This is a genomic window from Flavobacterium sp. LM4 (genome assembly GCF_002017935.1).
Classification (GTDB): Bacteria; Bacteroidota; Bacteroidia; order Flavobacteriales; family Flavobacteriaceae; genus Flavobacterium; species Flavobacterium chungangense.
Window position 1 is genome coordinate 3,056,588 of the sequence record NZ_MUFW01000001.1, and the last position, 57,671, is coordinate 3,114,258.

Sequence of the window (57,671 nt, forward strand, 5' to 3'; positions counted from 1 at the left end):
CGTCATTTGAGAAAAAAAGAAAAAACAGAAGAGAAAATGGAAACAGAAATAGAAAAATTAATTCCACATAGATTTCCTTTTTTATTTGTAGATAAAATCATAACCGCAAATGAAAAAGAAATTATCGGAATTAAAAGTTTTGACAAATCAAACGATATGTTAACAGGTAGTTTTCCAGAATTTAATTTTATTCCAGGAATGATTTTAGTCGAATCAATGGCTCAATGTGGAGGTGCAGGCGTGAAAAAAGCTAGACTTGCAGATGGACTATTCGGACTAGCAAGTATGGAAAATGTGACTTTTTTAAAAGGAGTGACTTATAACGAAGAAATTAAATATGTCATTAAAAATATTAGGATAAGTAACAAGTTAATAAAACAATCTGGAATTGCATACGCTAAAAATGAACCCATTTTTGAAGCGACTTGGCTTTGTGCGAGAATTGACTAAATAAGAATAAAAAAACGAACGCACAACAGCTAAGGGATTCGTTGCGTGCGAAGCACGAACAATGAAGCCCGTGTTGAACGGAACCGCTATATATCATAGTTATTAAGGCGTAAGATCTTCATAAAAAGTGATGTCCTAATGATGTCTGGAGGAAGAGAGCTAAATGAGGAATACTATAGATTTAATCTAATGCCACTGGGAAAAGATGCTGTGAGGCATCTTTTTTTTGTTTTATACCCTATCAAAATGATATTTATCTTTGAAGTAACTTAATTGAAGTCAATAATATCCCTTTTAAAGAAACTGCCATGTCTGTAACAAATACCTTAGATTGGAAAGCCTACGAATCTATTACAAAATATATTTATGAAACTTTAGGTAAGCAATCTGGAGTTACGATAAAGGGTTATGGAAGTTCTTGTAAGGTAAAAGGTAAATCCGGTCTAAGCCACCAAGTCGATGTTATTACATCGCATACCGAAGGCAGCCATACCTATGAAACTGCAATTGAATGCAAATATCGGAAGGAAAAGGTCAACAAAGATGTCGTGATGAAGCTGGTACAGATACTTGAAGATACCGGAATCAGTAAAGGAATTATTGTTTCGAAAAGCGGTTTCACCCGTGATGGTATTCAATATGCAAAGCATACGAATATAGGTATAGTGCACCTTCGGGAATATGAAGAGAAAGACTTGCTGGGTAATAGTCATCAAATTGATATTGCAACTCTTGATTTGAACATCAAGATACATAGGACGCGACCAGAAATAACAAGTATTGACATAGGTGACAATAGGAAAATTGAAATTAAACACGAATTTGATTATTTCGACTTTACCATTATACTTAAGAATACTTAAGAACGGAAATCAGATTCCCTTTTATGATTACGTAAATGATTTTAGAAAGGAAATTAATCGTATAAATGATAAGTCTAAGCCGTTAACAGGAAGGTATAAAATACCAAGTAGCAAGTTATTAAATCAACAAACTGGAGAAAAAGTAGATTTAGACGAAATACTATTTACTGGTCAAATAACTGAAAACGATGACAATCGTAATTTAAACTATACTATTGTGGACAAAGTGTGGTTGCTAATGAAATCTATTTTTGACGAGCGAACATTTTCTTTTTCGGAAAATGGGTTGATTATAGAACATAAAAAATGATGTAAAATGCAAGTTCCCACAATTAGGAAACCTGCGTTTTTTGATTTTTTGAATTCATAGTAAATTTATCTTTCAAAATTTGCATATCCTCACTTACTTTTCTATCCAAAACTTTTGCATAATGCTGCGTAGTTCGCAAGTTTTTATGACCTAACATTTTACTTACGGATTCAATTGGAACACCATTTGTGAGTGTTACTGTCGTTGCAAAAGTATGTCGGGCAATGTGGAAGGTTAGTTCTTTTTCAATACCGCAAACGCTAGCTATTTCCTTTAAATAGGCATTCATTTTTTGATTTGAAAGAATAGGAAGTAGTTTTTCTTGATTATTGCTTTGTGGATGATTATCGTATTTATCGATTATCATTTGGGTTACTGGTAAAATTGGAATTTTAGAAGCACTTTCGGTTTTTTGTCTGTGTGTAAATATCCATTTCTCGCCATCAATTCCATAGCTTATATGAGACTTTGTTAAGTTTTTGACATCTATGTATGCCAAACCTGTAAAGCAGCTGAAAAGGAAAATATCACGCACCAGTGATAATCTTTCTGTTTTAAATTCTTTTTCAATGATGGATTGGATTTCAGCTTCGGTAAGATAAACTCGTTCCACTTCTTTGACTTTTGATTTGTAGTTTGCAAATGGGTTTTTGTCAAGCCAATCATTGGCCAGACATATCTTGATAATCTTATTGAAATTCTTAATGTATTTTACCGCTGTGTTATTAGCACAATTTCTAACACTTCGTAACCAGAATTCATAATCGGTTATAAAAGCATGGTCAATTTTCGTAATATCAATATCTGAAACCTTGTATTTCCATTGCATAAACTCAATGGTATGCTTCAAAGAAGTAGTGTAGCGTTCTAGTGTTCCTGGTGCGTATTCTTTTCCCACCAATTCTTTGATTTTGTTGTTGTGGTCTTGGAAAATAGGAACGAGCATTCTTTTGGTTTCTGATAAACCAAATAATTCATTCTTTAGATTTTCTGAATTAAGACTAATGTCTTTCTTGAAAAGTTTCTTCTCGGCTTCTAAAACTTGATTTTTTAAATAATCAAGATGACTATTGATTGTCCTAGCTTCTTCATTTGAACCCTTAGCTTTAGTACCTTCTGACGACCATTTATCAGGATTTATGTATTTGTTAGTGCTAAACTCAAATCGTTTGGCGTTGACGGTGACTCTAGTGTAAATTGGACAAACTCCTAAATTGTTGGCTTTTGCTCTCTTGATGTAAAAGAGAATGGATACTGTTGTGTTCATTGTTGGTGACCTTAAAGTTATTATTAAATTTATTTGATTTAATAACTACACACAAGATGTACATTTTTTGAATATGCTGTTGAACACCTTGATGCAGCGGTGTTTTTCATTGTGAGGAGTCACTTAATTTTTTATATTTTAGTGACACCTCGAAAGACACCTAAACTTTGAGATTTAATGAATAATTTGCTATAGCCCAAAAATAAAAAACCCACTAAATCGTTGAATTTAGTGGGTTTTGTTACCATTTGCCTTTCGGCTCGCGGAGAAAGAGGGATTCGAACCCCCGGACCTGTTACAGTCAACAGTTTTCAAGACTGCCGCATTCGACCGCTCTGCCATTTCTCCAGTATGCCGCAATCATTTACTGATTGCGAGTGCAAATATAAGACGCTTTTTCGGTTTTGGAAACTTTTTTAGAACTTTTTTTGATAGATTTTCAAGTGTCTAATTATCAGTATTTACGAAAGTGTAAATTTTTAAAAATTATTCTAAATCGTCTAAAATCGGCGTTGGTTTTTTGTTTTCATCTACGGCAACAAACGAAAAAGTTCCTGAAACTACCGTTTCGCGAAGCTCCGAATACATTTGTTCCATAAAAATATCTACATGAATTTTGCAGCTTGTTCTTCCAACACTATCCACTTTTGCAACTAATTCGATTAAAGTGCCGGCCGGAATTGCTTTTTTAAAATCAATTTGACCTGTAGAAATAGTCACCACCTTCTTTCGGCTAAATCGTGTCGCGCAGATAAAAGCAACTTCATCCATCAGATGAAGTGCTGTACCTCCAAATAAAGTATCGTAATGGTTGGTCGTACTAGGAAAAACAGCTTTAAAAATACGGGTTTCTGATTTTACGATTCGTTCTTCTATTGTCCCCATATTAATAGTTCACATATTCAGTAATCTCCAATCCGTAACCGATCATTCCAACACGTTTGGTTTGTTGGGTATTAGAAACCAGTTTGATTTTTGAAATATCAAGATCGTGTAAAATCTGAGCTCCAATTCCGTAATCTTTTGTATCAATGACTACTTTTGGAGCTTTCATTGTTCCTTGCGCCTGCAATGCTTTTAATTCCGAAATTCGGTTTAAAAGATTCACAGCAGTCATATCCTGATTGATAAAAATAACCGCTCCTTTTCCATCTTCATTGATGATCTTAAACATATCATCCAATTGCTGATCTGCATTATTGGTTAAAGTACCCAGTAAGTCATTATTAACCTGAGAAGAATGGATTCGGGTTAAAATAGATTCGCCTAAATTCCACGTTCCTTTGGTTAAGGCAATATGTATTTGTTTATTCGTGGTTTGTTCGTAAGCTCTTAATCTGAAAGTACCAAAACGGGTTTCGATATCAAAATCTTCTTTTTTAACGATCAGACTGTCGTGTTGCATTCTGTAGGCAACCAAATCTTCTATCGAAACTAATTTCAAATTGAATTTTTTGGCAACTTCAACCAATTGTGGCAAACGTGCCATCGTTCCGTCTTCATTTAAGATTTCACAAATAACCCCAGCCGATTTAAAACCTGCAAGTCTTGCAAAATCTATAGCGGCCTCTGTATGGCCAGTTCTTCGTAATACACCACCTTGTTTGGCAACTAAAGGGAAAATATGTCCCGGGCGGGCTAATTCATGCGGTTTGGTATTCGGATCTACTAATGATAAAACCGTTTTTGCCCTGTCAGCGGCAGAAATTCCGGTTGTAACCCCGTTTCCTTTTAAATCAATAGATACGGTAAAAGCAGTTTCCATATGATCCGTATTGTTGGTCACCATCGGACGTAAATCAAGTTCCTTACAACGACTTTCAGTAAGAGGCGTACAAATTAAGCCACGACCATGGGTAGCCATAAAGTTGATCATTTCCGGAGTTGTTTTTTCGGCTGCTGCCAAAAAATCACCTTCATTTTCACGATCCTCATCATCGACTACAATGATGACTTTACCTTGACGAATATCTTCTATGGCTTCTTCAATGGTATTGAGTTGTATTTTTGTTGACATAATTATTTTGGGTTTTGAGAAGGAAAAAACCTCTCGGAAATTTTCTGAAATAGTTGTTGAACAGGAGTTGTTATTGCATCAAAATTGACTAAGCCATTGTCGTTTGTAGCACGATAGGTCAATAAAATTGCTAGTGGAGATAATATAATCGAAGACATCCAGGCTCCCAGAAACGGAGTCATTCCGCCTTCTTGTGATAATCTTTTTCCAAAAGTATTGATGAAATGAAAAGTAATGAATATTAAAACCGCAAATACAATAGGTAAGCCAAGTCCTCCTTTTCTAATAATAGCCCCTAAGGGTGCACCAATAAAAAACATTAGAAAACAGGCAAACGCAATAACAAATTTTTCGTAAAGTGCAGATAGATGTTTATTGATGTCACGTTGTTTGTCTTTTAATTCCTTTTGAGTCGATTCTATAGAATAAATAGTGCTGGTCATATTACTGCTTGCCATATCTAAAATCGCCTTTTTTTGTTTAGTATCGTAAAGTGACAAAAGGTTGTTGGGTAATGACTTTTTTTTCTTATTTTCTTTTATAACTGCAACAAATTTTGATAAGCCTACACGCTGGTTTATGTTTTCAGTAAAGGAAACAACTTCATTGTCTCTGTTTTTATTTAATGAATCCAATGTGTAACGCAATTCATTAACATTTAGCATACTGCTGGTGCTGTTGATGTTTTCGTTTTCAGTATCTGTTTTGTTTAATTCTGATAGGTCTATATTAATAATTTGCTTTTTAAAAGCTCCTTTTACAAAAGGTAATTTCGCCCTGTCTTCATATTTTTTTGGAGTAACATCCTGATAATAATAGCCGTCATTAAGCACTAATTTAAGGATACTGGATTTCTCGCTGCTTATTAATTCTCCATTCTTAGCTTTTATAACCGTTTTGTTTTCCCCCATATTTGAAGGTTTTTCATGAATGGTAACACCGGTTAAAATATTTCCGTTTTCTCCGGATTTTTTATTTACCTTAATATTATAGAAGCCAACATCGTTAAATTGCCCTTCTGCTATTGCCATTGCAGGTTTGGCCTGAGCGATGTTTTTTCTGAAATTAACAAATTTATATTCGGCAAAAGGGATTACATTGTTAGAAAACCAAAAGGCAACAATACTTAATAATAAGATAAAAATAATGAGAACTCTCATGGCTCTCTGAAGGGAAATACCCGAAGATTTCATGGCTGCAAACTCGTAATTTTCAGCCAAATTACCGAAAGTCATTATTGAAGCCAATAAAACCGATAAAGGCAAAACAAGCGGGATAATCCTTGGCATTGAGAAAAGCAGGAACTTTACAACTAAGATCAAATCCAAATCTTTACCGGCTAATTCAGAAATAAAAAGCCAGACCGTTTGAAGTATGAATATAAAAAAAAGGATTACAAATACCGTAGTAAATGTAATCAGGAATGTTTTTAGTAAGTATTTGTCTAGAATTTTCAACCTTGTAATTAATCTAATTTATTGATGTAGTATTTTGGGTATTTACTCGCCACAAAGGTAAATTGATTTTTTGATAAAGGCTGATTGGTTTTAAAAGAATTAACGGTTAAAGTGGTTTTTGTACCATTTTTTCCTGTTTCAATCAAATTATAGATGTGTTTGGTCTGCACATCAATCCCTAAAAGGATTTCTTTTCGCTGATCTTTTCCGCTAGTTGGTACTAATTTGATATATTGGATTTTTCTTCCTTTTACATTTTGAACAATATCCATGTTGTATTTATAACCTGAATTGAAAAAAGTAAGCATTTTTGAAGGGGTGATCGCATTATCATCCTTTTCGTTTACTTTAGAAATAGTAACTTCTTCGTCTTCAGGAACAATGGTGTATGTCTTTTGTCCGTCAAATATTTTAGTAACGCCCATGAAATTCAATACATATTGATTGCCTTTCATAATTACATTTCCTTTACTATCCTGATTAATGTTTTCTTTGGCGTTGTTTAAAGAGTATTTAAAATCAATAGAAATATTGTTGTAGCTTTTTATTTTTGCGGTTACCTGGTTCAATAAATCCTTGGCTTTTTTATCCTGAGCCTGAACAGAAGTAAAGCTTAAAAGCAATAAAATTGCTATTTGCAGACACTTTTTACTCATTTTCATGATAGAATTGTTTGTGATTTCCTGAATTTTCGTTTTCATGATGGGGTTAATTTTGTTCATTATTAAAAAATTGATCAAGAGCACTTAAATCTAGGATATTTACGTTTCGGGCTTTACTGCCTTCAAAAGGGCCAACAATTCCGGCTGCTTCCAATTGATCAATCAAACGACCAGCTCTGTTGTAGCCTAATTTTAATTTCCTTTGCAATAATGAAGCTGAACCTTGTTGTGCATTGACAATAATCTCTGCTGCCTCTCTAAATAAAGTATCTCTTTCAGAAATATCCATATCAAGATTGATGCCAGTTTCCTCTCCAACAAACTCCGGAAGCAAATAAGCTGTGGCATACGCTTTTTGTGAGCCAATAAAATCTGTGATTTTTTCGACTTCAGGAGTGTCAATGAAAGCACACTGAACACGGATAACGTCGTTTCCATTTGAGTATAATAAATCTCCACGACCAATTAGCTGATCGGCTCCTTGTGTGTCCAAAATTGTTCTGGAATCAATTTTAGAAGTTACCCTAAAGGCAATTCTCGCAGGGAAATTGGCTTTAATCAAACCGGTAATAACGTTTACCGAAGGTCTTTGTGTGGCAATAATTAAATGAATACCAATGGCACGAGCTAACTGAGCCAGACGGGCGATAGGAATTTCGACTTCTTTACCTGCAGTCATAATTAAATCGGCGAACTCGTCTACCACCAAAACAATGTAAGGTAAAAATCGGTGGCCGGCTTCCGGATTTAATTTTCGGGACTTGAATTTTTCGTTGTACTCCTTAATATTACGAACCATTGCATCTTTTAATAAAGAATAACGGTTGTCCATTTCGGTACAAAGCGAATTTAAGGTGTTGACAACTTTTGCATTATCAGTAATAATAGCATCTTCCGTATCCGGTAGTTTGGCCAAATAATGTCTTTCAATTTTATTGAAAAGTGTAAGTTCGACTTTTTTCGGATCGACCAGAACGAATTTTACTTCTGCCGGATGTTTTTTGTACAGAAGGGAAGTTAAAACCGCATTCAATCCAACAGATTTTCCTTGTCCAGTAGCACCTGCCATCAAAAGGTGAGGCATTTTGGCTAAATCCACAACAAAAGTTTCGTTTGAAATCGTTTTACCCAGAGCAATTGGAAGTTCCATTTCAGCTTCCTGAAATTTAGCAGATCCAATAACACTTTTCATAGAAACCATAGTAGGAGTCTTATTTGGAACTTCAATACCAATAGTTCCTTTTCCGGGAATTGGTGCAATAATACGAATTCCTAATGCAGAAAGTGACAAGGCAATATCGTCTTCTAGACTCTTTATTTTAGAGATCCTGATTCCGGCTTCGGGTACAATTTCATATAAAGTTACCGATGGTCCAACGGTTGCTTTTATCTGTGCAATTTCTATTTTGTAGTTACGAAGTGTATCTACAATTTTATTTTTATTTTCTTCTAATTCTTCCTGGTTGATTGTAATTCCTCCGGTCGAGTATTCTTTTAATAACTCGATTGTCGGAAATTTATAATTTGATAAATCCAAAGTTGGGTCAAATAATCCGAAATCAGCAACTAATCTTGAAGCCAGGTTTTCCTCTATAATATCTTCTTCTTCGGCTTTTTCAATAACAAATTCTTCGTTATGATGAACCGGTGCTTCTGTTGCCGGATTTATATTCATTTCAACCGGCTTTAAAATTGGATTTAAATCAATTTCTGATGAATTTGTAATAGTCGGTTTTAAAGCCTCTTTGTTGATTTCAAACTTCGTATCGTCTTTCTTTAAATGTATATTGTCTAATTCCGGATCTTCTTCCTCAATAGCAAACTCTTCCAGATTATAGGCGCTTTCAGGTTCCTGATGCTGTTGCTGTTTTTTGATAGAATCCAGCTCAGATTTTAATTCATTTTTAGTGGAATCAAAATAGGACTGAATTTTTTCAGGAGATACTTTGATTTTAAAAATCAGATAGACAATTAATCCAAAAAGCAGTGTTAGTAAAGTTCCTGTTTTTCCGATGTAATCCTGAAGAAATAAATTGAGTTCGTATCCAATTGTTCCTCCTAATTCAGGTGCTGAAGTAGCAAAGAATCCAAACAATACAGAAACAATGATAATGGCAAATAAATCCCAAAACCATGTGCCTTTTAGTTTTTTGGTTGACATTTCCAAGGCCAAAAATAATCCGGTAAGGAAAAATAGACGTACAAAAATGAAGGAAGCAATACCGAAACCTTTGTATACAATTAAGTCGGCAAGATAAGCTCCGAATTTTCCGAGCCAATTTTGCACCACTTCAGTACGATCTTCCAGATGACTTACGGCACTTTGATCTGTTTGCCATTGTCCGTTGACATAAAAAGAAATAAATGCAACTAATAATGCGATAGAAAATAGTACCAAAAGGCAGCCTAAAACAAATTTTTGTTGTTTGGATAGCTTCCAGGATCTTTTAGTATCCGCTTTTGGTTCGTTTTTTTTGTCTGTAGTTTCTTTTTTGGTTGTTTTTGCCATTCTTGCGTATCCTATTTGCCTATATAAATTTTGGTATATAAATAATCAAGCCTATTGCTATTGCTGTCATTGCGGCAAAAAATACTGCTCCTGCAGCAATATCTTTAATAAATCCGATTCGTTTGCTGTAATCAGGATGAATGAAATCGGCAATTTTTTCAACTGCGGTATTCAATCCTTCAACACTTAAAACCAAACCTATGGCTAATGTTTGACATAGCCATTCGGTTTGTGAAATATGAAAATAGAACCCGGCAATAGTCATTATGATTCCCAATGAAAATTGGACCATAATGCTATGTTCTGTTCTTATAAGTTTAACAGCTCCGTTAAAAGCATAGGTCATGCTTTTTAACCTGCCTGTTACAAAAGTATTGTCTTTTTGAAATTCCATTTACTGGTATTATAGTGCAGCTAAAGCCGCTTCGTAATTTGGTTCGTTTGCAATTTCAGCAACTTGTTCTGTGTGAAGAACTTTTCCGTCAGCATCCACTACAATGATTGCTCTTGAATGTAAACCTGCTAATGGTCCGTCAACAATTTCTAAACCGTTTGCTTTACCAAAATCTCCTGCCTGAAAATCTGACAAGTTAACTACATTTTCTAAACCTTCAGCTCCACAAAAACGTTTTTGTGCGAATGGTAAATCTCTTGAAATACACAAAACGGTTGTGTTTTCTAAACTGCTTGCACTTTCGTTGAATTTTCTAACAGAAGTTGCACAAGTTCCTGTATCGATACTTGGGAAGATATTTAAAACTAATTTTTTACCAGCAAAATTGCTTAAAGATGCAACTGATAGATCGTTTTGTACTAAACTGAAGTCAGCTAATTGTGAACCAACTGCCGGCAATTCGCCTGATGTATGAACCGGATTTCCTCCTAATGTGATAGATGCCATGATTTTTGTTTAAAATTAATGAGGTTCAAAAGTAAGGATTAATATTTGAATGTAAAAGTATTTGTTGTTGCTAGTAAGAACAATTAGGGGGGTCTTAAGACAATCAATTGCCTTTGAATTTATCATTACGAGCAGCGAAGCAATCTCATGCAGAGTAAATCCATTTTTGCGTCATGCGAGTGTGGTTGCGCGTTTTCTTGCAATGGCTATGCATGTGATTACTTTTGTGAATACTTAAAAGGTTTTATTAGCCGTTTATCGCGAGAGGGATGGGAGCAAGCTACCGAAGTAGCGCGGACAGCCCGACAGCATCCCGATAAGAGGGCAGGTATGCGTAAAGAAAGGCAGCCCTCTTGTAGGGATGCTGTCTCGCCCAAAGTATATTTTAAGATATAAAAAAAGCGTCTCCAAATAGAAACGCTTTCTCCGTCATGTTTTGCTTTTTCTTTGAAAAGGAGCTCGATTATTTATCAATAGAACCTAAAACGCGTTTCATGAACGTATTTAAAGCTTCTTTTTTGTCGGTTCCCTGAGCTACTAATTTTTGAACTTCAAGGGCACCATACATATTTGAAATCAATTCACCGATTACGTCTAATTCTTCGTCTTTAAGAGAAGAGATTTCCGTCATGGCTTCCAGAACTTCGATTGTTTCTATGATATAGTCCTGATCGTTTTCTTCGATAAATTGCGTTAAATGCTTGATTACGGGTAATTTCATTTTATTGATTGTTAGATTGTTGGATAATTGGATTTTTAGATAAAGATTCGAAAAATCTAACAGTCTAAAAATCTAAAATCTATTTAGGCAATTGCGTTTACAAGATCGATTAAAACTTCTTGTTTATTAGTCTGCGTTTCGCCAACTAATTGTCCGTTTACGAAAGTGGCAAAAGTAGGCAGGTTGCTTACGTTTGCTAATTTTCTTGATTCAGGAGCATTTTCTGCATCAACCAAAACAAAAGTGATAGCTTCATTTTCTGTTGCTAATTTTTTGAATTTTGGTTTCATAATACGGCAGTTTCCACACCATGATGCTGAATATTGCACTACTACTTTTTCGTTTTTAGCAACTAAATCTGCTAACGTATCTTCGTTTAAGTCGATTAACATAGTTTTTTGAAATTTCAATTTCAATTTCAATTTCAAAAATCAATTTTTTAAGGGATTGATATTTGAGTTTAAATTGAAATTATTGTTTGTTTTTGAAGAGAATTTTTGAATTTCAATGGCAAAGTCAGAATTGAACATTGAAATTGCCATTGAAATTGTTATTGCAAATTAGTTTGCGCTTAAGTATTCAGCAGTACTAACTCTGTCAGCAGACATTGCTTCTTTACCAGCTTCCCAGTTTGCAGGGCAAACTTCACCTTTAGTCTGGATGTGCGTGTAAGCGTCAACCATTCTTAAGTATTCGTTTACGTTACGTCCTAATGGCATATCGTTTACGCTTTCGTGGAAGATTTTTCCAGTTTCGTCAATTAGATAAGTAGCTCTGTAAGTTACGTTTGAACCTTCGATGATAACTGAATCAGTATCTTCGCTGTAGCTTGTAGATTCGATATCAAGAATTCCTAAAATATTAGCTAAGTTACGGTTAGTATCTGCTAAGATTGGGTAAGTAACACCTTCGATTCCACCGTTGTTTTTTGGAGTGTTTAACCAAGCAAAGTGTACTTCGTTTGTGTCGCAAGAAGCTCCGATTACGATAGTATTTCTTTTTTCGAATTCTGGCAATGCAGCTTGAAAGGCGTGTAATTCAGTTGGACATACAAAAGTAAAATCTTTTGGATACCAGAATAATAGTACTTTTTTGTTGTTGTTTACTGCTTCTTCAATGATGTTGATTTTTAAGTTATCACCCATTTCTGAGATAGCATCTACTGCAATACTCGGGAATTTTTTTCCTACTAAAGACATATTTTTCGTTTTAAAATTAAAATTTATTTCTGGTGCAAAAGTAGGGTATAAGTACAGGGTCTTATAATAAGATGTGATTATAAAAATTTATAAGTTGATAGTTTTTGGTTATATAAATGTTTAACTTATTGAATATCAATATTTACTGGTAAAATACCATTAAAACTATTTTTTTCTAAAAATTGAATTCCAGCTGTTTTTTGAAACTCTTCAAAGTCCTGATACGCCTGGATTAACCCTGAAGCTTTTTTAAGATTCGGAATTAAGGGCAAAACATAGGGGTTTCCGAAGACATAAATGATACATTTTTTAGTTTGAAGCAAGCCTGAAAGTAAGCTGAAAACAGTATCATCTATTTCAAATTTATTTGCAGGTTTTGCTTTCGGAACAAATAATGAAATTAGAATAGTATCGAAACTTTGAAGTTGTTTTTCAATTTTTGAGATATCCGATGTTTCTAAATTTTCAAAAGCAAATTCCGGAGAAGGTAATTTTGTATTTAAGGTTTTAAAGAATGTGTTTTCAGTGTTTTTATATAAACTCAGTTTGACTAATCTATTGTTTTTTTGTGCTTCAAACGCTAATTCTGAAATTCCGTTATCAATGATTTTGGTGATTGCGTTTTGTGCGATTTGGAGATTTAATTGTGAAGCATTTTCGAAATTCAATTCACCAGAAGCAAAAGTTTCATTCGAAAACAATCCTACTTTTTCTTTTGCTTTTCTAATTCTTTCATAGCTTTCAAAAATACGGTCCGGCGAAGCATTTTTGAAGATCGCTTCAATTCCTTCCGGAACATTTTCTGCGAAACATAAAATATCATTTCCAGCGTTGAAGGCTTCCCATTCTAATTGACCTTTGGTTTCATATAATTTAGAAACGCTGTGCATATTTAAAGCATCAGAAATTACTAAACCGTCATAACCTAATTTCTCACGCAAAAGATCCTGAATAATCGGTTTTGATAAAGTTCCCGAAGTATCTTTTCCATCATTTAAACTAGGAACAGCCAAATGTCCAATCATGATGGAGTCGACATTGTTTTCGATTCCTTTTATGAAAGGATATAATTCGTTTTCCAGTAATTCTTCAAGAGTTTCTTTTAAAACTGGTAATCCCAAGTGTGAATCCACGTTAGTATTTCCGTGTCCGGGAAAGTGTTTCAAGCATCCTAAAATACCAACATCAGACATTCCTTTTAAATATTCAATGGCAAAATTGGCGACTTTTTCTTTATTTTCACCAAAAGAGCGATAGCCAATAACCGGATTATTCGGATTATTATTGATGTCTGCCAAAGGAGATAAGTTATACTGAATTCCGGCAGCTTTTAAATCCAATCCGATTTGTTTTCCGACTTCATAAATCAGATTTGAATTGTTTTCAGGCAGAGCACCAAGTGTGATTGCGTATGGATATTGCGGTGTTTTTTCGATACGCATTGCCAGACCCCATTCTGCATCGATGCTTATTAACAGCGGAGTTGAAGCTGCTTTTTGGTAACGAACGATTAATGCTTTGATTTTTTCGTAGCTGTCATCGTTGAAAACAATTTTCTGTTTGCTTTCGTAATTCGTTGCAGCGCTTGCACGACTGTGAAAAAAAGTCAATCCGCCAATATTATAGTCTTTGATAAGGCGTTCGGTTTCCTGAATATTTTCTTCGGTATCGTTGATGAATACTGCTGGAAAGAAAAATTGTCCTATTCTTTGTCGTAATGCTTCGGCTGTCATTTTCATTATTATAAAGTCTTTTTCATGCAGACACTATTATCCATTTTTTCGTAAGGCGGATAATTGGGTATTATGGTGTAATTTAATTTTTGATATAAGTTGATGGCTTCGGGCTGGTTTTTTCCGGTTTCAAGAATGGTATAGGTATAACCAATTTCTTTCGCCCAAATTTCAAGTGCTGCCAAAACAGCTGAAGCAATTCCTTTTTTTCGATGGCCCGGATGTACATACATTCGTTTGATTTCGGTCTTGTCACTTTCTTTTTCGCGGAAAGCGCCACAGCCAAGCGGAATTCCGTCCTCATAATACACGATTGTGTGTTTTATTTTATCGGTTTTATTATACTGATTATAAAAAGCATGATCTTCGCCATCTCTAATTGCTAAATCCTGATCTAATAAAGCAACCAGATTTATAAAATCCATATCGTCTGAGTTGGTTCGTTTTATATTACTCATGATTTAAAATATTTTAATCAGTATCGTTTGATTTTCTAACACATAGTATTTAGGTATTGGAAAAGGCGTTTCACTTTATTAAAATACAAATAGCTATGTGTTGAGAAATTGACTTTCTCTTTTTTATTCTTTCACACAAAAAAACTATGTTTCTATGTGTTTAAAAGAATGTTTTATTTCAACTTTGCTTTCTTCTGTTTAGCCAATTGCTTTTTGGTTTCAATTGCTTTTTCGAGTCGGTTTTTGAAGCGAAAGAGTTTTGGTAGCCCTTCCAAGCGGTCTTCGATCGTGATTTCTTCGTACACAATAATTGCTTTTTCTAAAACCCGAATTTCATTGTCCAGATCGAGTTGGTTTTTGTAAATTGTAGCCAATCGATCATAAGGATGATTTCCTTTAAAACCTTCGGTAACATTTTCTTCATACAGCTCAATTGCTTTTTCAAGATTTCCGGACTTTTCGAACTCACTTCCTTTCAGATTGCGTTCGGCCTGCAAATTTTCATTGATTTCCATAGGTAAAAGTTTGATTTGGGGTTAAACTTCTTCTGATTTTTTTCCGAAATCTTTCGGAAAAATTAAAAAACGTGATAAAATAAGACCTGGTATTGTTGCTATCAAAACCCAGATAAAGAAGTTTTGATAACCTAAATATTGTTGAATATAGCCGCTTAACATTCCCGGCAGCATCATTCCCATAGCCATAAAACCGGTTGCCAGTGCATAATGCGCTGTTTTTGATTCTCCTTCAGCCACATGAATCAGGTACATCATAAATCCTGTAAACCCAAAACCATATCCAAACTGTTCTAAAATTACAACAAGGCAAGTGTAGAGATTAAGGTTGGAATTTATTTCGAAAAAATATAAGTTTATGTGAAGGTGAAAAAGTTCTTCAGGTTGAAAATGAGCTAATCCAATAAATCCAAGGATAGGCAGGTGCATTGCCAGAAACATAGGAAAAATCCATTTGGTAAGGCCATGTTTAGAAATTGCAATGCCACCTAAAATGCCACCAATCGTTAAGGCCAGAATTCCTAAAGTTCCATAAATAATACCTACAGCCTCAGTGTCCAGAGCCATACCGCCCAATTCTTTCTTGTCTAACAAGAATGGACTTAACATTTTTAGTAATTGCGATTCACCTAATCTGAAAACCAGAATAAATGCCAATACCAATCCGATTTGTTTTTTCTTAAAAAAAGTCACAAATACAGTACCGAAGCTTAAATGGTGGTCTTTATTATTTTCAACAACATTTATTTCGGTTTTTGGTGTAAAAACGAAATTATAAAGTGTAATAAATGTCATTAACAAACCTACTGCAATCATGGTGTATGACCAAGCTTTGGTATTATCACCATATTTATGCTCCAGATAACCTGCAAACAAAACGATTAAACCATTTCCTGAAAGCATTGCAAGTCGGTAAAAAGTACTTCTGATGCCGAGGAAAAAAGATTGCTGTTCTTTTCGCAATGCCAATAAATAAAAACCATCGCTGGCAATATCATTCGAAGCCGAAGCAAAAGCCGCAACCCAAAATATCGCCAAAGTCATGATGAAAAATCCACTAGTCGGAATTGTAAAACCGACAAGCAAAAACGCGATTGAAATCAGCAGTTGCATCGATAAAAACCATTTTCTTTTGGTTCCGTTCAATTCAATAAAAGGACTCCAAAGCGGTTTTATAACCCATGGCAAATACAATAAACTGGTATAAACACCAATATCTTCATTTGAAATTCCTAAATTTTTGTACATTATTACCGAAACCGAAATGATGACGGCATAAGGAAGTCCAGATGCAAAATTAAGAAGCGGAATCCAAAACCAAGGTGTGTTATCTGTTTTCATCAGGTTGTGCAGGGGAATAGATTTTAAATGTCTTTTTTAAGTCGATAATAGTTGGTGTACTTTCGTTTGCAAAATAGTCAATAAATGTCACAGCACAAGCTTTATACTGATTCATTTTTTCGGCTGGAACCGAAAATGAAATTGTTCCTGTGTTTTGGCATACCACTACCTTATCAACGATTTGTCTGGCATCATTAATGTCTATTTTCGAAATATGTTCTGCTCCGTACACCACCATGTATCTCACTTTTGTATTATAAGGATATTTGACATTGAACGAATAACGCAGGCTGTCTTTTCCGTACTCATTTACAATTGGTGTATCAATAATAACACGTTTTAAATTTGGAACTGCCGATGGAAGAGCCGGATACTGGTATTGGTTTTCTTCTAAATGGCGAACAATATCAAAGTTTTTATCCATGAACCATTTCGCACTGAAATAAGCACTTCCGCTTACGTTTTTGAAACTTCTCAAATAATCAATCTGATTCGGGATTTCTGACATGAAATTCCAGCTTTTATCACTGTCACCTCTAATCTTATAGGATGCGTGACCAATGTAAATAGCCGTATTGTTTGAATTCTCAGACCACCATTTTACTAGTTTCGAGTAATTGGCAATACGATTGTTCATACTCCAATATAATTGTGGAAGGATGTAATCAATCCATTTCTGATCCATCCATAAAACCGGATCGGCATATAAATCGTCGTAATTAGAAGTAGATTGTGTCTCTGAACCTTTTGGATCTACCGATTTATTTCGCCAAACCCCAAACGGACTGATTCCGAATTGTACCCACGGTTTGCTGGCTTTTATAGTAGTAGAAATCGTGTGCACAAAATTGCTCACATTGGCACGTCGCCAGTCGGCAAGTGACAGACCGCTTCCGTATTTTTTGTAGGATGCGGTGTCGTTAAACACTTTTCCAGGAACAGCATACGGATAAAAATAATCATCAAAGTGAATAGCATCGATGTCGTATTTATCAACAACCTCTTTCACCACTTTGGTTAAATGCGACTGAACTTCCGGCAAAGCAGGATCATAGTATAATTTCCCACCATATTCAATCATCCACTCCGGATGTTTGAATATGTCGTGATTTGGACTTAATTGCTGTTTGTTTAAATCGAAAGTAGCACGGTATGGGTTCATCCAGGCATGAAATTCAAAACCTCTTTCGTGTGCTTCCTCAATCATCCAGGCCAAAGCATCGTAATACGGGTTGGGAGCCTGACCTTCTTTTCCGGTTAAAAAACGCGACCACGGAGCCAGTTCCGTTGGGTAAAAAGCATCACCAACACTTCTAATCTGAACGATTACGGCATTGTAATTCAGTTTTTTATACGCTTCTAAAATCTCGATATAGTCTGCTTTTTCTTTTTCAACGCCGTCAATTGCTGTTTTTGGCCAGTCAATATTTACGACAGTTGCAATCCAGACACCTCTAAATTCATTTTTAGGATGTTTGGTTTTTTCCTGCGAATTGACGTTCCATCCAAAGAAAAGTAAATATATGATAGAGAATATTAGGTGCTGATTTTTATGCATTTCAATCTTTTTTTAACAGAAATCAAAAATAGTTTTTTTAACGGACTATCGTAAATAATTCAGAAATTATAATTTAAACGCTATTTATTTGGTTTTCATGTAATTGTTTTCGCTTTTTATAGTATTAGTTTTGTGCCTGAACTTGATAATAAATTTTTGAAGCAGAAAGATTAGGTATTTTCAGCAAGCATCGTCCCGCTTTCCGTTACAAACGAAGTTCACTGAACTCCGATTAAAAATAAAAATTAAGTGAAGTAATCTTTTGTGCCGAACCCCGGCACAAAAGGATTTCCACTTCAATCGGGGCTAGAGAGAAACATTTTACTTTTTAAGAACATTCCAAAAATAGTAACCCAAGGTTTAGTATTAATCCGGAAAAGAAATTTTACCCATTGTTACAGATGGAATTCCTTTGTTTGTACCAAAATTATAATGGCCGCCCGCAACCGTTTCATTGGCTAAAACGGCAAATAAGACCGCTTCTTTGGCATCGCTTAAAATGCCCAGATCATCGCTTTTTTGAAATTCGCAAGGCAATAATTCTTTTAGCCATTTCACCAATAACGGATTGTTTGTACCGCCTCCCGACAGATATATTTTGAATTCGCTAATTGGCGTTCCGGTATTTTTTACCACAAACTGAATCGCTTCGACAATGGTCTCTGCGCTCAGACGTGTTAAAGTAGCCAGTAAATCTGGTGCCGAAATGTTTTCGAGATTGGTTTTTGAAAGTGCCGAATCAACAAAACCTTTATTGAACAATTCCTGACCGATGGTTTTCGGGAAACTTTTACGGAAGAAAGCATCGTTTTTAAGTTCGCTTAAAAGTTCCTGATTTACGATTCCCTGTTGCGCGATTTCGGCGTCTTTATCGTAACTTTTTTCAAGGAAAAAGTGTTTGGTAAAAGTGTCGATTAAGGTATTAGCCGTTCCGGTATCGGTTACAAAAACTTCTTCGGCGTTTAGCGAAGCAGGCAAATAGGTGAAATTCGCGATGCCGCCCATGTTGAGCATAATGCGGTTTTCGCCTTTTTGGCTGAATAACAAATAATCGCCATAAACGGCCAAAGGCGCACCTTCGCCACCTGCTGCAACATGTTTCTGCCTGAAATCGGAGAGTGTGATAATTCCGGTTTTTACCGCAATATGATCGCCATCGCCAATCTGTAAAGTAGCATTTGGGAACTTTTCCTGCTGATGTAAAAATTTCGGAGCATGCAAAACCGTTTGTCCGTGCGAAGCAATCAAGTCAACTTCATGTGCGGGAATATTCCATTTTTGAAGACAATCGTTGACCATTCCTGCGTGCAAAAGACCAATCCATTCGTTTAGTAAAGCCAAATGCTGAAAATCGATTGTTTTTTGTGCAAACACTTTACGGATTTCGATTTTAATGTCTTCTGAGTAAGGGATGGTTTCAAACTCCAGAATGGTAACATTTGTATTTTCGCCCGCTCCCGAAATTTCACACAAAGCAATGTCAAGCCCGTCAAGCGAAGTTCCGGACATTAGACCTATTATTTTTCGGGTTTGTTTTTGAGCGATGTTGTAGAGAGCGGTTATGTTTTTGTTCATTTGAAATGAGTTTTTAAAGATGCTTTGTATTTGGAATGCGAAAATCAGATTATTTTGGATATAAAGTTATCGTTTTTAGTCAATTTTTGAGTGAAATATTAAATTTTCAATATTCAAATTTGTGCTGTAAATCTGAAAGAATAAAGAGCAAAACTTATTTCATTTTCTATATATTTGCTCATAACCAATTTAAAAAATTAAACCATGATTGTTATTTTAGGACTTATTGTTTTTCTTCTTATTGTTGGAATTGCTATCTATAATTCGCTTATCGGAAAAAGAAATCAGGTAACCAATGCTTTCTCTGCTATTGATGTAATGCTGAAAAAACGTTTTGACCTGATTCCGAATCTGGTTGAAGTGGTAAAACAATACACTAATTATGAACAAAGTACTTTAACTAAAATTGTAGAACTTCGCGCCAAAGCAACTTCAGGAACTTTAACAGACGGAGAAAAAGCGAGTTTAGATAAAGAATTAAGCTCAGCGGTAAAAGGCCTGATGGTAACCGTTGAAAATTACCCTGATTTAAAAGCTAATACCAATTTCCTAAACCTGCAATCTACATGGACAGAAAGCGAAGAACAAATTGCTGCCGCCAGAAGAACTTATAATGCTGTAGTGACTGATTATAACAATGCTATTATGATGTTTCCGGGCAATATGTTTGCAGGAATGCTGGGTTACACTAAAATTGATGTGCTGGAAACACCTGAAGAAGAGCGTAAAAACATTAGTGCAAAAGAACTATTCAATAATTAATGGATTCAGAAATAAACTCGAAAGCAAATCTGCAGGAAATACTGAATACATTAGAAACAGACCGAAAAAAAATAGCCGAAACATACCAAACATGCTATATATTATTTGGTCTTGCAGTATTAGTTTTACTAGTTGGGTTATTTATCCGATTTCCTGCGTTGGGAATTATTGGATGTTTAGTTCCTTTGATTATAGGTATTGTGATGTATTTTCGAATAGAAGATGATGCTGTAAAATATAAAGCAGCTTATAAAGCAACGGTTGTCGGAACGGCTTTAAAAAACATCAACGATACGCTGATCATTACACCGCTAAGCGGGCTTCCTGAATATGAGTTTATAAGTTCAGAGCTTTTTACTACTGAACCCGATCGCTATAAAACGCAGGATTTAATAAGCGGAACGATCGACAAAACTTCTTTTTGGTTTGCCGAAGTTCATGCGGAATATAAAACAGAAACTCGTACCAAAAACGGAACGCGGACCGAATGGCATACAATTTTTAAAGGAATTGTTTTTGTGGCCGATTTCAATAAAAATTTTACGGTTTCTACAGTAGTGCGACCAAAAGGTTTTGGTGAGAGTCTGGGAGCGTGGTTTTCTAAAAACGTTTTTAGTTTTGGAAACAGCGAAGTCATACAACTAGAAAACACCGAATTTGATAATAAGTTTGTGACCTATTCCAGAAACCAGATTGAAGCCAGATACATCCTGACACCCGCCATGATGGAGAGAATTCTGGATCTAAACAGTAAATCTGACGAGACAATTTCATTTTCGTTCATACATTCTAAAATGTATATTGCTTTTCCGTTGTCTTACAATTATTTTGAGGCGCCTATTCATAAATCGCTTTTAGTTCCCGATTTACTTACAGATGATCTTTCAATTGTTCAGTTTATGCAGAATATTGTTCATGAACTGGATTTGAATACGAGGATTTGGGGGAAGGAGTAGGACTTTTTTGAAAATAACATTTTAAAAAACCGCTTAATGGATTTGGATTTATTAAGCGGTTTTCACAACTCTGTTACTCGACTGCATCAGAGTACCAGAATATGGATATTCGAATTAAATGAAATATATACAAAACGAAAATATTTTTGTAATAATTGGCGGAATTATATTTTGCGCTTTCTTAATTTGTTGGATTAGAAAGGCAGATGTAAAAGAATTTAAAAAGTTAGAAGAACAAGGTTTAGAAATGAATTCAATTACTAAAATGCGTAGTTGGAGAGTTTACATTATTGCAGGAATTGGAATTATTATTATGATGTTTGAAGTTTTGAAACGACTATATCAAATGATATTTAATGATTGAACAAATACTGAAAGACTACATTAAGTTTATAAGAAGCTTTGAAGTTTTATTAAAAGATAAATACCAGCAAGACATAAATCCGTGTTTGTTTTCTCATACTTTTTTTGAAAGAATAGGCTCCATTGACGGAATTGAATATAATTTTCACGGAAGCGGATGCACTGCCAAAAAAGATGGTGTTATTTACGAGTACGATATTATAATAAACCAAATTAAATTTTCACAATGGAAATTCTCAGAGTTTATTAGAACACATCCCGAATATCAAAATTTAAATTATAGTCCTGATTTTGTTGAATATGAATTGTATCAGCTTATTGAGAAAGGAATTTTAGAGTGGGACATTATAGAAGGTATTTCTTTTGGATGTGTTTTTAAATCTTATCGGGTTGTTCAGGAGCCTTCATTTACCTTATAATTTTTTTAAATCTTATCATGAAACCAATTGCCCCTAATAACAAAAGGGGCATCCTTTTGTGCCAGAAAGTAGATTTGCAAACGGTGATCTAATGATCGGATGTAGAAATTTAAAGTTATATATCGTGTTTACCGATTAGAAATCTGTGTGAAGTTGTTAATCGATAAATTTTTATTGTTTTATAATTTCATATCCCAATTTTTTTGGTTTTGTCACTATATCATTGTCAATCCATTTTGTTTTAATAAAATATTTTCCTTTATCTTCAATTAATATAAATTCAGGATTCATTTTTGCACCTAACTTATAGCCATTTAAGTTTTTTAAATGATTTAATACTAATTCATTATCATTCTCTTTCGTAGTTAATAAATCTTTAAATCCTATTTGATAACCGTCTCCAGTAGCTATAATGCTATCGTTTGAGATTTCAATGTCTAAATTCCAGCCTGCATTTTCTCCTCCAATTTTTCCATAACTAAAATAAGTTGAATATTTTCCAATCCATTTATTTGGAATTTTTATTTTTTGAAGCTTAACTGATTTATTACTGGCTTCTTTCTCTTGATTTTCCTTTGGCTTTTGTTGGCAAATTACAAGTTGTAAACAAAATAAAATAGTTGTGATTACGAGTGTTTTTTTCATATTTAAATTTATAATATAACGTGAGTTCGATGTAAACAATAATTAAGCTACAAGCCTGTTGTTTTCAAAATCAATATTTATAGAAGGCTTTTTAGGGAAGAAAGAATAGGCTATTAGTGCTGATAATAAATTAGTTATAAAGTTATCAAAACTTCTGTGTCTTGTATGTTCTATTTGACAAATATTTTTCAATTGATCATAAACAGTTTCAATTAATGAGCGCTTTCTTAGCATAATTTTATCTTGTAAAAGCATCATACTATTTTTCATGTTCTTTTTGATTTTAGTAATCAAATGCACACCATCTATAAAAAGCTGTTCAAACAAATCTTTTCCAATATATCCTTTGTCACCAAAAAGTTTTCCAAAAATTCTTTTGTGAAAGTTATTGCTTTTTAAAGGTTCTCTATCATCAACATTGGCTTGAGTAAAGATAAAATCAAGAATTTCTCCCTTATCATTTATAATTAAGTGTAATTTAAACCCAAAGAACCATCCCGTTGAAGTATGCCCTTTTGTAGCTAAATCTTTGAATGTTTTATGCTGTTTTTCCCGTCTAATATGGCATGCTCTCAAAGGGGTAGAGTCAATTATAGAAATTCCTGTGCATTGACCTAAACAGCAGGTTTTCAAAAATAGGGCCATTGGTACAGCGGTTCTTTTTTGAAGTTCCACAAATCTATTGTAAGACACAAGGTTTGGAAATTCGTTATTCAAATGTTTTCCTATATAAAACAAGTAAAAATGTTTTAAGTTTTTGAAACCCATAGTGTGAAATAGCACTAAAATGGTTATAACTTCACTATCTGACATAATAAATTTTCGGTTTCTTTTCTTTGGAGCCTCTTTTTCTTTTAAGCTATGAGCAGCTATAGTTTTATCAAATTCTTTACAGAATTCGTCTATAAGAAAGTAAATTTCAGTAATTTTATTCGCATCTAACATAGAGGTGGTTTTAAATGTAATTAATTGTTTGTCAGGCTTTAATATACATAAACCATCTCTATTTTTCAAATATATCCTTCCTTTTTTATGTCGAACTCACGTTAATATAATACACCTTAGAGTTCAAATACCAAAAGTCATTTGAACATTAGCTTAAATTAGTTTATTTCCTATTTAGCAAATGCCATTCAAAATCTATAAATCTTTTACTTTTTATGTAATATTGATTGTTCTCTTTTTTAATAAAAAAAGAACTTTCTTCTAAATCTGAAGTACAAGTGCCTTCGCCAGTATATATTAATTTAAAAATTCCTTTATTTTGGGTAACACTATAAGTTCCTTCACAAAATGCTTCTAGCGAATTATTCGTCCCAATACTTAAAATAGCTTGCGAGATTTCAAAATTAAAATAGAAGGTAATTTCAATTGGTTCTCCTGTTTCAACACTTTCAACTTTAGTCTTAATGGAATAATCACCTTTTAAAACTACATCTTGATTACTTTGTTTTATATTGGAATTACCTAAAACATTTGATTTCCAATTATTATATTCATTATTATTATCATTACTTATATTGAGAGTAAGTATTTTCTTCCATACCCCATTAGTCCATTTAAAGATACTTTGTTTATGAGGATATTTGGGATAATATGGAATATCCATATTTGCATTATAGGTTAAATCTCTTTTATCTATTATAAGTACATAAATATCATATAGCTTTTTTAAATCATCAATATTTAATTTTCCGACCTTACTTTCTTCTTTCTCAAAATCAATATTTTCGTTTAATCTATTTTTTGGGATAAGATAGACTTCCACATTCCCTAATTTATTTGATGTTTTTGGATTATAAATACACCCATTGTCAGGCACAGTAAAATATCCATCCATATATGAATAATCTCCACATTTTAAAAGATTATCAAGCGATTCTTTTGAATAATCGGTTCCGCTAATAGCCCCTTTTTGTTCTTTTTTCGAAGGCTCCTGAGCATAAATTTCTTTCTTTTTACAACTAATTAGAAGAAGAAAAAAAATGCTTAATAATTTAATAGATTTCATTTGTTTTATAATTTTTTAGTGTAATTTTTTGGTCTAAAATAACCTTTCCAACCCGCATGTTTAGATAAAGCTTTACCTAGTCTTTTATATACAGCGGTTCTGGAACAACCTGTTCCGGAATAACCACCATTATTTTTATTTGCTGTCTCATCGGCACTACCAACATTCCCTATTGCTTCTAAGATAGTTACCAAGTCAGATTCCTCATCAAAACTATATACAATTCCTGTATGCCTGGATATGCAAACAAAAAGTAGAGAAAAAGTTAAGCTACATTTTTGTAATTAGTTAATTTATTAAATTCTTCAATAGTTTTATAGTTCAAAGCAGAGTGCCTTCTTTTTTTATTGTACCAAATTTCGATGTATTCAAAAATTTCAAGTTCCATTTGTTCTTTAGTAATTAGTTTATTCCCATAAATTAATTCTGTTTTTAGTGATTTGAAAAAACTTTCTGCAACAGCATTATCCCAGCAATCTCCTTTACGGCTCATACTTCTAGTGACAGTTTTAAAAGAGTCAAGCATATTAGTAAAGCTTTTATTAGCATATTGAATTCCTCTGTCGGAGTGGAATATTAATTCATTTGTAATTTTTCGATTTTTAAGTGCCATTTTCCAAGCTGTTAATGTAGTTTGTTTAGTACTCAAACCATTGCTTAGACTCCAGCCAATTATTTTTCTGTCGAACAAATCCAAAATAATTGTGAGATACAAAAATCCGTCCTTTGTTTGAATATATGTTATATCTGAAACCCAAGCTTTAGATGGTTCCTTCACCGTAAATTCTCTTTTTAAGATATTTGGAACAACAAAATGATTATGTTTTGAATTGGTTGTTACTTTAAATTTTTTACTCAATTTACTGTACAAACCTAATTGCTTCATGTATTTAGCGACTGTTATTCTAGATATTTGATATCCTATATTTTGAAGTTCTAAAGTAATTCTTGGACTTCCATATCGCTGTTTGGTATTAAAATATATTGAAGTTATTGCTTCTTTTATTAAAATCACTCGTTTTTGCCTTTCTGAAACAATCTGTTTTTTCCATTTATAGTAACTGCTGTTGCTTACTGCTAAAACTTTGCACATCTTTTCAATCGAATATATTTTTTCATGGTCTTTTATGAAAAGATAAATCATCGACCTCCCTTGGAAAAGATGCTTATTGCCTTTTTTAAGATATCACGTTCTAATTCTGCTTCTTTTAATTTTTTTTCAAGTTCATGAATTTTTTCTTGTTCGGGACTTAGTTTTAAATTGCCTTTTCCAGGAAAACTTCCCGTTCCAAATTCTTGATAATCTTGGCGCCATTTATAAAGCAAAGCAGCTGTAATACCAAGTTCCTTGGCAAGTAGAGAGATATTATCTCTTTCATAACTTAATTGGACTGCTTTCTCTTTGAAAATGCGGTCGTAATTTTTACGATTTTCTTTCATGGTCTAAAGTTAAGATTTTGTCCTTAACTAGAACTCCACGCTAAGTTAGCACATCCAGCCCTACACCATCAGATCTTCTCCAAACAAAAATATCTCCTTTTTTAGGTTTAAAATCATCCGAATCACTTCCATCAACAAAATCGATATTTTCTGAATCTATAGCTTTTCTGAAATCCTTTTGGGTAGTCATTATTCCTGTATTTATTTCCTTAACATTAGTTGTTATTCCTAGTTTAGTTAAATAAATTGAAACCGTTTCTGAACAATCTAAACCTTCTAAACCTTTTTCAGAAAGAGAATTTCTAACACCAAGCTGACTATACGAAATATTTTTATCTACTAAAGCTTTCATTTCATCTAAAACACCTGTAGTATCTCCACTACTTTCTTCCTGATTTTCAATTCCTCCACAACTAAACCCCTTTTCTTTCTTCAAAAGTCCTTCTGCGAAACTGATGCGGTATCTACCTAATATTTCTGAGCGTTGAATTTTTTGATCATTATTATTTTCTTCATCAACACTTTTATTGGCTTCATAATTTCTATTACTAACTTTTTGTTTTTCTGTTTCTGGTTTTTCATGCTTTTCATATAAAACATAACTTTCCTTTTTAGCAATTCCTATTGGTGCAAAAACCTGTAAATAAATATCTTCAGGAGACAACAACTTTTTGTGCCAATTATATAGCATAAAATATTTCTTAACATATTCAAGTTGATCTAAGTCGGTCATTAGTGCTAACTTTTTTTTAGTAAGACTCAAAGAATTTTCTTTATTTAAAGAATCTATAGCATCTTTCGTAAACTGTATAAGTCCAACGGCTCCATTAAAATTGTCGTCAAGTTTATTTATTGCTTCTTTAGACAAACCTTCATATTTTTTTCTCTTTTTCCCGTTACTGTCAACATAATTAACTAATTCAATCTTAGAAGGAGAAAATGTTTCTGAAGTTTCAACTTTCATTACAGCCATCAATCCATTAGCCATTTGTTTATAATTATTTGGCCATAAACTTTTACTTATTTCTACAACTTTCTTTCTAAAATCACAACTCACTTTATTTCCCCAAATCAAGTCATATTCCCTACAATCACAAGTAGTAACTTTCTTCTTTTCATCCTCTTTATCCGGTACAAAAATCTTCATTACACTATTTGTAAACTCCATTGGATCAGGTAAAAATATGGGTTTTATTTTGAAAGCTTCTTCAACCCAATCGTATTTTTTACCAGTTGACGGTGGTTGTATTCCTTTTTCGTCTTTTTTGGATTTGCCTTTTGTTTCGGCCGGAATTGCTTTTTTGACAGGCTGCTTTTTTGATTCCGGTTGGTAATCAGAATTGATTACATTTAAATTATTGCTGCTGACCTTTTCTTGTAGAAATATTTCGGCAGTTGCATAATACTCATGTGTTTGTCCTTCATTAGCGTTTCTTGCATTGGCTATTTTTTTGAAATCGGGTGTCAATATAAAATCAATATCTGCAATTCCGTCTTTTACGGTACCAGGAAGCGTTTTGGCTTTGTTTTTTTCATTTAGCTTATCATGTCCACCTCCGTCTGCATCATCTTCCCAGAGTGTAATATATACTCTTTGCCAATCCATGTGCAGGCAATGAACCCTTGCTTTAACGGTTTGTCCGTAAGCTAATGGTTTCGTTGGTTTTTTACCGTTTATGTCAAGTAATTCAATACTTTGAATTTTTGGAACTTCAGCCGGATGAGTTTTTATATCCAGGTAAGCGATCTGTTCACCACGTTTCGCTACAATGCGAATCCCTTTTCGGGTTAGGCTTCTTTGTAAAAAAGTAAATGATACGGTGTTTCCTGTTTTTTCATTTCCTTTTGCTTTTTGCCATTTGCTAAATTCCAAAACATAAACTTCCCATGTAACAGGATATTCAAAATGATTAGGAGTACTTGAAGGAATCTGGCCTAGATAAAGCCCAATTTGAGGAAGTAGGGTATCTACTTAGTAAAATTCTTCCCTACCCACCTCTGGAGCAGGGTTTCCGGTTATTTTAAAATCTGACATTTATATCGTATTAGGGGCAATAATTACAATAAAAGTTTTCCTTTAATTTTTGACGAATATAAATATTAAATTACTTAAAACAACACAAATAAAAATAAATTTCTTACAAATTTTTTTGTAGCCCAGATGGAAGCGGCATCCTTTTGTGGCAGGGTTTGCCACAAAAGATATAGCGGACAGCTGGATTAGCTTCTGAAAAATCTAAAAAAGAAATAGCTCCATTAATGCGAAAACCCAAACGAAATACTCAATATAATAATGCCGATTACGATGGTGGTAATGGCAACATACAGGTAGTCTTTTTCGAGGAGAAAAGAAAATAACGATAATAATACCCGAAATACGGGCGTGAGGAACAAAAGTATGATTCCGGAGAAGATGATCGAGTCGCCTTTTCCCTGAATTAGACCTTTGTAAATGGTTGCGATTACTTCGAAAATGTTTTTGTCTTTTTCTGTAAATACCGAGTAGTCTTCGATTTCCTGACCGTGGTGCAACAGATAAACAATGCCTCCAATGGCGGCTACAGATAATGCCGTCCAAACGCCGTAGCGCAATAAATTGCCTATAATGTTCTGAAAATCTTTTTCCTGAGATATATTTGGTGCCATGTTTTTAGATTTTTCCGTTAATGCCATTGTAAATCATGTTTATTGCCAGTACAAAAATGAGGCAGGCAAAGAAAATGCGGAGTTTCTTAGGGTTGGTTCTTACCAGAATTTTGGCTCCTGCCATCGCTCCGAACAACACTCCGATTACGACCGGCATACAAATTCCGGGTTCGATATAGCCTTTCTGAATGTAAATTACCGAACTCGCCATTGCGGTAACGCCCATCATAAAATTGCTGGTGGTGGTAGAAACCTTAAACGGAATGCGCATGATATTGTCCATGGCAATTACTTTGAAAGCCCCGGAACCAATTCCTAACAATCCTGACATCATGCCGGCGATTCCCATCATGCTGAATCCCCCGATTACATTTTTTGTTCCGTAAGCTATTACTTCTCCGTCATGGGTGGGATAAGTACCGTTCAGATGTAGTTTTTTGGCCAATGAACTCGATTCTAAAACGATGTGTTCTTCTTTTTTTCGGAGAGAATTAACAGCCGAGAAAATAAGCGTGAGTCCAAATAAAACGGCTATAAACGAAGTCGGTGCGATGGTCGAAAGCAGTGCTCCGCCAACGGCGCCGAGTGTGGTGGCAATTTCGAGGAATATCCCGAGACGCATATTGGTAATTCCTTCTTTTACATAAGCTGCCGCAGAACCTGATGACGTTGCTATAACTGATACCAAAGCCGCACCAATGGCATAATGAATATCGACTCCGAGCATAATTGTAAGTAGTGGTATGATAATGATTCCGCCGCCTAAACCGGATAAGGAGCCTACAAAACCAGCTAAAAAAGCCCCTAAAAGCATAATCAGGGTGAATGTTAATACTGTCATTGTTGTATGTTTTTTGCTAATTTACAAATACATACTGTTTTTGGCATCATTAAGTTTTATTGTGAAAGGATAAAATAGTTTTGTTTTATTGAAAGATGCTGATTGTTAGCGTGATAATGGGGACTTAAAAATGCCTTAAAAAAAAATCAGCGTGATAAAATGATTCTTTAACAAGGGCTTCGACGGAGTTTATCCTGAGCGAAGTCGAATGGGCTCAGCCTGACATCTGTTTTCAATTCACAAATTATTTCTCTCAAATTAATAAATGCAAAAAATACACTTCCCGAAAAGGCTTGTAGCCAAAATACTGTAGAAGTTCGCAGTATTATGGCATAAACATTGAAAACTCAGTGCCTAATTTTCTTAATTTAGAATAAAAACAAAGGAAATAAGAGTATTTTTGTACCCGAAAAACACATCCGTTTTAGGTTATAAATTCAAATCAGAATGTCAATAATTAAGGAGTTAGAACAACTGTCTGCATCATTAGAAGGAACACTTTTATACGATGATCTTCATAAAACGCTTTATTCAACCGATGCTTCGGTGTACCGAATTAAACCGAATGCCGTAGCTATACCCAAAACAACTGCGGATATTGCCAAACTCATAAAGTTTGCAGCAGATCATAGCATTTCGGTTACGCCAAGAACTGCAGGAACTTCACTGGCAGGACAGGCAGTAGGAGACGGATTGGTAATTGATGTTTCGAAGCATTTTACTAAAATTATTTCGTTTGATGCCGCAAAGAAAACCGTTACCGTTCAGCCCGGTGTTATTCGCGATGAGCTGAATTTATTCTTAAAACCTCACGGTGTATTTTTCGCACCAATCACATCAACCTCAAACCGCGCCATGATTGGCGGAATGGTCGGAAATAACTCTTCGGGAACAACCTCGATTCGATATGGTGTGACGCGTGATAAAATTGCTCAGGTAAAAGCAATTTTGAGCGACGGCTCTGAAGTCGTTTTTAAAGACCTGACTTCGGATGAATTTATAGAAAAAACTAAAGGGGATACTTTAGAAAATAAAATATACAAAAGTGTTTACGAGGAACTTTCAGTAAAAGAAAATCAGGAAGAAATTATAAAGGAGTTTCCAAAACCTGAAATTCACAGAAGAAATACAGGGTATGCGGTTGATATTCTGCTAAAATCGGAATTGTTTGGCGGGAGTGAACCGACAATCAATTTAGGAAAACTGCTTTGCGGAAGTGAAGGAACGCTGGCTTTTACGACCGAAGTGACCTTAAAAGTGGACGATCTGCCACCTGCACACAGTATTATGGTGGTAGGACATTATCATACAATTCAGGAATCGTTGGAATCGGTTGTCGTGGCAATGAAACATCATTTGTACACCTGCGAAATGATTGACGACACAATTTTGGATTGTACGAAAACGAATCGGGAGCACGTAAAAAACAGGTTCTTTTTGCAAGGCGAGCCTAAAGCGATTATGTTGTTTGAAGTGGCAGCGCATACTTTGGAAGATGCCGAAATACAAGCTGATGCCCTGATCGCTGATTTAGAAAAAAACAATTTTGGCTATGCTCAGGTAAAAATTTATGGCGCTGATATCGATAAAGCAAATGAACTGAGAAAAGCCGGACTTGGTCTTTTAGGAAGTATAGTAGGTGACAATAAAGCGGCGGATTCAATTGAGGATACAGCGGTTGAATTGAGCGATTTACCAGCATATATTGCAGAGTTTTCGGCGATGATGTTAAGCCACGGACAGGAAGCGATTTATTATGCACATGCCGGTGCGGGAGAATTGCACTTGCGTCCTGTTTTGAATTTGAAGAAGACCGAAGATTTAAAATTATTCAGAACCATTGCAACGGAAGTAGCACATTTGGTAAAAAAATACAGAGGTTCATTAAGTGGTGAACATGGCGACGGAATTGTACGCGGGGAATTTATTCCGTTTATGATTGGCGAAAAGAATTACGAATTGCTGAAAAGAATCAAACTGGCATTCGATCCGAATTCGGTTTTGAATATCGGGAAGATTGTCAATGCTGGGAAAATGGACGAAAACCATCGGGTAATTTCAGGCAGAGTTGAACCGGATATTAAAACGTTTCAGGATTTCTCAGACAGTTTGGGAATTTTGCGTGCAGCCGAAAAATGCAACGGTTCTGGCGATTGCAGAAAATTACCATCGGCAGGGGGAGCTATGTGTCCGAGTTATCGTGCGACCAAAAATGAAAAGGAAACTACGCGTGCGAGAGCTAATGCACTACGTGAATATTTGACGTATTCTGAAAAAGAAAATAAATTTGACCAGAAAGAATTATACGAAGTTTTTGAGTTGTGTGTAAGCTGTAAAGCCTGTGCCAGCGAATGTCCGAGTAATGTGGACGTAGCAACTTTAAAAGCCGAATTTTTATACCAATACCAAAAAGCAAACGGATTCTCAACCCGAAATAAGATTTTTGCCAACAATGCCAAACTGAACAAAATGGGAAGCAAATTCCCGGCAATTACCAATTTTATTTCGAATCAGTCATTGGTAAAAAAAACAATGGGAATTGCACCGGAAAGACAAGTGCCGTTATTGGCAAAAAAGACTTTTAGGAAATGGTTCGCCAATAATAAACCAATAAAAACTGATTTCCCGAATGGGAGGTTGTATTTATTTGTAGATGAATTCACGAATTATTACGACGTAAATATCGGAATCGATGCTTTCGAATTATTGACTAAATTAGGTTATCAGGTTTTAGTTATCGATCATGAAGAAAGCGGAAGAACATATCTTTCGAAAGGATTTTTGGAAGAAGCTAAGAAAATTGCCAATCACAACGTGAATGTCTTTAAAGATTTGGTTTTAGGAAATGCACCTTTGGTCGGAATTGAACCTTCGGCGATTTTGACTTTTAGGGATGAATATTTACGTTTGGCAGATGATAAGGATGCTGCAGAAAAATTATCCCGAAATGCTTTTACAATTGAAGAATTCTTCAAAAAAGAAATCATCGACGGAAAAATCACTCCTGATTCTTTTTCGGAAGAAACTAAAGAAATCAAAATTCACGGACATTGCCACCAGAAATCATTGAGTTCTGTTGAAGCAACTTTTGCGATGCTGAATTTGCCTAAAAATAACACGGTCACCATTTACAATTCAGGCTGTTGCGGAATGGCGGGATCTTTTGGTTATGAAAAAGAACATTATCAGGTGAGTATGCAGATGGGTGAAGATACTTTATTTCCAAAAGTTCGTAATACAGCCGAAAATGTAAAAATTGCAGCAGCAGGAACGAGTTGTCGTCATCAGATTTATGATGGAACGAGTCGTGAAGCTCAGCATCCGGTAAGTATTTTGCGTAGTTGTTTGAAATAAAAACGGTTTTGAATTATTTAATTAAACCATTATAATGAAGTTTTATTTATACATAATTTTATTTTTTACTTTTTCCCTAAATGGACAAAATAAACTGGATTGTTCTAAATGTTCATCTGAAATTATCGATGAAAATAAATTAAAAAAGGAAGATCTTTTTTCCTTAAAATTATTGAAGAACGAAATTTATGCAAGAAAAGGATATGTATTTTCCAATCCGGAATATTCAGATGTTTTTAAGAAATTCAATTGGTACAATCCAATAAATGACAATAAAAGTATTGTTTACTCAGACATTGAACTAAAGAATATTGCAATTTTAAACCGAAGAATTAATGAAATTTCAGAATTTCTTGAAAAGGAAAAAAATAGTAAATACAAGGCATTTTCGCCTGAAAAAATAAATCAAATTTTTACGAAAGAAAAAAGAAAAGAACTAGGGATTAATTTTAGTATTTGGAAAGTTTACAATTACAAGGACAAAACTGGCGAGTATTATTTGGTGCTGACAGAAGATAAATTTAAGGAGCCTGTTGATGGTAATAATTTTAACAATGCAGTCAGGGCATTAAATTTTAAAATTGAAAATGAGCACTGGACAAAAACTTTCGAAACGAATGATTTTAAAGAAAGTCATGAGCAGAGTATTTGGTTTTGGTCGAGATATATTTATGTTGAAGATTTTGATCATGACGGAATTATCGATCCGATTATAATTTATGGTACTAGCGGACTTAATTTATACGATGATGGGAGAATTAAAATTCTATTGTATTATAAAGGTAAAAAGATAGGTATCCGGATTCAAAATGGAGTTCTTGATGACGAAAGAAATTTTAATGTAGATGCTGACTTTTATAATCTCCCAAAGATAATACAGGAAAAAATTGTAGCGCAAATGTATTTAATGGTCGAAAACAACCACTCTATTTTACCTTACGGATGGCAAAAAAAGATGGCAAAAAAAATGACTTTCATCGCTGAACAGTAATTTAGAAAATCAATTTACATATAATCTAGTATTTGAGTATTAATAAATCTGCATTATCTGCAAGAGAAAATTTATAGTTCCAGATAAAAATCTATGCTTATCTCTTTAAACAGTAGCAAAAAATTACTTCAAGCTTACTTTTTTCCCTGTTTCAGCGGCTTTATAGATGGCCTTGATGACTTTTATGTCTTTTAGTCCTTCTTCACCAGTGATGTGATTGGGGAGTTTTTTATTTTCTAAAATGAACTTACAAATTTCATCCATTTGAGTCTGCTGCTGGTTTATCACGGGGAATTTCAATTCTTTTTCAGATGTTTTTCCTTTAAAAGGGCCATAACTCAAAGCGGGACTCAACTCGAATGAACCTTCATCTGCTGATGCATACAATCTGTCAATATTGTAATTAACAGAAGTATTACAATTTGCAACAGCCCCGCTTGGAAACTCCATTTGCCATGAAATACTTTCTTCTGTTTCAGAAAAAATTTGTTTGTTATATACCGTGCCAAATTGTGCCGTTACGGCAATTGGTTCTTCGCCCAAAATATAACGGCTGGCCTGAATACAATAAACCCCTAAATCCATTAAAGGTCCGCCACCGGATAATTTTTTATTAAGCCTCCATTCATTTCGGTCACTGAAATTCACAGTGCTTTTTGTATCAAGTGGATCATGTATTTTATAACCAAGGGAAGCTTCTATAAAACGTACTTGTCCAAAAACTTTTTCCTGCCCCATTCGTTTAATTTCTAAGTGAGTTGGTTCGTAATGCAAACGATAACCAATCGCTAATTGAACATTATTTTCATTACAGGTTTTGATCATCTCTTCACAATCTTTGACAGAAATTGCCATAGGTTTTTCTGTAATTACATGTTTGCCGGCTTTTGCAGCACGAATTGTAAAATCTTTATGGAGTCCGTTTGGTGTTACAACATAGACCAAGTCAATGTCTTTGTTTTTTATAATTTCATCGAAGTTCTCGTAGTTATAAATATTCTTATCAGGAATGTTATACTGGCTCTTCCATTTTACAGCTTTTGCCTGAGTTCCCGTAACTATTCCTGCAAGAGTGCAATACTCAGAAATCTGAATTCCTTTTGCCAGCATTGAGGCATAATTACCAAGACCACACAATGCAATGTTTAATTTTTTCCCGGTGTCTGGAATTTTATTCACTTCCGGTGCCGATAAAAACGAAGGCAGCGTTGTTACAATCACCGAAGCACCAACTCCCATCCCAAATTTATTTACAAATGAACGTCTTGAAATTTTCGCCATAAATTTACTTTAAATTAGTATTGATTTATAAGTAAACCATTTCTGTAAAATGTTACAAAGGAGAGGTTATAAAATGTTTCTGGTTAGCTTAATGAGACTTTGTTTCCTGTTTCAGCAGCTTTGTAAATTGCATTAATAATCTTAATGTCTTTCAATCCTTCTTCTCCTCTAATATGGTCCGGAAGTTTTTTGTTTTCCAATAATAATTTAGAAATTTCATCCAATTGTCTTTGCTGTTGTTTGATTGGTGGAAATTTTAGAGGTCCTTTAGAGGTCTTTCCTTCATAGGGGCCATAACTCAAGCCCGGACTTAATTCAAAAGAACCATAATCGGCTGATGCATAAGTCTTGTCAATGTTGTAACCACAGGAAGTATTGCCATTAGCCATTGCACCGCTGGGAAATACCATTTGCCAGGAGATACTTTCTTCCGTTTCTGAAAATCTGTTTTTATCATTTATCGTTCCAAACTGAGCAGTAACCGAAATGGGTTCTTCTCCTAAAATATAACGGCTTGCCTGAATGCAATAAATTCCCAAATCCATTAAAGGACCTCCGCCGGATAATTTTTTGTTGAGTCTCCAGTTGGCAGGACTATTTATATCTACGGGCTTTTTGGCAATGGTATCATAAGTTTTATATCCGAGAGATGATTCTATATATCGTACTTGTCCGAAAACTTTCTCTTGCCCTAATCGCTTAATTTCTAAATGCGTCGGTTCGTAATGCAAACGATATCCAATGGCCAGCTGAACTTTATTATCGTTACAGGCTTTGATCATTTCTTCGCATTCTTTTACAGTAATTGCCATTGGTTTTTCAGTGATAACATGTTTTCCTGCTTTGGCAGAACGGATAACAAAATCTTTATGAAGACTATTAGGCAGGATTACATAAACCATGTCAATATCTTTATTCTTTATAATCTCATCGAAATTTTCATAATTGTAGATGTTCTTATTGGGAATATTGTATTTTTCTTTCCATTTAATGGCTTTTGAAGGCGTTCCTGTTACTATTCCGGCAAGATGGCAATATTCAGAACCCTGCATGGACTCTGCTACTATGTTGGCATAAATTCCTAAGCCGCACAGGGCAAGATTTATTTTTTTTCCGGTATACGGCAGGTTATCCGGTTCAGGTGCAGATAAAAATGAAGGAAGGGTTGTTACTATAACGGAAGCACCAACACCAATTCCAAATTTATTTACAAATGAGCGTCTTGTGATTTTTTCCATAAAATTATTCTTTTGGTTAAATACTAACTTGTTAGTAAAGCTGTTTGTGAGAATGTTACATTTGTGTTCGTGTAAGCTACTCATACGTATCGAATTAGCATCAAATTAAAGAATTATAATGGTCTAGTCCTAAAAAAGTGCTACATATTATTGAGAAAAAGATTAAGAAAAATTGTGCAATTCATGGTGAAAAAAATCTCACATAAACAAAATCGTTTTATATATTTGATTTCAGGATAATTTTTGCATTATTTGCAAAATAAAAGCGTAAAGTCTGAAATATATTAATTTTAAAACCAGAACCACATATGGCGTTATCAGGTTTATTCCGCAAAAAAACAGTACAGGATATTCTGAATCAAGTTGCAAAGAACGAAGCAGATGGACACAATGCATTAGGAAAGCACTTAACAACAAGGGATCTAACAGCATTTGGAATTGCAGCTATTGTTGGTGCAGGAATTTTTAGCACCATCGGAAAAGCCAGTGCTGATGGCGGACCCGCTGTTATTTTTCTGTTTCTTTTTACAGCTTTAGCATGTAGTTTTGCAGCTTTTGCTTATGCCGAATTTGCTTCGATGGTTCCGGTTTCAGGAAGTGCTTACACTTATTCTTATGTAGCTTTCGGCGAATTAATAGCCTGGATTATTGGCTGGGCTTTAATTATGGAATATGCCGTAGGAAATATAACGGTTGCCATATCCTGGAGTGATTATTTTACGGGACTGCTCCAAAGTGGCGGTATTCGTTTGCCACAATGGATTCAGATGGATTATTTAACCGCTTCAAACGGTTTTAAAGATGCTATGGCCTTAATGCAGGGAGGAAAATCTTTTGAAAATTTAGATTCAGGATTGCAGGCGGCATATATGGCCTGGACTACGGCACCAACGATTGGTTCTTTTCATTTTGTTGCCGATTTACCAGCTTTGTTTATTATCGTTTTAATTACCGCTTTGGTATACAGAGGAATGAAAGAATCCCGTAATGCCAGTAACTTAATGGTAGTTGTGAAACTTTGTATTGTACTTTTAGTAATTGCAGTTGGAGCTTTTTATGTTGATACAGCCAATTGGGACCCGTTTGCACCAAATGGTGTAGGTGGTGTTTTAAAAGGGGTTTCAGCGGTTTTCTTTGCCTACATTGGTTTTGATGCGATTTCAACAACGGCAGAAGAATGTAAAAATCCACAACGTGATTTACCACGCGGAATGATGTGGGCTATTATTATCTGTACAATTTTATATATTGCTATAGCCTTGGTTTTAACCGGAATGGTACGTTATAATGAATTGAATGTTGGTGATCCTCTGGCATTTGTTTTTGAAAAATTAGACTTAAAATGGATGTCAGGAATTATCGCTGTAAGTGCTGTAATTGCAATGGCTAGCGTTTTGTTGGTTTTTCAAATGGGGCAGCCAAGAATCTGGATGAGTATGAGCCGTGATGGTTTATTGCCTAAGAAATTTTCTACTGTACATCCAAAATTCAAAACGCCTTCTTTTGCTACAATTGTTACAGGTTTTGTAGTAGCAGTACCGGCTTTATTCTTAAACTTAACGATGGTAACAGATTTGTGCAGTATCGGAACCTTATTTGCTTTTGTATTGGTTTGTGCGGGAGTTTTGGTATTGCAGAACAAGCCGGAAATTCCAAGAGGAAAATTCAAAACACCATATGTAAACTCAAAATATATTTTGCCGGTTTTAATAATCTCCGGATTGTATTATGCTTTTACTTTCAACAATAAGGCAACTGTGGCTTTTATTAATAATGAAGCACAGACATTTGATGCAACAACAATTATTACATCCTTAAATAAAGAAGAATCTGCAAAAGTTTTAAATTATTTAGAAAATATTGATGTTAAAAATAAAACTGCCGAAACCTCAGATTTAGAACATTTATTGAGCCAATATCAGGACGACGAAGCTAAATATGCCGAAGTTGTAAAAGGTCTTCCAGTCAATGATTCTCTAAAATACGAATCAGGCTTCAGTTTATTCAAACACAAAATTCCAATGTGGATTTTTCTTTTTGTTCTGGTTGGATTAGCTGTTTGGGCATTCAGAAAAAATTTGTCTTTAATTCCGCTTTTGGGTTTAATCTGCTGTCTCTATATGATGGCAGAATTAAGCGTGTGGAACTGGATTTACTTTACAATCTGGTTACTAATCGGGTTATTGATTTACTTTACTTATAGCAGAAAAAATAGTAAACTGAACTTTGTAGTAAAGGTATAAGTTTAGGGTTATGAATTATAAATGGAAAGCCTTTCTGAGATTGGTCAGAACGGCTTTTTTATTTTTTTAACGCAGAATCTGCAGATTAACGCAGACTTTAATAGATTTTTTATAAACACATATTATAAATCTGCTTTAAAAAAAACTTAGCGATTCTCTGCGAAAACCACTCCGTGTATCTTTGTGAAATAACGTTTTACAAAACCCCAAGCTCCACCATACAAGCCTTCATCATCTCATAAGTACGCTGAATATCATTATCCAATCCAATCGAGAACCGAATCAAACCATCCGTCAGTCCCATTTCGTGTTGTTCTTCCAGCGGAATCTCACTAGAAGTCGAAGTTCCCGGCGCGCTGAATAACGTTTTATAAAATCCTAAACTGACTGCCAGATATCCCAAATTTCTATCCTGCATTAACTCCATCAATTCATTTGCCTTCGCTAAAGTTCCAACATCAATAGTCAGCATTCCGCCAAAGCCGTATTCTGGATTTATCATGGTTTTATACAATTCATGACTCGGGTGACTTTTCAATCCTGGATAAACCGTTTTTAAGCCGTCACTTTCAAATTTTTCAGCCAGATAAGCTGCATTGTGACTATGTTGTTTAATTCGAATATGAAGCGTTCTTAAATTTTTCATAACACTTGCAGAACGCAGACTGTCCATCGTTGGGCCTAAAAGCATACTTGCTCCGGAGTTTACATTCTTCAGCGAATTAATAAATTCTTTCGATGCACAGGTCACACCGCCAACAGTGTCACTACTTCCGTTAATGTATTTCGTTAGACTATGAATTACAATATCAGCACCCAATTTTGCCGGAGAAACAGATAAAGGCGAAAACGTATTATCAACAACTAATTTTAGATTGTGCTTTTTAGCAATTTTTGCTAACCCGCCAATATCAGCTACTTCCAAAAGCGGATTACTTACAGTTTCACAATACAAAACTTTAGTTTTAGAAGTAATTGCATCTTCAACAACATCCAGTTTGGTAATGTCAACAAAACTTGTTTCAATACCAAAACGAGGCGTAAAATTCTTCAAAAAAGCATATGTTCCGCCATAAATCGTTCTGCTGGAAACAATGTGGTCGCCTGAACCGCACAATTGCAATAGAGTAGGCGTAATCGCTCCCATTCCTGAAGCCGAAACATTTGCCGTTTCTGTTCCTTCCATCGCTGCCAAAGCCTGATCCAGGTACAAATTACTTGGAGACGAATGACGCGAATATAAATAACAGCCTTCCATGTTTCCTTCAAAAGTATCAAACATCGTTTTTGCCGAAAGGAAAGTATAAGTCGAAGAATCAGAAATCGATGGATTCACTCCTCCAAATTCCCCAAAGTATTGCAAATCCTGAATTTTATCTGCCGGATTAAAGTTTTTCATTTTTATGTCATTGCGAGGAACGAAGCAATCTCATCCTCAGGTTAGTATTTGTTATTTTTTGATTAAAATAGATTTTGGAATTGACTTTTGACATTGCAATTGATTTTTGCAATTGTTTAGAAGCTATTTCCTGCTGTTCCTTCCAATCTTTTGTGGCGAACCCCGCCACAAAAGGATTTCCCTTCCCATCAGGGCTAGTGCACCCGTTTTCAAAAGAAATCCTATTCAAAATAACAGTTTATTAGAAAATTAATCAATTATTATGATTATAATTAGATTTTAAAATTATTAAAATTAATTAATGTAGATTATTTGTCTAAATTTGATTTAGAAAACCCAAATCAATAGATTTTCTTTCATCTTATAAAATCAACAAAAATGACTTTAGACACCACTGATAAAAAACTTCTGGTTTTATTACAAACCGACAGTAAAAAAACAACCAAAGAATTGTCCTTAAAACTCAACCTTTCGGTAACGGCTGTTTATGAACGTATAAAAAAGTTAGAGCGCGAAGGGATAATCAAAAACTATGTAGCGTTGGTCGATAAATCCAAAATCGAAAAAGGATTTGTAGTGTTCTGTCATTTAAAACTCATTCAGCATACCAAAGAATTCCTGACCAAATTCGAGAGTGAAGTCATCAAACTCAACGAAGTTTTAGAATGTCATCACGTAAGTGGCGATTACGATTATATATTAAAAGTATTAGTAAAAGACATGGAAGAATACAGAGAATTTCTGGTAACTAAACTAACCACTTTACAGCATATTGGAAGCACACAAAGTATGTTTATGATCAGCGAAGTGAAGAATTCGACGGTGATTTTCTAAGATTCTAACTTTAAACTACAATGTTTAGAGGGCAAAAAAATTTTATTTCAGGTTTCAGTTTCATCACTTTGCTTAGCAAAAAAATCTAAATAAAACTTTGCGAATCTTTACGTAAGCCGTTATGATTTTTGCGGTAAATTCACGGACCAAATTCACAACTAAAAAGCATTAAATTTGATTTAAAATGCTACGACAATGGAAACGAAAGAATTAAGACGTAAACTCATAAAAGATTTTGGAAAATTCATCGAAGACGATTCGAAATTAGAAATTTTAGAAAGTTTTTTGATGCCATTAGTCATGATGAAAAAAAGTCAATTGTTTCCGATTCCCATTATGATTTGGATGCTGAAGAAAGAGAAAAATATATTTCTGGAGAAAATCAGTCCGGTTCTTGGGAAGAAACCGAAAATCGCCTGAATGCGAAATATGGCTTTTAAGATTACTATTTTACCATTAGCAGAAAAAGAAATCGACGAATCTATTGAATTTTAGGAAAGCAGAAGTAAAGGTTTTTTGTAATTATTCATTCTGTTTTTCATACATCAAGAAATCCTCAAAGAAAACCCTGAGTTTTAACGTTGATAAAATCTGTCAAATTTTCCCGATATAAATTTTCCTATTTTTGAAAATCAATTTACAGGATTTTATAAACTTCAAATTCCTTAATCAAAAATCAAAAAAGAATCACTTTCTTTTCAAAAACTAAAGAAATCATAACAAAAAACCTTAAGCTTTAAACTTTAAACAAAACTTTATTCCTTAATTTTGTAACGCTAAAATAAAAAATAGAAAAACTATGAGTTCATTTGACGTAGTCATTATAGGTTCAGGTCCTGGCGGATATGTATCAGCAATTCGTTGCGCACAATTAGGTTTCAAAACTGCAATTGTAGAAAAGTATAACTCTTTGGGCGGAACCTGTCTTAATGTAGGTTGTATTCCTTCAAAAGCATTGTTATCATCTTCTCACCATTATGCGGAAATTGCACACTTTGCAGATCACGGAATCGAAGTTTCGGGTGATGTAAAAATCAATTTAGAGAAAATGATTGCCCGTAAGCAAGCAGTTGTAGACCAAACAGCAGGCGGAGTAAACTACTTAATGGATAAAAATAAAATCACTGTTTTTAATGGTTTGGGTTCTTTCGTAGACGCAACTCATATTTCTGTTGCAAAAGCTGACGGAACATCAGAAACTATCGAAGCAAAATATACTGTTATTGCAACAGGATCAAAACCATCTTCTTTGCCATTTATCAAAATTGATAAAGAAAGAATCATTACTTCTACTGAAGCTTTAGCTTTAAAAGAAGTTCCAAAACACTTGGTTATTATTGGTGGTGGAGTTATCGGAATCGAGCTTGGACAAGTTTACCTTCGTTTAGGAGCTCAGGTTTCTGTAGTAGAATTCATGGACAGAATTATTCCGGGAATGGACGGAGCGCTTTCTAAAGAATTAACTAAAGTATTGAAAAAACAAGGAATGAAATTCTATGTTTCTCACAAAGTAAAATCAGTTGAAAGAAACGGTGATGCTGTTACTGTTCAGGCTGAAAATGCAAAAGGAGAAACAATCACTCTTGAAGGAGATTATTCATTAGTTTCTGTTGGCCGTCGTCCGTACACAGACGGGTTAAACGCTGATAAAGCTGGAGTTAAAATCTCAGACAGAGGACAGGTAGAAGTAAACGATCATTTACAAACCAGTGTTCCAAATATCTACGCTATTGGTGATGTTGTTCGTGGAGCGATGTTAGCACATAAAGCCGAAGAAGAAGGAACTATGGTTGCTGAAATTTTAGCAGGTCAAAAACCACATATTGATTATAACTTAATTCCTGGTGTAGTGTACACTTGGCCGGAAGTTGCTGCAGTTGGACAAACTGAAGAGCAATTAAAAGCTGCCGGAGTTAAATACAAATCAGGAAGTTTCCCATTCAAAGCGTTAGGACGTGCAAGAGCAAGTGCTGACTTAGACGGATTTGTAAAAATCCTTGCTGATGAGAAAACAGATGAGGTTTTAGGAGTTCATATGATTGGGGCACGTACAGCTGATTTAATTGCTGAAGCGGTTACTGCAATGGAATTCAAAGCTTCAGCTGAAGATATTTCAAGAATGAGCCACGCACATCCAACTTTTGCGGAAGCGATAAAAGAAGCAGCATTAGCTGCTACTGAAAACAGAGCTATACACGTATAATATTTTACGTAAATCATATTTTTAGAAAACCGTCAGAATTCATCTGGCGGTTTTTTTATTGTTTTACTATTTTGAAAATATAATATGTTTCCTTGTTTTTTGTATAAACACTATAAGTCAGATTATCTTCATTGTATAGTTTATATAAATATTTTTCGCCTTTAATGCTTAAATTTTTTCTGGATACATTATCACTTTCAATAAATTCCAATTCGAACTCGCAATTGCCTTTGTTTTTATAGCGTAGTTTTGAAAAAGTATTGTCTGAAAATTTTTCTACCCATAAATTATCTTTTAAAGTAACTTCTACTTTATTGCCATCATTTTCGACATAATAATACTTCGAAGTTTTACTGAAATTATTACATTCTTCTTTTGATATGATTTGTAAAGGTCTTTCATTTTGCATCGACCAGGTACTCTCAGGTGATTTATTTGGAAAAAGTGCAACAAATTCATTGCAGTCTTTTTGCAATCTATAAAAGATTTGCGCAAATATTTTTTCTTGAATAATAGTGTCTTTAAATTTTGATAAATAGGGAGTAATGTGAGAATTATTGATAGTATTAATTCGAATTTCGTTATTTAAATTTTTGTCTTGAACTAATGATTTGCATATTTCATTATTTAGTGAATCTACAGCCTTGGTATACTGTGATCTGGAATAAGAAGAATAAAACAGAATAATGAGAAAAATGTATGTTTTCATTTTTAGAGATTGATTAGTTATCAAATATAATTTTTTTGTTAGAATAGTATAAACTTTTTAAAATTAATGTTTTAACATGTAAGCCTTAAGTGAAATTTTGTAAAGAAAATATGCTTTTGGGATATTATCTTTAGAAGAAATAAAAAGAGAATATTATGAAAAACAGATATATAGTTCCAGTTTTGATTGGAGCAGGAATCTTATTAGCCTTGTACTCATGTGGAGGAGGAATTCCGAAGAAAGCAACTGCTATAACAAATTTTGACAGCGCAAAATATCTTGGTAAATGGTATGAAATCGCCAGATTAGATCATAAATGGGAAAGGGGTTTAGACAACGTGACTGCTGAGTATACTTTAAACGAAGACAAAACAATAAAAGTTGATAATAAGGGCTATGATTTTAAAAAAGGCAAATGGCAGCAGAGCATAGGCAAAGCTAAATTTGTTGGAAAAGAAAATATTGGCATGCTGAAGGTTTCATTTTTTGGTCCTTTTTATTCGGGGTATAATGTCATTGCAATTGATGAGGATTATAAATATGCTCTTGTTGCCGGAGAAAGTTTAAAATATATGTGGATACTTTCAAGAGAAAAAATAATTCCGGAAAATGTCAAAACGGATTTTCTTATGATAGCCCTTGAAATTGGCTATAAGACATCTGATTTGGTTTGGGTAAAGCATGAGAAGGCAAATTAAAAATAAACCCGACAGATTTTAAAGTCTGTCGGGGCTTTGTATTTTGAATTAAAATCTGGATCATGGAGTAAATACACTTTTATAGTTATCCCAATATCTGTAGATCAAAAATAAGTTAGCTAAGAATAATAATCCGGCAATCGGAAGACCTTCAGGTGCAAGGAAATAATTGATAAACAAGATGTTTACGGTTATAGGTAAAATCAAAATATTGGCTAATGATACAAAACGACCTGTGACGAAAGCTATTCCGCAAAGTAATTCAATAGATTTTGCCAAAGGGAGTAAATACGTTGAGGCAACTAAGCCTATATTAAAAGCCTTAAAATTACCGGTAGTTTCAGGTTCCGGGAAAAGATGAAAAAAATATCCAACAGAAGAAACAAGTAACAAAAGACCAATCAGAACGCGGACAATAATAGTAGCAATTTTCATAATACTTAGGATTTTTTAAGGTTAAAAAATATAAATAAGCTATTGGAAAAGATACAAACTGAAAGTCTCAAATTAAATCACAAATATATTTTTTGTGGTATTTTTTAAGAATTTTATAATTAAACAAATCTAATTTTAGGATTGGTTTAATTATATATCAAATATAATAAATTTTTTCTTATGAAAATGCTAATTTATTGCCGATTAATGTTTCTTCAGATACTTCTTGTAAAGGAAAAATCCGCCAATGCTTATTAAGATAAATGGCCACAGATTAACGAAGAAAACTAAGATTGACTGTAAAATATACCAGCCGCTTTTTAGGGAGTCTATTATCTGGATTCCAAGGTTTGGTTTGTAAGCAGCAGGATCTTTTTCACCGGCAATTATTTCTTGCTTTATTGTTTCGTTTTGATAAAGTTGTAAAGTTACCGTGCTGAAATTAATTTGATCCTGAAGTGATAAATTATCAATAGTGCGATTATCGTTTGCTTCTTTTTGGTTTGCCAAAATATTCTCTGCTTCCATAATATCATTGATTTTTTTGCCCTTCTCGTCAATTGCTTTTTCGACTCTTTTTTCGGTATTGGTACTTCTTTTTTGAGAAAGCTGATTTGATAATAATTTCAGTGAAACATCATCGGCTTTGATTACTCTGAAATCAAGGAAGTCAATTTGTTTGGCAATAGTTTTGATAACCGTATCGAGCTGTGTATTGGGAACGCGGATTGTAATGTTGTTTTCTACTGTAAATTTAGTAGTTTCAAGTGTGCTGTCCTGACTGATTTTGGTTTTAATCTGATTCTGAATAGTACTTTGTAAATTGGTATAGGTAACAAACCCACCAAATTTTTGGGTAGCATTTTCAATTGCATAAGTTGACCTGACGACGTTTTTAACCTTGAATTTGATATCAGCAGTTCGAATGAATTTCTGTTTGCTGTCTTTTTTTTCGACTGCTGCCGATGATGAAATAGCTGTGCTGGATAAAACAGCTGTACTGTCGGTTGTTGCGTAATCTGCTTTTTCTTCTGCTGTTGTATCTGCTTTTTTGCAGGAAAATAATACTGCGGTAACAACTAAGGTGGTCAAACCTAATTTTGCAATTGTTTTCATAAAGTTTTTAAATGTTGATTAATAAATGTTTTTGTATAAAGGGTAAGTAATGTTTAAACCAAACGGCAAGAAAAGTTTTAAGAATTACTGTTAATTCGATATACTAAAAAGTGTGCCAATATTTTTTTGATATTACTTATTGAAGGAATTTTTTTGTCGTAATTTTGAAATCTAAAATTGATTCATTTTTGAGAGTTTCCATTCACAAGCACATTCCGGATCCGGGGCAGTTTAAGCAACAGCTTTTAAGTTGGTCACAACAATTTCGAGAGGTTATTTTTTTGGATAGCAATACTTATCCGCAAGAATATTCCAACTTCGATTGTATGATGGCTGTTGATGCTTTTACATCTTTAAAAACAGATTTTCATAATGCGTTTGAGGATTTAAAACAGTATCAGCAAACTACAAAAGACTGGCTTTTTGGTTATTTGTCTTATGATCTTAAAAATGATACAGAATCTTTAAAATCATCCAATTTTGACGGACTGTACTTTCCGGATTTGTTTTTCTTTCAGCCTAAAAAGATTTTTTTATTGAAAGAAAACCATCTTGAAATCAGCTATTTGTCGCTTTGTGATGATGAGGTTGAAGAGGATTTTGAGGAAATTATTCAAAGTAAAAATGATTCTTTCGAAACGTTGGACAGAGTACAAGTGCAACAACGAATTTCAAAAGAATTATATCTTCAAAAAGTAACAAAAATGCTGGAACACATTCACGCAGGTGATATGTACGAAGCTAATTTTTGTATGGAATTTTTTGCCGAAAATGCCGTTATCAATCCATTGGAAAAATTTCAAAAACTGAATGAGATTTCAAAAGCGCCTTTTTCGGTTTTCTTTAAAAACAATAAACAGTTTTTGCTTTCTGCTTCTCCGGAACGTTATCTTAAAAAAACGGGGGATACCATTATTTCACAGCCGATAAAAGGCACCTCAAAACGATTTTCAGATTTGATTCAGGATGAAGAATCAAAACAAAATCTTGAAAACGATGGAAAAGAACGTGCTGAAAATATCATGATAACCGATTTGGTTCGAAATGATTTATCGCACACAGCACAAAAAGGTTCAGTAGAAGTTAAGGAACTCTGCAAAATTTATTCCTTCTTGCAGGTACATCAAATGATTTCTACAGTAACTTCAAAATTACATCCTAAATATTCTCCTGTAGATGTTTTAAAAACAACTTTTCCAATGGGAAGTATGACGGGTGCTCCAAAAATTTCGGTAATGAAAATTATTGAAAATCTTGAGGAAACCAAGCGTGGTTTGTATAGTGGAGCAGTTGGTTACTTTTCACCCGAAGGAGATTTTGATTTTAATGTAGTGATTAGGAGTATTTTGTATAATCAGGAAAATAAATACGTCTCGTTTTCCGTTGGAAGTGCTATTACAGCGCAATCTGTACCTGAAAAAGAATATGAAGAATGTTTATTAAAGGCCAAAGCAATGTCTGAGGTATTATCAGGTTTAATTTGAAAATAATAAATTAGAAAGTGTCTGTTTATGAAATTAATTTTGAAAGCATATAATTTAAAACTAAAGCACACTTTTAGAATTTCAAGAAAATCAATAGATTTTCAGCCTTCCCTAATAGTAGAATTACAGGATAATGGATTTTCGGGGTATGGTGAAGCAACTTCAAATCCGTATTATAATATTACGGTGGAAATTTTGCAGTATGATATTGAAAAAATCCGTGATATTATAGAAGCAGCGTCTCATGAAACTCCCGAAGAATTTTGGTTGAAAATAAATCCGTTTTTAAAAGACAATCCTTTTGCTTTATGTGCCCTTGATAATGCGTATAATGATTTGTATGCACGAAAAAATGGTAAAAAGCTGTATGAATTATGGAATTACAATATTAGTCATAATCCGTTGACTAACTATACCATTGGGATAGATACTATTGAAAATATGGTCCTGAAGATGAAAGGATTTCCATGGCCGATTTATAAAATAAAGTTAGGAACTCCTGAGGATATTGAAATTGTAACCGAATTGCGAAAACACACCAATGCCATTTTTAGGGTCGATGCCAATTGCGCCTGGACTGTTGATGAAACCCTGAAAAATGCAATTATTCTGAAAAACTTAGGTGTTGAATTTATTGAACAGCCTTTGAAAGCGGATGACTGGTATGGGCATAAAGAAGTTTTTGAAAATGCTGTTTTGCCTGTTATAGCTGATGAAAGTTGTGTTACAGAATCAGATGTTGCAAAATGTCACAATCATTTTCATGGTGTAAACATAAAATTGATGAAATGCGGAGGAATTACTCCGGGAAGAAGAATGATTGCCGAATCTAAAAAACGGGGACTAAAAACAATGGTGGGCTGTATGACAGAATCTACTGTCGGAATTTCAGCAATAGCACATTTGTTGCCGGAATTAGATTATGTTGACATGGATGGTTCTCTATTGCTGGCAGAAGATATTGCTGGCGGTGTAACAATAAAAAACGGTAAAACTTATTATCCGGACAGAGCAGGAACAGGAGTGATTTTATTCTAATATTTCCTTTTAAAATAGTGTACCTTTGCAAAATAAACGATGCTGAGGAAGAACAAATAAAACTTGAAACCTCAAACCCGAAACATAACAAAAAATGACAAATAACGATATCTTAAAAAAACTTCGCGTGGCTTTGATGCTCCGTGACGACCAAATAGTTGAAATTTTAGAATTAGTAGATTTTAGAATTACAAAATCTGAATTAGGAGCTTTTTTCAGAGCAGAAGATCATCCTAACTATATGGAATGCGGCGATCAGGTTTTGCGTAATTTCCTAAACGGATTAGTAATTCATTTAAGAGGAACAAAAGAAAATCCTAAAAATCCAAATGATGTTTTAGCAAAGCATAAAGCTGAGATTCCGAAGAAAGATAATACGAAAGAAAGACCTGAGTTTAAAGCTGCGCCAAAAGACAGTGAAAGAGGAAGAGGTGATCAAAGTCCTTCAAAGTCTGGTTCGGCAGCTAAAAAACCTAAAAAGAAAGAATTTCCAAAAGGAAATGGAAAACCATCTGTTGTAGAAAAAGTAGTTTACAAAAATGGTAAGAATAAAAAATAAAAATTCAGATGTGTTTTATACAATGCATCTTCGATTTTACATTCAAAAAACCATTCGCCAAGAATGGTTTTTTTTATATCTTATTCTGGTCGATTCTATAAAAGAAAGCATCTTTGAACGTAGCACCAATCGGCAATTCTTTTCCATTAATAAAAACAGAAAAACTGTCTGTAGATTCGATTTGTTTTAAAGCGATAACATAGGATTTATGTATCTGAATGAAATTTCTTTCCGGCAATGATTCGATTATATTTTTTAAAGAAGAATGTGTGATAATTTGCTGTTTTTTAGTATGAATACAAACATAATTCTGAAGGCTTTCTATAAATGTAATGTCTTCTGTAAATAATTTCTGAAATTTATTTTTACCATCTGTTTTTATAAAAATAAAATCAGAGGAATTAAAGGTTGGGACTTCGGTTTTGGTCTCAATATTCAATTTTGTGGCAGCCTGATAAAAGCGCTCAAAAGCAATTGGTTTCAATAAATAATCCGTTGCATTTAGTTCAAAACCTTCTAAGGCAAAGTCAGGATATGCCGTTGTAAAAATGACTTTGATATCTTTAGAAATAATTCTGGAAATCTGCAAACCTGTTAATTGCGGCATTTGGATATCCAAAAAAATAACATCGACTTTATTTGAATTTAAAAACTCCAAAGCTTTTAAGGAATCATTAAAAATGCCCACTTCTTCAAGAAAGGAAACTTTTTCAACATAGCTTTTTAAGATACGGGTTGCCGGTGGTTCATCATCCACAATGATACATTTAAGCTTCATGATTAGTTGTTTAAAGGAATTTTTAAATACGTTTTAAAGGTATTGTTTTCTGACGTTTTCTCAAGTATAAATTGATCTTTGTATGCATATTCCAAACGTTTGGTAAGATTCTCAAAACCAATTCCGGTCGAAGAATAATTTTCGCCTCCAACATTGTAATTAAAGGTAGAAATTGCTAAGAAATCGTCTTTTATTTTGATTGAAATAATTGCTTTTTCATCCCGATTATTAAGCTTTCCATGTTTAAAAACATTTTCAACGAAATGTATTAAGGCAGCCGGAATAATTTTTTCGGTCGTGTAATTTCCTTCAATCTCAAAATTTAAATAGAGCTGATCTTCAAATCTTTTCTTTTGTAAATGAATATAATTTTCTATAAACTGAATTTCTTTAGAGAGTAAAACCTCTTCTTTATCTGTTTCTGTAATGACGTAACGAAGCAAATCGGACAAGACCAAGATATCCGAAGCCATTTCATCCTCTTTCAAAATCAGCTGGCTATAAAATGAATTCAGAGTATTAAACAAAAAATGTGGACTTACCTGAGATTTCAGCATTTGTAATTCGGCTTTTTTATTCTCTAAAATCAATTGTTGATTTAGTTTGTATGTATTCTGAAATTGCCAAAATAAATAGCTTAAAGCACTTAAAATAATCGCTGGTAAACCAAAGAAGAAATTGTCACGGATATAATACGTTACTTCTCTTGTTTTTTCGGCATAATTATGAATTCCTGTAAGTTCAAAAACGATAACTTCCTGTAAAAAATAACGAATTCCCGCAAAAATCAATAATGAAACAGGAATACTCAATAGGTAGAATACTATTTTCTTGTTATTAAAAAACCAATCACAAAAAGTATAAAAATTAAGAATATAAACGATGAAAATTGACAGAATAAAAGTCACATTAAATGAGAAATACATAGTGCTGAAAACGAAATCCATTTCGCGATTATTTACTCCAATATCCCAAAGATAGAAAGTGATAAATAGTCCCAGGAAAAGTATGATATGATAATAGAAAGGAATTTTTAGCTTCATAATGATTTTATTATTCCTTCAAAAATACAACTATGAGTTTACATGAATACGATATTTATATAAAACGATTATTTTTCGGGATGAACTGTCAAAAACAATACATGAAAATTTTCAAGACCAAATTTCCAATGTTAGTGATTTGGAATTTGGGGTTCATCAAAAACTAAAAATTTAGCCGAAAAGCAAATGTAGATTTGTGATAAATTTAAAACAAATCATCATGAAAAAAATCGCTTTATTATTAGTTTTGACAATTGTATTCAACACTGTTTCTGCTCAATCAAAGAAGAAGCAAATATTATTACTAGGAACTTTCCATTTTGAGAATCCGGGACTTGATGTTGCCAAAGTAAATACCTTTAATGTAATGTCAGACAAGAGCCAGAAAGAATTGGAAAACATAACAAATAAGATTAATAAGTTTGGTCCGAATAAAATTTTTATTGAATGGAATTATCAAAAACAAGACAATCTGGATAAATTCTACAATAAAAATACGGATAGTTTACTGCACAAAGATGCAGATGAGATAGTTCAATTGGCCTTAAGATCGGCTAAGAAACTTGGGCATAAAAAACTTTATGGAATTGATTACAACAATGCTGATTTTCCGTATGACAGTTTGGTAAAAGGAATGAAAGAAGCCAATCAATTCGATTTAATCAGGAAGAATGAAGAAACAATGAAGTATTATCAAGCAGATCACAATAAAAAGATTACGAAGTATTCTTTGACTGAATTGCTTTTGGATACAAATACAAAAGCATCAATTGAAGGTAATATTGGCTGGTATCTTCAAACCGCTATTAAAGGTGGAAAGAAAGATAATTTTGTTGGAGCCTTTTTAGTCTCTGAATGGTATAGAAGGAATCTGTATATGTATGCTTTAATTCAAAAACTTAGCGAAAGTCAGGATGATAAAATAATGGTTTTATTAGGAGCCGGACATACAGCAATGATTAGGGAATTTGTAGAACATAATCCTGAATTTGAAATTGTGGAACTGGCAACTGTTTTAAAATAATAACAAGACAACTACAAACAAAAAATCCATTCGTTTTTACGAATGGATTTTTATATATAACTAATTTCTTATTTGATTAAGAAAGAGCAGCTTTAACCTGGTCAGCAGCTTCCTGAAATTGAACAGCTGATAAGATTGGCATACCAGAGTTGTCAATTAATTCTTTTGCAATTTCAGCATTTGTTCCTTGCAAACGAACAATGATTGGCACATTGATAGCGTCTCCCATGTTTTTATAAGCATCAACGACACCTTGAGCAACACGGTCACAACGAACGATTCCACCAAAAATATTAATTAAGATTGCTTTTACGTTTGGATCTTTTAAGATAATACGGAAAGCAGTTTCAACACGTTTTGCATCAGCAGTTCCTCCAACGTCAAGGAAATTTGCAGGCTCAAAACCAGCATATTTAATTAAATCCATAGTTGCCATTGCAAGACCAGCTCCGTTTACCATACATCCTACAGTACCATCAAGATCTACATAGTTTAAACCTACTTCTTTAGCTTCAACTTCGATTGGATTCTCCTCACGGATATCACGCATTTCAGCATATTTTGGTTGTCTGTATAAAGCATTATCATCGATATTTACTTTAGCATCAACAGCCATAATTTTGTTGTCAGATGTTTTTAAAACAGGGTTGATTTCAAACATAGAAGCATCAGAACCAATGTAAGCATTGTATAATGAATCGATGAATTTAACCATTTCTTTGAAAGCATTTCCAGAAAGACCTAAGTTAAAAGCAATTCTTCTTGCCTGAAAACCTTGTAATCCAACAGACGGATCAACTTCTTCTGTAAAAATTAAGTGTGGTGTGTGTTCAGCAACTTCTTCAATGTCCATTCCACCTTCAGTAGAATACATGATCATGTTACGACCTGTAGCTCTATTCAATAAAACAGAAACATAGAATTCAGAAGTTTCACTTTCACCAGGATAGTAAACATCTTCAGCTACTAAAACTTTGTTTACTTTTTTACCCTCAGCAGAAGTTTGAGGTGTAATCAATTGCATTCCGATGATTTGTCCTGCGATTTCTTCAACTTGTTGCAAGTTTTTAGCTAACTTAACTCCACCACCTTTTCCACGACCACCTGCGTGAATTTGTGCTTTTATTACATGCCATCCTGTTCCGGTTTCGGCAGTTAATTGTTTTGCAGCAGCTACAGCTTCAACTGCATTATTAGCCACAATTCCGCGTTGAATGCGTACTCCGTAACTTGCTAAAATTTCTTTTCCTTGATATTCGTGTATGTTCATAATATAGAATTTGTCTGGTTCTGAATTTATTTCAGAATAAAAGTGCGACAAAAGTAGCAAAATTGAACTTAAAAGTAAAATCTTTTTTAATTAATAATAAAGCAATCTCAGTTTGTTAAATAAATCCATGACAAAGTCAAATAATGGTTAATTGAATATGTTCTTATTATTAATTATAAACCACTATATCGTTTTAGAATTAACATAAAAGCAACGTATTTATGTTACATAATGTTGATTTTTCTTAATATGATTTAAATGCAATTGTCATTTTGTCAATTCACAATGCGTTCTATAATATTATTATCATTTAAGAACCGTTTTTCTAATATTCCTATAAAAGTGTAAGGCAAAGCATAATTTTGGTACATTATGTTTAATGAAATCTTTATTTTTGTAAAAAAAAAATATCAAGAATGAAACTAAAAGAACAAGGCCTTTATTTGCCAGAATTCGAGCATGAAAACTGCGGAGCTGGTTTTATCTGCAATCTTAAAGGAGAAAAGACAAACCAAATTATTCATGACGCTCTTGAGATTCTAGTTAAGCTGGAACACAGAGGTGGAGTGAGTGCTGATGGAAAAACAGGAGATGGAGCTGGACTTTTAATTGATATTCCTCATGAATATTTCAAGAGGATATGTGATTTTGAATTGCCTGCTGCACGTGAATATGCTGTTGGAATGGTGTTTTTGCCAAAAATAAGAAATCAATATGATTTTTGTAAAGATATTTTTGAAAAAGAAGTCAAAGCACAAGGACTTTCTGTTTTAGGATGGAGAGAAGTACCGGTTGATTCTTCTCAACTGGGTGAAATTGCATTGGCATCAGAACCAAGTATCGAACAAATATTTATTGGAAAAAACGAAGCGATTGATGATGCTGTATTTAAAGCTAAATTATACGCAGCCCGTAAGATTACTGAGCATATAATCAGAAATTCTAAAATTTCTCAAAGTTCCTATTTTTATCTTCCAAGTTTATCTACGACGACTATAATATATAAAGGTATTATTATGCCTGAAGATATTGGTCCGTATTATACAGATTTACAGCAAACGGATTTGGTTACTCGTCTGGCACTTGTACACCAACGTTTCTCTACCAATACAATGCCAACGTGGGAATTGGCTCAGCCATTCAGATACATGTGTCAGAATGGAGAGATCAATACGTTACGTGGTAACGTGAGCAGAATGCGTGTTCGTGAAGAAATTATGAAAAGTGAGGTTTTTGGACCTCAAATTGATAAATTATTCCCAATTATTTTACCTGGAAAATCAGATTCTGCTTCTATGGATATGGTGGTGGAATTGTTAACACACACCGGAAGATCATTGCCTGAAGTAATGATGATGATGATTCCTGAAGCCTGGGAAAAACACAAAACAATGTCTCCTGAAAGAAAAGCATTCTATGAATATAATGCTTGTATCATGGAGCCTTGGGATGGTCCTGCTTCTGTACCTTTTTCTGATGGAGATTATGTTGGAGCTTTGTTAGACCGTAACGGACTAAGACCTTCAAGATATACCGTTACCAAAAGCGGTAAATTAATTATGGCTTCAGAAATTGGAGTTGTTGATATTGATCCTGAGGATGTTGAAAGCCACGGTAGATTAGAGCCGGGAAAAATGTTCCTTGTGGACATGAACGAAGGACGCATCATTAATGACGAGGAAATCAAAAGTAAAATTGTTTCTGAAAGACCTTATCAGGAATGGCTGAACCAATACAGATTACATTTAAGAGATGTTCCTTCAACTTCTGAGGTGTGCCCGATAGAGACTGTCGATTTGCCTACAAGAGAACGTCTTTTTAATTATACATTAGAGGATATTCAGGATATGATTACGCCAATGGCCCAAACTGGTAAAGAAGCCTTGGGATCAATGGGTATCGATACACCTCTTGCGGTATTGTCTGACAGACCACAGTTAATTCCGAATTACTTCAAACAATTATTTGCACAGGTTACCAATCCCCCTTTGGATGGAATCCGTGAGGAAATTGTGACTGATATTGCTTTGAATTTAGGTCAGGATCGTAATATTTTTGATATTACAAGCAAACAATGCCGAAAATTAAGAATTCAAAATCCGGTTATTTCTAATGGAGATTTAGAAAAGATCAGAACTATTTCTATAGATAATTTCAAAGCAGAAACTTTCAAAATTTTATATCCTAAATCAGAGGGTATGAATGGTTTGGAAAATGCTTTGGATGCTATCATCGTTCAAATCACAAAAGCTGTTGAAAGAGGTACAAACATTATTATTCTTTCTGACAGAGGGGTGAACAAAGAATTTGCACCAATTCCTGCTTTATTGGCTTGTTCGTATGTAAATCATCAAATGAACCGTTTACGCAAGCGTTCTTATTTTGATATTATCATGGAATCTGCTGAGCCTCGTGAGCCGCATCATTTTGCTACTTTATTTGGATATGGCGCAAGTGCAATCAATCCTTACATGGTAAATGAAATTATCCGTGTTCAGGTTCAGGAAGGATTTATTACCGGAATTGCAGAACAAAAAGCGGTTGATAATTTCAACAAAGCGATTGGTTCGGGAATTTTGAAAATCATGAACAAAATCGGAATCTCAACTTTACATTCATATAGAGGTTCTCAAATTTTCGAGATTGTTGGATTCAATTCTAAATTCGTTGAAAAATACTTTCCATATACTGCTTCAAGAATCGAAGGTATCGGGTTGTATGAAATTGAAAAAGAAATTACAGAAAGATATAAATACGCTTACCCTGATAAACTAATCGCAAACCGATTAGGATTAAATATTGGAGGAGAATACAGATGGAGACGTAATGGAGAAAGACACTTGTTTAATCCTACTACGATTGCCAAATTACAACAGGCTGTTCGTTTGAGCGATCAGGACAGTTATGATGTGTACGCCAATACAATTAACGATCAGGCTAAGAGTTTAATGACGATTCGTGGATTATTCGAATTTGATAACTTAGATCCGATTCCATTAGATGAAGTGGAGCCATGGACAGAAATTGTAAAACGTTTCAAAACGGGTGCAATGTCGTACGGATCTATCTCAAGAGAAGCACACGAAAATTTAGCGATTGCCATGAACCGTATTGGAGGAAAATCCAATTCAGGTGAAGGTGGGGAAGACAGAAAACGTTTTCAACCGGATGTAAACGGAGACAGTCGTAACTCGGCTATCAAACAAGTTGCTTCGGGACGTTTTGGAGTTACTTCTCACTATTTGTCAAGTGCAAAAGAAATTCAGATTAAAATGGCTCAGGGAGCAAAACCTGGAGAAGGTGGTCAGTTACCTGGAGAAAAAGTATTGCCATGGATCGCAGAAGCTCGTAACTCAACTCCTTTCGTAGGATTGATTTCGCCTCCGCCTCACCACGATATTTATTCTATTGAAGATTTGGCACAATTGATCTTTGACTTGAAAAATGCCAACAGAGAAGCACGTATCAATGTGAAATTGGTTTCTGAAGTAGGTGTTGGAACAATTGCTGCCGGTGTTGCGAAAGCGAAAGCAGATGTTGTTTTAATTGCAGGTTATGATGGTGGAACTGGAGCTTCTCCTTTAACATCATTAAAACACGCAGGTCTTCCTTGGGAACTTGGATTGGCAGAAGCACAGCAAACTTTGGTATTAAACAACTTAAGAAGCAGAATCGTTGTAGAATGTGACGGTCAGTTAAAAACAGGTCGTGACGTAGCTATCGCTGCTTTATTAGGGGCTGAGGAATTTGGTTTTGCAACTGCTCCTCTTGTAGCTTCAGGCTGTATCATGATGCGTAAATGTCACCTGAATACGTGTCCGGTTGGAATTGCAACTCAGGATAAAGAATTGCGTAAAAATTTCAAAGGAACTCCTGAGCACGTTATTAATTTCTTCTACTATGTTGCAGAAGAATTAAGAGGTATCATGGCGCAGTTAGGATTCAGAACTTTAGGAGATATGGTGGGACAAACCCATAAAATCAATTCTAATAAAGCGATTGATCATTACAAAGCAAAAGGATTAGATTTATCATCTATTTTGTACAGACCGGCTGCTTACAAAACAATGCCAGTTCGTAACACTGAAAAACAGGATCATGGTTTAGAAGGTGTATTGGATTTCCAAATCCTGAAAGATTCTCACCGTGCTTTGTACAGAAAAGAAAAAATGACTTTAGCATATCCAATCAACAATATTAACCGTTCTGTTGGCGCTATCGTTAGTAATGAGATTTCTAAAATATACGGTCACCTTGGATTACCTGAGGATACCTTGAATATTAATTTTACTGGTTCTGCAGGTCAGAGTTTAGGAGCTTTTAGTGCTCACGGACTAACATTTACTGTAGAAGGA

Annotated in this window: 52 protein-coding genes and 1 tRNA gene (2 of these 53 running past the window's edge); 18 read left to right on the forward strand and 35 right to left on the reverse strand. The window is 34.2% G+C overall.

Features of this window, described 5'->3' with window-relative positions:
- Together BXU10_RS13375 and BXU10_RS13380 are read left to right on the forward strand one after the other, a co-directional pair.
- Positions 1-450: the 3' portion of a 3-hydroxyacyl-ACP dehydratase FabZ family protein gene (locus BXU10_RS13375; protein WP_223255439.1), read on the forward strand. Its footprint begins 48 nt before the window's first position; the window shows 450 of its 498 coding nt (coding positions 49-498); its start codon lies off the left edge, out of view; its stop codon occupies positions 448-450.
- A gap of 308 nt (positions 451-758) precedes the next feature.
- The gene (locus BXU10_RS13380) at positions 759-1,313 is read left to right on the forward strand and encodes a restriction endonuclease (protein ID WP_078227738.1); all 555 of its coding nucleotides are present in this window, start codon (positions 759-761) and stop codon (positions 1,311-1,313) included.
- A gap of 332 nt (positions 1,314-1,645) precedes the next feature.
- Here BXU10_RS13380 and BXU10_RS13390 read toward each other — a convergent pair whose 3' ends face one another.
- The 18 genes from BXU10_RS13390 to BXU10_RS13475 all read right to left on the reverse strand — a co-directional run bounded on the left by BXU10_RS13390 (position 1,646) and on the right by BXU10_RS13475 (position 19,536).
- A complete protein-coding gene (locus tag BXU10_RS13390) occupies positions 1,646-2,890 on the reverse strand; it encodes a site-specific integrase (protein ID WP_078227740.1) in 1,245 nt (414 codons plus the stop codon).
- Between the two features lie 263 nt (positions 2,891-3,153).
- A tRNA-Ser gene (locus tag BXU10_RS13395) sits at positions 3,154-3,238 on the reverse strand.
- 138 nt (positions 3,239-3,376) lie between these two features.
- The gene (locus tag BXU10_RS13400; RefSeq protein ID WP_078227741.1) at positions 3,377-3,775 is read right to left on the reverse strand and encodes an acyl-CoA thioesterase; all 399 of its coding nucleotides are present in this window, start codon (positions 3,773-3,775) and stop codon (positions 3,377-3,379) included.
- A 1-nt stretch (position 3,776) separates the two neighbouring features.
- On the reverse strand, positions 3,777-4,907 hold the full coding sequence (gene ribB / locus BXU10_RS13405) for a 3,4-dihydroxy-2-butanone-4-phosphate synthase (RefSeq protein WP_078227742.1): 1,131 nt from the start codon (positions 4,905-4,907) through the stop codon (positions 3,777-3,779).
- Positions 4,908-4,909: 2 nt separating this feature from the next.
- The gene (locus BXU10_RS13410) at positions 4,910-6,364 is read right to left on the reverse strand and encodes an LptF/LptG family permease (protein WP_078227743.1); all 1,455 of its coding nucleotides are present in this window, start codon (positions 6,362-6,364) and stop codon (positions 4,910-4,912) included.
- Between the two features lie 8 nt (positions 6,365-6,372).
- The gene (locus tag BXU10_RS13415) at positions 6,373-7,065 is read right to left on the reverse strand and encodes an outer membrane lipoprotein carrier protein LolA (protein WP_078227997.1); all 693 of its coding nucleotides are present in this window, start codon (positions 7,063-7,065) and stop codon (positions 6,373-6,375) included.
- 7 nt (positions 7,066-7,072) lie between these two features.
- Positions 7,073-9,535, reverse strand: coding sequence for a DNA translocase FtsK (locus BXU10_RS13420; RefSeq protein WP_078227744.1), 2,463 nt, complete (start codon positions 9,533-9,535; stop codon positions 7,073-7,075).
- A 19-nt stretch (positions 9,536-9,554) separates the two neighbouring features.
- Positions 9,555-9,929 (reverse strand): diacylglycerol kinase, encoded by a 375-nt coding sequence (locus tag BXU10_RS13425; protein ID WP_078227745.1) that lies wholly within the window; start codon positions 9,927-9,929, stop codon positions 9,555-9,557.
- A gap of 9 nt (positions 9,930-9,938) precedes the next feature.
- On the reverse strand, positions 9,939-10,436 hold the full coding sequence (tpx, locus tag BXU10_RS13430; RefSeq protein WP_078227746.1) for a thiol peroxidase: 498 nt from the start codon (positions 10,434-10,436) through the stop codon (positions 9,939-9,941).
- Between the two features lie 463 nt (positions 10,437-10,899).
- The gene (locus BXU10_RS13435; protein ID WP_035684509.1) at positions 10,900-11,157 is read right to left on the reverse strand and encodes a hypothetical protein; all 258 of its coding nucleotides are present in this window, start codon (positions 11,155-11,157) and stop codon (positions 10,900-10,902) included.
- Positions 11,158-11,240: 83 nt separating this feature from the next.
- Complete coding sequence (locus tag BXU10_RS13440) at positions 11,241-11,549, reverse strand: co-chaperone YbbN (protein ID WP_031453681.1); 309 nt, start codon at positions 11,547-11,549, stop codon at positions 11,241-11,243.
- 168 nt (positions 11,550-11,717) lie between these two features.
- Positions 11,718-12,356, reverse strand: coding sequence for a peroxiredoxin (locus tag BXU10_RS13445; protein ID WP_078227747.1), 639 nt, complete (start codon positions 12,354-12,356; stop codon positions 11,718-11,720).
- Positions 12,357-12,481: 125 nt separating this feature from the next.
- On the reverse strand, positions 12,482-14,095 hold the full coding sequence (locus BXU10_RS13450; RefSeq protein WP_078227748.1) for a glycoside hydrolase family 3 protein: 1,614 nt from the start codon (positions 14,093-14,095) through the stop codon (positions 12,482-12,484).
- A 2-nt stretch (positions 14,096-14,097) separates the two neighbouring features.
- On the reverse strand, positions 14,098-14,547 hold the full coding sequence (locus BXU10_RS13455; protein ID WP_078227749.1) for a GNAT family N-acetyltransferase: 450 nt from the start codon (positions 14,545-14,547) through the stop codon (positions 14,098-14,100).
- 173 nt (positions 14,548-14,720) lie between these two features.
- Entirely contained in the window at positions 14,721-15,062 is a 342-nt protein-coding gene (locus tag BXU10_RS13460) for a hypothetical protein (RefSeq protein WP_078227750.1), read from the reverse strand.
- Between the two features lie 21 nt (positions 15,063-15,083).
- On the reverse strand, positions 15,084-16,403 hold the full coding sequence (locus BXU10_RS13465; RefSeq protein ID WP_078227751.1) for an MFS transporter: 1,320 nt from the start codon (positions 16,401-16,403) through the stop codon (positions 15,084-15,086).
- Positions 16,390-17,961 carry a glycoside hydrolase family 10 protein gene (locus BXU10_RS13470; protein WP_078227752.1) on the reverse strand — a complete coding sequence of 524 codons (1,572 nt, stop codon included), beginning with the start codon at positions 17,959-17,961 and terminating at the stop codon, positions 16,390-16,392. Before BXU10_RS13470 ends, BXU10_RS13465 begins: the two co-directional genes overlap by 14 nt.
- 366 nt (positions 17,962-18,327) lie before the next feature.
- A complete protein-coding gene (locus BXU10_RS13475; RefSeq protein ID WP_078227753.1) occupies positions 18,328-19,536 on the reverse strand; it encodes an anhydro-N-acetylmuramic acid kinase in 1,209 nt (402 codons plus the stop codon).
- A 204-nt stretch (positions 19,537-19,740) separates the two neighbouring features.
- Here BXU10_RS13475 and BXU10_RS13480 point away from each other — a divergent pair, with 204 nt between their 5' ends.
- The 4 genes from BXU10_RS13480 (at position 19,741) to BXU10_RS13495 (ending at position 22,036) form a co-directional block, all read left to right on the forward strand.
- A complete protein-coding gene (locus BXU10_RS13480; protein ID WP_078227754.1) occupies positions 19,741-20,298 on the forward strand; it encodes a LemA family protein in 558 nt (185 codons plus the stop codon).
- On the forward strand, positions 20,298-21,254 hold the full coding sequence (locus BXU10_RS13485) for a DUF3137 domain-containing protein (RefSeq protein WP_078227755.1): 957 nt from the start codon (positions 20,298-20,300) through the stop codon (positions 21,252-21,254). Before BXU10_RS13480 ends, BXU10_RS13485 begins: the two co-directional genes overlap by 1 nt.
- A 118-nt stretch (positions 21,255-21,372) precedes the next feature.
- Complete coding sequence (locus BXU10_RS13490) at positions 21,373-21,618, forward strand: hypothetical protein (protein ID WP_078227756.1); 246 nt, start codon at positions 21,373-21,375, stop codon at positions 21,616-21,618.
- Positions 21,611-22,036: a hypothetical protein gene (locus BXU10_RS13495; protein WP_078227757.1), complete on the forward strand. Its 426-nt coding sequence runs from the start codon at positions 21,611-21,613 to the stop codon at positions 22,034-22,036. Before BXU10_RS13490 ends, BXU10_RS13495 begins: the two co-directional genes overlap by 8 nt.
- Positions 22,037-22,207: 171 nt before the next feature.
- Here the strand turns inward: BXU10_RS13495 and BXU10_RS13500 are convergent, their stop codons facing one another.
- The 8 genes from BXU10_RS13500 to BXU10_RS13540 form a co-directional block, all read right to left on the reverse strand.
- Positions 22,208-22,681 (reverse strand): hypothetical protein, encoded by a 474-nt coding sequence (locus BXU10_RS13500; protein ID WP_078227758.1) that lies wholly within the window; start codon positions 22,679-22,681, stop codon positions 22,208-22,210.
- A gap of 42 nt (positions 22,682-22,723) precedes the next feature.
- Positions 22,724-23,626, reverse strand: a complete 903-nt coding sequence (locus BXU10_RS13505) for an IS982 family transposase (RefSeq protein ID WP_078227759.1) — start codon at positions 23,624-23,626, stop codon at positions 22,724-22,726.
- A gap of 163 nt (positions 23,627-23,789) precedes the next feature.
- Positions 23,790-24,692 (reverse strand): hypothetical protein, encoded by a 903-nt coding sequence (locus tag BXU10_RS13510; RefSeq protein WP_078227760.1) that lies wholly within the window; start codon positions 24,690-24,692, stop codon positions 23,790-23,792.
- Between the two features lie 5 nt (positions 24,693-24,697).
- On the reverse strand, positions 24,698-24,886 hold the full coding sequence (locus BXU10_RS13515) for a hypothetical protein (RefSeq protein ID WP_078227761.1): 189 nt from the start codon (positions 24,884-24,886) through the stop codon (positions 24,698-24,700).
- Positions 24,887-24,957: 71 nt separating this feature from the next.
- Positions 24,958-26,132 (reverse strand): IS3 family transposase gene (locus tag BXU10_RS13520; protein WP_223255388.1). Its coding sequence is split into 2 segments (ribosomal slippage): positions 24,958-25,877 and positions 25,877-26,132, totalling 1,176 coding nucleotides; the frame shifts between segments, so codons are not numbered across the junction.
- A 40-nt stretch (positions 26,133-26,172) separates the two neighbouring features.
- Positions 26,173-28,005, reverse strand: a complete 1,833-nt coding sequence (locus BXU10_RS13530; RefSeq protein ID WP_078227762.1) for a hypothetical protein — start codon at positions 28,003-28,005, stop codon at positions 26,173-26,175.
- Between the two features lie 383 nt (positions 28,006-28,388).
- Complete coding sequence (locus BXU10_RS13535; RefSeq protein ID WP_078227998.1) at positions 28,389-28,778, reverse strand: DUF1634 domain-containing protein; 390 nt, start codon at positions 28,776-28,778, stop codon at positions 28,389-28,391.
- Between the two features lie 4 nt (positions 28,779-28,782).
- Positions 28,783-29,619, reverse strand: coding sequence for a sulfite exporter TauE/SafE family protein (locus tag BXU10_RS13540; protein ID WP_078227763.1), 837 nt, complete (start codon positions 29,617-29,619; stop codon positions 28,783-28,785).
- A 447-nt stretch (positions 29,620-30,066) separates the two neighbouring features.
- Here BXU10_RS13540 and BXU10_RS13545 point away from each other — a divergent pair, with 447 nt between their 5' ends.
- Together BXU10_RS13545 and BXU10_RS13550 are read left to right on the forward strand one after the other, a co-directional pair.
- Positions 30,067-32,973, forward strand: coding sequence for an FAD-binding and (Fe-S)-binding domain-containing protein (locus BXU10_RS13545; protein WP_078227764.1), 2,907 nt, complete (start codon positions 30,067-30,069; stop codon positions 32,971-32,973).
- A gap of 34 nt (positions 32,974-33,007) precedes the next feature.
- Positions 33,008-33,964, forward strand: a complete 957-nt coding sequence (locus tag BXU10_RS13550; RefSeq protein ID WP_078227765.1) for a YARHG domain-containing protein — start codon at positions 33,008-33,010, stop codon at positions 33,962-33,964.
- Between the two features lie 123 nt (positions 33,965-34,087).
- Here the strand turns inward: BXU10_RS13550 and BXU10_RS13555 are convergent, their stop codons facing one another.
- Entirely contained in the window at positions 34,088-35,245 is a 1,158-nt protein-coding gene (locus tag BXU10_RS13555; RefSeq protein WP_078227766.1) for a Gfo/Idh/MocA family protein, read from the reverse strand.
- An 83-nt stretch (positions 35,246-35,328) separates the two neighbouring features.
- A complete protein-coding gene (locus BXU10_RS13560) occupies positions 35,329-36,483 on the reverse strand; it encodes a Gfo/Idh/MocA family protein (RefSeq protein ID WP_078227767.1) in 1,155 nt (384 codons plus the stop codon).
- A gap of 308 nt (positions 36,484-36,791) precedes the next feature.
- Here BXU10_RS13560 and BXU10_RS13565 point away from each other — a divergent pair, with 308 nt between their 5' ends.
- Positions 36,792-38,726: an amino acid permease gene (locus BXU10_RS13565; protein WP_078227768.1), complete on the forward strand. Its 1,935-nt coding sequence runs from the start codon at positions 36,792-36,794 to the stop codon at positions 38,724-38,726.
- Between the two features lie 196 nt (positions 38,727-38,922).
- Here BXU10_RS13565 and BXU10_RS13570 read toward each other — a convergent pair whose 3' ends face one another.
- Complete coding sequence (locus BXU10_RS13570) at positions 38,923-40,125, reverse strand: aminotransferase class I/II-fold pyridoxal phosphate-dependent enzyme (RefSeq protein ID WP_078227769.1); 1,203 nt, start codon at positions 40,123-40,125, stop codon at positions 38,923-38,925.
- A 378-nt stretch (positions 40,126-40,503) separates the two neighbouring features.
- Between BXU10_RS13570 and BXU10_RS13580 the strand changes: the two genes are divergently transcribed.
- The 3 genes from BXU10_RS13580 to lpdA all read left to right on the forward strand — a co-directional run bounded on the left by BXU10_RS13580 (position 40,504) and on the right by lpdA (position 43,162).
- The gene (locus BXU10_RS13580; RefSeq protein ID WP_078227771.1) at positions 40,504-40,959 is read left to right on the forward strand and encodes an Lrp/AsnC family transcriptional regulator; all 456 of its coding nucleotides are present in this window, start codon (positions 40,504-40,506) and stop codon (positions 40,957-40,959) included.
- Between the two features lie 195 nt (positions 40,960-41,154).
- On the forward strand, positions 41,155-41,379 hold the full coding sequence (locus BXU10_RS13585; protein ID WP_078227772.1) for a hypothetical protein: 225 nt from the start codon (positions 41,155-41,157) through the stop codon (positions 41,377-41,379).
- 379 nt (positions 41,380-41,758) lie between these two features.
- Positions 41,759-43,162: a dihydrolipoyl dehydrogenase gene (gene lpdA / locus BXU10_RS13590; RefSeq protein WP_031453701.1), complete on the forward strand. Its 1,404-nt coding sequence runs from the start codon at positions 41,759-41,761 to the stop codon at positions 43,160-43,162.
- Between the two features lie 55 nt (positions 43,163-43,217).
- On the opposite strand, the gene BXU10_RS13595 is transcribed toward lpdA, so the two are convergent.
- The gene (locus BXU10_RS13595; RefSeq protein WP_078227773.1) at positions 43,218-43,871 is read right to left on the reverse strand and encodes a hypothetical protein; all 654 of its coding nucleotides are present in this window, start codon (positions 43,869-43,871) and stop codon (positions 43,218-43,220) included.
- A gap of 155 nt (positions 43,872-44,026) precedes the next feature.
- Here BXU10_RS13595 and BXU10_RS13600 point away from each other — a divergent pair, with 155 nt between their 5' ends.
- Positions 44,027-44,569, forward strand: a complete 543-nt coding sequence (locus tag BXU10_RS13600) for a lipocalin family protein (protein WP_078227774.1) — start codon at positions 44,027-44,029, stop codon at positions 44,567-44,569.
- Positions 44,570-44,629: 60 nt separating this feature from the next.
- On the opposite strand, the gene BXU10_RS13605 is transcribed toward BXU10_RS13600, so the two are convergent.
- A complete protein-coding gene (locus tag BXU10_RS13605; protein WP_078227775.1) occupies positions 44,630-45,004 on the reverse strand; it encodes a DoxX family membrane protein in 375 nt (124 codons plus the stop codon).
- Between the two features lie 204 nt (positions 45,005-45,208).
- Complete coding sequence (locus BXU10_RS13610) at positions 45,209-46,120, reverse strand: DUF4349 domain-containing protein (protein WP_078227776.1); 912 nt, start codon at positions 46,118-46,120, stop codon at positions 45,209-45,211.
- Between the two features lie 188 nt (positions 46,121-46,308).
- Between BXU10_RS13610 and BXU10_RS13615 the strand changes: the two genes are divergently transcribed.
- The 3 genes from BXU10_RS13615 to BXU10_RS13625 all read left to right on the forward strand — a co-directional run bounded on the left by BXU10_RS13615 (position 46,309) and on the right by BXU10_RS13625 (position 49,201).
- A complete protein-coding gene (locus BXU10_RS13615; RefSeq protein ID WP_078227999.1) occupies positions 46,309-47,604 on the forward strand; it encodes an anthranilate synthase component I family protein in 1,296 nt (431 codons plus the stop codon).
- 27 nt (positions 47,605-47,631) lie between these two features.
- Positions 47,632-48,642: a dipeptide epimerase gene (locus BXU10_RS13620; RefSeq protein ID WP_078227777.1), complete on the forward strand. Its 1,011-nt coding sequence runs from the start codon at positions 47,632-47,634 to the stop codon at positions 48,640-48,642.
- A 94-nt stretch (positions 48,643-48,736) separates the two neighbouring features.
- Entirely contained in the window at positions 48,737-49,201 is a 465-nt protein-coding gene (locus BXU10_RS13625; protein ID WP_031453707.1) for a DUF1456 family protein, read from the forward strand.
- 73 nt (positions 49,202-49,274) lie between these two features.
- On the opposite strand, the gene BXU10_RS13630 is transcribed toward BXU10_RS13625, so the two are convergent.
- Both BXU10_RS13630 and BXU10_RS13635 read right to left on the reverse strand, forming a co-directional pair.
- A complete protein-coding gene (locus tag BXU10_RS13630) occupies positions 49,275-49,979 on the reverse strand; it encodes a LytTR family DNA-binding domain-containing protein (RefSeq protein ID WP_078227778.1) in 705 nt (234 codons plus the stop codon).
- A 2-nt stretch (positions 49,980-49,981) separates the two neighbouring features.
- Positions 49,982-51,022: a sensor histidine kinase gene (locus BXU10_RS13635; protein ID WP_078227779.1), complete on the reverse strand. Its 1,041-nt coding sequence runs from the start codon at positions 51,020-51,022 to the stop codon at positions 49,982-49,984.
- A gap of 220 nt (positions 51,023-51,242) precedes the next feature.
- On the opposite strand from BXU10_RS13635, the gene BXU10_RS13640 reads away from it, so the two are divergent.
- Positions 51,243-52,046 carry a DUF5694 domain-containing protein gene (locus BXU10_RS13640; protein WP_078227780.1) on the forward strand — a complete coding sequence of 268 codons (804 nt, stop codon included), beginning with the start codon at positions 51,243-51,245 and terminating at the stop codon, positions 52,044-52,046.
- Between the two features lie 76 nt (positions 52,047-52,122).
- Here BXU10_RS13640 and sucC read toward each other — a convergent pair whose 3' ends face one another.
- Positions 52,123-53,316, reverse strand: a complete 1,194-nt coding sequence (gene sucC / locus BXU10_RS13645; protein WP_035684436.1) for an ADP-forming succinate--CoA ligase subunit beta — start codon at positions 53,314-53,316, stop codon at positions 52,123-52,125.
- Positions 53,317-53,732: 416 nt separating this feature from the next.
- Here sucC and gltB point away from each other — a divergent pair, with 416 nt between their 5' ends.
- Positions 53,733-57,671: the 5' portion of a glutamate synthase large subunit gene (gltB, locus tag BXU10_RS13650; RefSeq protein ID WP_078227781.1), read on the forward strand. 576 nt of this gene lie beyond the right edge of the window; only the first 3,939 of its 4,515 coding nucleotides appear in the window; its start codon is at positions 53,733-53,735; its stop codon lies off the right edge, out of view.

What these genes read in the sequence shown, in the direction of transcription:
- BXU10_RS13380 (WP_078227738.1), top strand. Translation starts at nt 759, where the DNA reads ATGTCTGTAACAAATACCTTAGATTGGAAAGCCTACGAATCTATTACA.
- BXU10_RS13390 (WP_078227740.1), bottom strand. Translation starts at nt 2,890, where the DNA reads ATGAACACAACAGTATCCATTCTCTTTTACATCAAGAGAGCAAAAGCC.
- BXU10_RS13400 (WP_078227741.1), bottom strand. Translation starts at nt 3,775, where the DNA reads ATGGGGACAATAGAAGAACGAATCGTAAAATCAGAAACCCGTATTTTT.
- ribB (WP_078227742.1), bottom strand. Translation starts at nt 4,907, where the DNA reads ATGTCAACAAAAATACAACTCAATACCATTGAAGAAGCCATAGAAGAT.
- BXU10_RS13415 (WP_078227997.1), bottom strand. Translation starts at nt 7,065, where the DNA reads ATGAAAACGAAAATTCAGGAAATCACAAACAATTCTATCATGAAAATG.
- BXU10_RS13420 (WP_078227744.1), bottom strand. Translation starts at nt 9,535, where the DNA reads ATGGCAAAAACAACCAAAAAAGAAACTACAGACAAAAAAAACGAACCA.
- BXU10_RS13425 (WP_078227745.1), bottom strand. Translation starts at nt 9,929, where the DNA reads ATGGAATTTCAAAAAGACAATACTTTTGTAACAGGCAGGTTAAAAAGC.
- tpx (WP_078227746.1), bottom strand. Translation starts at nt 10,436, where the DNA reads ATGGCATCTATCACATTAGGAGGAAATCCGGTTCATACATCAGGCGAA.
- BXU10_RS13435 (WP_035684509.1), bottom strand. Translation starts at nt 11,157, where the DNA reads ATGAAATTACCCGTAATCAAGCATTTAACGCAATTTATCGAAGAAAAC.
- BXU10_RS13440 (WP_031453681.1), bottom strand. Translation starts at nt 11,549, where the DNA reads ATGTTAATCGACTTAAACGAAGATACGTTAGCAGATTTAGTTGCTAAA.
- BXU10_RS13445 (WP_078227747.1), bottom strand. Translation starts at nt 12,356, where the DNA reads ATGTCTTTAGTAGGAAAAAAATTCCCGAGTATTGCAGTAGATGCTATC.
- BXU10_RS13450 (WP_078227748.1), bottom strand. Translation starts at nt 14,095, where the DNA reads ATGAAAATGACAGCCGAAGCATTACGACAAAGAATAGGACAATTTTTC.
- BXU10_RS13455 (WP_078227749.1), bottom strand. Translation starts at nt 14,547, where the DNA reads ATGAGTAATATAAAACGAACCAACTCAGACGATATGGATTTTATAAAT.
- BXU10_RS13460 (WP_078227750.1), bottom strand. Translation starts at nt 15,062, where the DNA reads ATGGAAATCAATGAAAATTTGCAGGCCGAACGCAATCTGAAAGGAAGT.
- BXU10_RS13465 (WP_078227751.1), bottom strand. Translation starts at nt 16,403, where the DNA reads ATGAAAACAGATAACACACCTTGGTTTTGGATTCCGCTTCTTAATTTT.
- BXU10_RS13470 (WP_078227752.1), bottom strand. Translation starts at nt 17,961, where the DNA reads ATGCATAAAAATCAGCACCTAATATTCTCTATCATATATTTACTTTTC.
- BXU10_RS13475 (WP_078227753.1), bottom strand. Translation starts at nt 19,536, where the DNA reads ATGAACAAAAACATAACCGCTCTCTACAACATCGCTCAAAAACAAACC.
- BXU10_RS13480 (WP_078227754.1), top strand. Translation starts at nt 19,741, where the DNA reads ATGATTGTTATTTTAGGACTTATTGTTTTTCTTCTTATTGTTGGAATT.
- BXU10_RS13485 (WP_078227755.1), top strand. Translation starts at nt 20,298, where the DNA reads ATGGATTCAGAAATAAACTCGAAAGCAAATCTGCAGGAAATACTGAAT.
- BXU10_RS13490 (WP_078227756.1), top strand. Translation starts at nt 21,373, where the DNA reads ATGAAATATATACAAAACGAAAATATTTTTGTAATAATTGGCGGAATT.
- BXU10_RS13495 (WP_078227757.1), top strand. Translation starts at nt 21,611, where the DNA reads ATGATTGAACAAATACTGAAAGACTACATTAAGTTTATAAGAAGCTTT.
- BXU10_RS13500 (WP_078227758.1), bottom strand. Translation starts at nt 22,681, where the DNA reads ATGAAAAAAACACTCGTAATCACAACTATTTTATTTTGTTTACAACTT.
- BXU10_RS13505 (WP_078227759.1), bottom strand. Translation starts at nt 23,626, where the DNA reads ATGTTAGATGCGAATAAAATTACTGAAATTTACTTTCTTATAGACGAA.
- BXU10_RS13510 (WP_078227760.1), bottom strand. Translation starts at nt 24,692, where the DNA reads ATGAAATCTATTAAATTATTAAGCATTTTTTTTCTTCTTCTAATTAGT.
- BXU10_RS13535 (WP_078227998.1), bottom strand. Translation starts at nt 28,778, where the DNA reads ATGGCACCAAATATATCTCAGGAAAAAGATTTTCAGAACATTATAGGC.
- BXU10_RS13540 (WP_078227763.1), bottom strand. Translation starts at nt 29,619, where the DNA reads ATGACAGTATTAACATTCACCCTGATTATGCTTTTAGGGGCTTTTTTA.
- BXU10_RS13545 (WP_078227764.1), top strand. Translation starts at nt 30,067, where the DNA reads ATGTCAATAATTAAGGAGTTAGAACAACTGTCTGCATCATTAGAAGGA.
- BXU10_RS13550 (WP_078227765.1), top strand. Translation starts at nt 33,008, where the DNA reads ATGAAGTTTTATTTATACATAATTTTATTTTTTACTTTTTCCCTAAAT.
- BXU10_RS13555 (WP_078227766.1), bottom strand. Translation starts at nt 35,245, where the DNA reads ATGGCGAAAATTTCAAGACGTTCATTTGTAAATAAATTTGGGATGGGA.
- BXU10_RS13560 (WP_078227767.1), bottom strand. Translation starts at nt 36,483, where the DNA reads ATGGAAAAAATCACAAGACGCTCATTTGTAAATAAATTTGGAATTGGT.
- BXU10_RS13565 (WP_078227768.1), top strand. Translation starts at nt 36,792, where the DNA reads ATGGCGTTATCAGGTTTATTCCGCAAAAAAACAGTACAGGATATTCTG.
- BXU10_RS13570 (WP_078227769.1), bottom strand. Translation starts at nt 40,125, where the DNA reads ATGAAAAACTTTAATCCGGCAGATAAAATTCAGGATTTGCAATACTTT.
- BXU10_RS13580 (WP_078227771.1), top strand. Translation starts at nt 40,504, where the DNA reads ATGACTTTAGACACCACTGATAAAAAACTTCTGGTTTTATTACAAACC.
- BXU10_RS13585 (WP_078227772.1), top strand. Translation starts at nt 41,155, where the DNA reads ATGGAAACGAAAGAATTAAGACGTAAACTCATAAAAGATTTTGGAAAA.
- lpdA (WP_031453701.1), top strand. Translation starts at nt 41,759, where the DNA reads ATGAGTTCATTTGACGTAGTCATTATAGGTTCAGGTCCTGGCGGATAT.
- BXU10_RS13595 (WP_078227773.1), bottom strand. Translation starts at nt 43,871, where the DNA reads ATGAAAACATACATTTTTCTCATTATTCTGTTTTATTCTTCTTATTCC.
- BXU10_RS13600 (WP_078227774.1), top strand. Translation starts at nt 44,027, where the DNA reads ATGAAAAACAGATATATAGTTCCAGTTTTGATTGGAGCAGGAATCTTA.
- BXU10_RS13605 (WP_078227775.1), bottom strand. Translation starts at nt 45,004, where the DNA reads ATGAAAATTGCTACTATTATTGTCCGCGTTCTGATTGGTCTTTTGTTA.
- BXU10_RS13610 (WP_078227776.1), bottom strand. Translation starts at nt 46,120, where the DNA reads ATGAAAACAATTGCAAAATTAGGTTTGACCACCTTAGTTGTTACCGCA.
- BXU10_RS13620 (WP_078227777.1), top strand. Translation starts at nt 47,632, where the DNA reads ATGAAATTAATTTTGAAAGCATATAATTTAAAACTAAAGCACACTTTT.
- BXU10_RS13625 (WP_031453707.1), top strand. Translation starts at nt 48,737, where the DNA reads ATGACAAATAACGATATCTTAAAAAAACTTCGCGTGGCTTTGATGCTC.
- BXU10_RS13630 (WP_078227778.1), bottom strand. Translation starts at nt 49,979, where the DNA reads ATGAAGCTTAAATGTATCATTGTGGATGATGAACCACCGGCAACCCGT.
- BXU10_RS13635 (WP_078227779.1), bottom strand. Translation starts at nt 51,022, where the DNA reads ATGAAGCTAAAAATTCCTTTCTATTATCATATCATACTTTTCCTGGGA.
- BXU10_RS13640 (WP_078227780.1), top strand. Translation starts at nt 51,243, where the DNA reads ATGAAAAAAATCGCTTTATTATTAGTTTTGACAATTGTATTCAACACT.
- sucC (WP_035684436.1), bottom strand. Translation starts at nt 53,316, where the DNA reads ATGAACATACACGAATATCAAGGAAAAGAAATTTTAGCAAGTTACGGA.